Annotated in this window: 52 protein-coding genes and 1 pseudogene (1 of these 53 running past the window's edge); 22 read left to right on the top strand and 31 right to left on the bottom strand. The window is 69.4% G+C overall.

Annotated features, from left to right (window positions below; translation table 11 throughout):
• The 5 genes from BT364_RS28250 to BT364_RS28230 form a co-directional block, all read right to left on the bottom strand.
• A partial coding sequence (locus tag BT364_RS28250) for a hypothetical protein (protein ID WP_143166564.1) occupies positions 1-213 on the bottom strand: 213 nt, incomplete at its 3' end.
• The gene (locus BT364_RS28245; protein WP_072488051.1) at positions 210-635 is read right to left on the bottom strand and encodes a DUF6507 family protein; all 426 of its coding nucleotides are present in this window, start codon (positions 633-635) and stop codon (positions 210-212) included. The genes BT364_RS28250 and BT364_RS28245, both read right to left, overlap by 4 nt.
• Positions 636-966: 331 nt before the next feature.
• Entirely contained in the window at positions 967-1,200 is a 234-nt protein-coding gene (locus BT364_RS28240) for a DUF397 domain-containing protein (protein ID WP_072488050.1), read from the bottom strand.
• Entirely contained in the window at positions 1,193-1,384 is a 192-nt protein-coding gene (locus BT364_RS28235) for a DUF397 domain-containing protein (RefSeq protein ID WP_072488049.1), read from the bottom strand. Before BT364_RS28235 ends, BT364_RS28240 begins: the two co-directional genes overlap by 8 nt.
• A 12-nt stretch (positions 1,385-1,396) precedes the next feature.
• Entirely contained in the window at positions 1,397-2,248 is an 852-nt protein-coding gene (locus tag BT364_RS28230; protein ID WP_072488048.1) for a helix-turn-helix domain-containing protein, read from the bottom strand.
• Between the two features lie 209 nt (positions 2,249-2,457).
• Between BT364_RS28230 and BT364_RS28225 the strand changes: the two genes are divergently transcribed.
• Entirely contained in the window at positions 2,458-2,892 is a 435-nt protein-coding gene (locus BT364_RS28225) for an ATP-binding protein (RefSeq protein ID WP_072485798.1), read from the top strand.
• Positions 2,893-3,192: 300 nt separating this feature from the next.
• On the opposite strand, the gene BT364_RS42330 is transcribed toward BT364_RS28225, so the two are convergent.
• From BT364_RS42330 to BT364_RS28185, 8 genes are all read right to left on the bottom strand, one after another.
• Positions 3,193-3,522: a hypothetical protein gene (locus BT364_RS42330; RefSeq protein ID WP_143166563.1), complete on the bottom strand. Its 330-nt coding sequence runs from the start codon at positions 3,520-3,522 to the stop codon at positions 3,193-3,195.
• A gap of 125 nt (positions 3,523-3,647) precedes the next feature.
• Positions 3,648-4,880, bottom strand: coding sequence for a DUF4185 domain-containing protein (locus BT364_RS28215; protein ID WP_072488046.1), 1,233 nt, complete (start codon positions 4,878-4,880; stop codon positions 3,648-3,650).
• Between the two features lie 132 nt (positions 4,881-5,012).
• Positions 5,013-6,002 (bottom strand): alpha/beta hydrolase, encoded by a 990-nt coding sequence (locus tag BT364_RS28210; RefSeq protein WP_072488045.1) that lies wholly within the window; start codon positions 6,000-6,002, stop codon positions 5,013-5,015.
• Positions 6,003-6,062: 60 nt separating this feature from the next.
• The gene (locus tag BT364_RS28205) at positions 6,063-7,058 is read right to left on the bottom strand and encodes an LGFP repeat-containing protein (protein WP_072488044.1); all 996 of its coding nucleotides are present in this window, start codon (positions 7,056-7,058) and stop codon (positions 6,063-6,065) included.
• Between the two features lie 104 nt (positions 7,059-7,162).
• Positions 7,163-7,636 carry an RICIN domain-containing protein gene (locus BT364_RS28200; protein WP_072488043.1) on the bottom strand — a complete coding sequence of 158 codons (474 nt, stop codon included), beginning with the start codon at positions 7,634-7,636 and terminating at the stop codon, positions 7,163-7,165.
• Positions 7,637-7,749: 113 nt separating this feature from the next.
• Positions 7,750-9,135 (bottom strand): serine/threonine-protein kinase, encoded by a 1,386-nt coding sequence (locus BT364_RS28195; protein ID WP_072488042.1) that lies wholly within the window; start codon positions 9,133-9,135, stop codon positions 7,750-7,752.
• Positions 9,104-9,952: a serine/threonine protein kinase gene (locus BT364_RS28190; protein WP_177328256.1), complete on the bottom strand. Its 849-nt coding sequence runs from the start codon at positions 9,950-9,952 to the stop codon at positions 9,104-9,106. The genes BT364_RS28195 and BT364_RS28190 overlap by 32 nt, the downstream gene beginning before the upstream one ends.
• 431 nt (positions 9,953-10,383) lie before the next feature.
• A complete protein-coding gene (locus tag BT364_RS28185; protein ID WP_072488041.1) occupies positions 10,384-11,139 on the bottom strand; it encodes a DUF4232 domain-containing protein in 756 nt (251 codons plus the stop codon).
• Between the two features lie 716 nt (positions 11,140-11,855).
• On the opposite strand from BT364_RS28185, the gene BT364_RS28180 reads away from it, so the two are divergent.
• The 7 genes from BT364_RS28180 to BT364_RS28150 all read left to right on the top strand — a co-directional run bounded on the left by BT364_RS28180 (position 11,856) and on the right by BT364_RS28150 (position 19,959).
• Entirely contained in the window at positions 11,856-12,245 is a 390-nt protein-coding gene (locus BT364_RS28180; RefSeq protein WP_107408321.1) for a hypothetical protein, read from the top strand.
• Positions 12,242-14,038 (top strand): alpha/beta hydrolase, encoded by a 1,797-nt coding sequence (locus tag BT364_RS28175; protein ID WP_072488039.1) that lies wholly within the window; start codon positions 12,242-12,244, stop codon positions 14,036-14,038. Before BT364_RS28180 ends, BT364_RS28175 begins: the two co-directional genes overlap by 4 nt.
• Positions 14,035-14,577, top strand: a complete 543-nt coding sequence (locus BT364_RS28170) for a hypothetical protein (protein ID WP_177328255.1) — start codon at positions 14,035-14,037, stop codon at positions 14,575-14,577. Before BT364_RS28175 ends, BT364_RS28170 begins: the two co-directional genes overlap by 4 nt.
• 282 nt (positions 14,578-14,859) lie before the next feature.
• Entirely contained in the window at positions 14,860-17,133 is a 2,274-nt protein-coding gene (locus BT364_RS28165) for an alpha/beta hydrolase (RefSeq protein ID WP_256260249.1), read from the top strand.
• Entirely contained in the window at positions 17,130-17,735 is a 606-nt protein-coding gene (locus BT364_RS28160) for a hypothetical protein (protein WP_079179673.1), read from the top strand. The genes BT364_RS28165 and BT364_RS28160 overlap by 4 nt, the downstream gene beginning before the upstream one ends.
• Positions 17,736-17,935: 200 nt before the next feature.
• Positions 17,936-18,943 carry a C40 family peptidase gene (locus BT364_RS28155; protein ID WP_305729119.1) on the top strand — a complete coding sequence of 336 codons (1,008 nt, stop codon included), beginning with the start codon at positions 17,936-17,938 and terminating at the stop codon, positions 18,941-18,943.
• A 284-nt stretch (positions 18,944-19,227) separates the two neighbouring features.
• Positions 19,228-19,959: a phosphatase PAP2 family protein gene (locus BT364_RS28150; RefSeq protein ID WP_072488037.1), complete on the top strand. Its 732-nt coding sequence runs from the start codon at positions 19,228-19,230 to the stop codon at positions 19,957-19,959.
• Positions 19,960-20,018: 59 nt separating this feature from the next.
• Here the strand turns inward: BT364_RS28150 and BT364_RS28145 are convergent, their stop codons facing one another.
• Entirely contained in the window at positions 20,019-21,656 is a 1,638-nt protein-coding gene (locus tag BT364_RS28145) for an FAD-binding oxidoreductase (RefSeq protein ID WP_072488036.1), read from the bottom strand.
• A 96-nt stretch (positions 21,657-21,752) separates the two neighbouring features.
• Positions 21,753-21,938 (bottom strand): hypothetical protein, encoded by a 186-nt coding sequence (locus tag BT364_RS28140; RefSeq protein WP_072488035.1) that lies wholly within the window; start codon positions 21,936-21,938, stop codon positions 21,753-21,755.
• Positions 21,939-22,071: 133 nt separating this feature from the next.
• Between BT364_RS28140 and BT364_RS28135 the strand changes: the two genes are divergently transcribed.
• Together BT364_RS28135 and BT364_RS28130 are read left to right on the top strand one after the other, a co-directional pair.
• Positions 22,072-22,980 carry a hypothetical protein gene (locus BT364_RS28135; RefSeq protein ID WP_072488034.1) on the top strand — a complete coding sequence of 303 codons (909 nt, stop codon included), beginning with the start codon at positions 22,072-22,074 and terminating at the stop codon, positions 22,978-22,980.
• Positions 22,981-23,112: 132 nt separating this feature from the next.
• Positions 23,113-23,307, top strand: coding sequence for a hypothetical protein (locus BT364_RS28130; protein ID WP_072488033.1), 195 nt, complete (start codon positions 23,113-23,115; stop codon positions 23,305-23,307).
• Between the two features lie 30 nt (positions 23,308-23,337).
• Here BT364_RS28130 and BT364_RS28125 read toward each other — a convergent pair whose 3' ends face one another.
• On the bottom strand, positions 23,338-23,688 hold the full coding sequence (locus BT364_RS28125; RefSeq protein WP_072488032.1) for a metal-sensitive transcriptional regulator: 351 nt from the start codon (positions 23,686-23,688) through the stop codon (positions 23,338-23,340).
• 200 nt (positions 23,689-23,888) lie between these two features.
• On the opposite strand from BT364_RS28125, the gene BT364_RS28120 reads away from it, so the two are divergent.
• On the top strand, positions 23,889-24,509 hold the full coding sequence (locus BT364_RS28120; protein WP_072488031.1) for a DUF47 domain-containing protein: 621 nt from the start codon (positions 23,889-23,891) through the stop codon (positions 24,507-24,509).
• A 5-nt stretch (positions 24,510-24,514) separates the two neighbouring features.
• Positions 24,515-25,513: an inorganic phosphate transporter gene (locus tag BT364_RS28115; protein WP_072488030.1), complete on the top strand. Its 999-nt coding sequence runs from the start codon at positions 24,515-24,517 to the stop codon at positions 25,511-25,513.
• A 226-nt stretch (positions 25,514-25,739) separates the two neighbouring features.
• Here the strand turns inward: BT364_RS28115 and pstB are convergent, their stop codons facing one another.
• From pstB to BT364_RS28055, 12 genes are all read right to left on the bottom strand, one after another.
• Positions 25,740-26,516: a phosphate ABC transporter ATP-binding protein PstB gene (gene pstB / locus BT364_RS28110; RefSeq protein WP_072488029.1), complete on the bottom strand. Its 777-nt coding sequence runs from the start codon at positions 26,514-26,516 to the stop codon at positions 25,740-25,742.
• A 28-nt stretch (positions 26,517-26,544) separates the two neighbouring features.
• The gene (gene pstA / locus BT364_RS28105) at positions 26,545-27,630 is read right to left on the bottom strand and encodes a phosphate ABC transporter permease PstA (RefSeq protein WP_072488028.1); all 1,086 of its coding nucleotides are present in this window, start codon (positions 27,628-27,630) and stop codon (positions 26,545-26,547) included.
• Positions 27,627-28,622, bottom strand: coding sequence for a phosphate ABC transporter permease subunit PstC (pstC, locus tag BT364_RS28100; RefSeq protein WP_072488027.1), 996 nt, complete (start codon positions 28,620-28,622; stop codon positions 27,627-27,629). The genes pstA and pstC overlap by 4 nt, the downstream gene beginning before the upstream one ends.
• A 156-nt stretch (positions 28,623-28,778) precedes the next feature.
• Positions 28,779-29,915 (bottom strand): phosphate ABC transporter substrate-binding protein PstS, encoded by a 1,137-nt coding sequence (pstS, locus tag BT364_RS28095; protein ID WP_072488026.1) that lies wholly within the window; start codon positions 29,913-29,915, stop codon positions 28,779-28,781.
• A 210-nt stretch (positions 29,916-30,125) separates the two neighbouring features.
• Positions 30,126-30,575, bottom strand: coding sequence for an NUDIX hydrolase (locus BT364_RS28090; RefSeq protein WP_256260248.1), 450 nt, complete (start codon positions 30,573-30,575; stop codon positions 30,126-30,128).
• Positions 30,572-31,570: a CHAD domain-containing protein gene (locus BT364_RS28085; protein ID WP_072488063.1), complete on the bottom strand. Its 999-nt coding sequence runs from the start codon at positions 31,568-31,570 to the stop codon at positions 30,572-30,574. The genes BT364_RS28090 and BT364_RS28085 overlap by 4 nt, the downstream gene beginning before the upstream one ends.
• A complete protein-coding gene (locus BT364_RS28080) occupies positions 31,557-33,809 on the bottom strand; it encodes an RNA degradosome polyphosphate kinase (RefSeq protein WP_072488025.1) in 2,253 nt (750 codons plus the stop codon). The genes BT364_RS28085 and BT364_RS28080 overlap by 14 nt, the downstream gene beginning before the upstream one ends.
• Before the next feature lie 269 nt (positions 33,810-34,078).
• A complete protein-coding gene (locus BT364_RS28075; protein WP_072488024.1) occupies positions 34,079-35,086 on the bottom strand; it encodes an ABC transporter permease in 1,008 nt (335 codons plus the stop codon).
• A complete protein-coding gene (locus BT364_RS28070) occupies positions 35,083-35,988 on the bottom strand; it encodes an ABC transporter ATP-binding protein (protein WP_072488023.1) in 906 nt (301 codons plus the stop codon). The genes BT364_RS28075 and BT364_RS28070 overlap by 4 nt, the downstream gene beginning before the upstream one ends.
• Positions 35,985-36,395, bottom strand: coding sequence for a GntR family transcriptional regulator (locus tag BT364_RS28065; RefSeq protein ID WP_072488022.1), 411 nt, complete (start codon positions 36,393-36,395; stop codon positions 35,985-35,987). Before BT364_RS28065 ends, BT364_RS28070 begins: the two co-directional genes overlap by 4 nt.
• 102 nt (positions 36,396-36,497) lie before the next feature.
• On the bottom strand, positions 36,498-37,421 hold the full coding sequence (gene mshD / locus BT364_RS28060) for a mycothiol synthase (RefSeq protein WP_072488021.1): 924 nt from the start codon (positions 37,419-37,421) through the stop codon (positions 36,498-36,500).
• Between the two features lie 68 nt (positions 37,422-37,489).
• Positions 37,490-37,843 carry a PDDEXK nuclease domain-containing protein gene (locus BT364_RS28055; RefSeq protein WP_256260247.1) on the bottom strand — a complete coding sequence of 118 codons (354 nt, stop codon included), beginning with the start codon at positions 37,841-37,843 and terminating at the stop codon, positions 37,490-37,492.
• A 219-nt stretch (positions 37,844-38,062) separates the two neighbouring features.
• On the opposite strand from BT364_RS28055, the gene BT364_RS28050 reads away from it, so the two are divergent.
• On the top strand, positions 38,063-39,901 hold the full coding sequence (locus tag BT364_RS28050; protein ID WP_072488020.1) for a bifunctional metallophosphatase/5'-nucleotidase: 1,839 nt from the start codon (positions 38,063-38,065) through the stop codon (positions 39,899-39,901).
• A 67-nt stretch (positions 39,902-39,968) separates the two neighbouring features.
• Here the strand turns inward: BT364_RS28050 and BT364_RS28045 are convergent, their stop codons facing one another.
• Positions 39,969-40,439, bottom strand: a complete 471-nt coding sequence (locus BT364_RS28045) for an ATP-binding protein (protein ID WP_072488019.1) — start codon at positions 40,437-40,439, stop codon at positions 39,969-39,971.
• Positions 40,440-40,684: 245 nt separating this feature from the next.
• Between BT364_RS28045 and BT364_RS28040 the strand changes: the two genes are divergently transcribed.
• From BT364_RS28040 to BT364_RS28010, 7 genes are all read left to right on the top strand, one after another.
• The gene (locus BT364_RS28040) at positions 40,685-41,536 is read left to right on the top strand and encodes a Scr1 family TA system antitoxin-like transcriptional regulator (protein WP_072488018.1); all 852 of its coding nucleotides are present in this window, start codon (positions 40,685-40,687) and stop codon (positions 41,534-41,536) included.
• Between the two features lie 13 nt (positions 41,537-41,549).
• The gene (locus tag BT364_RS28035) at positions 41,550-41,744 is read left to right on the top strand and encodes a DUF397 domain-containing protein (RefSeq protein WP_072488017.1); all 195 of its coding nucleotides are present in this window, start codon (positions 41,550-41,552) and stop codon (positions 41,742-41,744) included.
• A 311-nt stretch (positions 41,745-42,055) separates the two neighbouring features.
• Positions 42,056-42,412, top strand: coding sequence for a hypothetical protein (locus tag BT364_RS28030; RefSeq protein ID WP_072488016.1), 357 nt, complete (start codon positions 42,056-42,058; stop codon positions 42,410-42,412).
• Positions 42,413-42,451: 39 nt separating this feature from the next.
• On the top strand, positions 42,452-43,345 hold the full coding sequence (locus tag BT364_RS28025) for a phosphatidylinositol-specific phospholipase C (RefSeq protein ID WP_072488015.1): 894 nt from the start codon (positions 42,452-42,454) through the stop codon (positions 43,343-43,345).
• Between the two features lie 195 nt (positions 43,346-43,540).
• Positions 43,541-43,882 carry a hypothetical protein gene (locus BT364_RS28020; protein WP_143166562.1) on the top strand — a complete coding sequence of 114 codons (342 nt, stop codon included), beginning with the start codon at positions 43,541-43,543 and terminating at the stop codon, positions 43,880-43,882.
• A complete protein-coding gene (locus BT364_RS28015; protein WP_072488013.1) occupies positions 43,882-44,628 on the top strand; it encodes a hypothetical protein in 747 nt (248 codons plus the stop codon). Before BT364_RS28020 ends, BT364_RS28015 begins: the two co-directional genes overlap by 1 nt.
• A gap of 14 nt (positions 44,629-44,642) precedes the next feature.
• Positions 44,643-45,488, top strand: coding sequence for a transporter substrate-binding domain-containing protein (locus BT364_RS28010; protein WP_072488012.1), 846 nt, complete (start codon positions 44,643-44,645; stop codon positions 45,486-45,488).
• A gap of 25 nt (positions 45,489-45,513) precedes the next feature.
• On the opposite strand, the pseudogene BT364_RS44360 reads toward BT364_RS28010, so the two are convergent.
• Positions 45,514-46,098 (bottom strand): annotated as a pseudogene (locus BT364_RS44360) (sensor histidine kinase); the annotation flags it as partial.
• A 147-nt stretch (positions 46,099-46,245) separates the two neighbouring features.
• On the opposite strand from BT364_RS44360, the gene BT364_RS28000 reads away from it, so the two are divergent.
• On the top strand, positions 46,246-46,692 hold the full coding sequence (locus BT364_RS28000; RefSeq protein ID WP_072488011.1) for a helix-turn-helix domain-containing protein: 447 nt from the start codon (positions 46,246-46,248) through the stop codon (positions 46,690-46,692).
• 33 nt (positions 46,693-46,725) lie between these two features.
• Entirely contained in the window at positions 46,726-47,268 is a 543-nt protein-coding gene (locus tag BT364_RS27995) for a PIN domain-containing protein (RefSeq protein ID WP_072488010.1), read from the top strand.
• A 24-nt stretch (positions 47,269-47,292) separates the two neighbouring features.
• On the opposite strand, the gene BT364_RS27990 is transcribed toward BT364_RS27995, so the two are convergent.
• Positions 47,293-47,866, bottom strand: the 3' end of a protein-coding gene (locus tag BT364_RS27990; protein ID WP_072488009.1) for a sensor histidine kinase. The gene runs 854 nt beyond the window's last position; only the last 574 of its 1,428 coding nucleotides appear in the window; its start codon lies off the right edge, out of view — the gene reads right to left on this strand; its stop codon occupies positions 47,293-47,295.

Here is a 47,866-nt window from a genome sequence, read left to right as displayed (position 1 = left end):
CGCCGCGACCGGGGCGGTCGTCGCGAACAACTGCTCCGCCTCGGGAGCCTTGTAGAAGGCGCTCAGCCCGCCGAAGCTGCTGTGCACATCACCGGCAGCCGTCGCGATCGCGGCCCCGTGGCCCGACAGAGCCGTCACCTTCGTGTCGAGCAGGGCCAGGTCACCGGTGAAGACCGGTATCCCCACCGGGTCGACCGGCTCGGTGTCACTCACCGGTGCCCCTGCATGCCTTTGAGGACGTCCAGACGCACGGCCTTCGCCGCGTCCTGCGCGTGCCTGGCCGTCTCCAGATCACCCTCGCAGTACGCGTTGGTCGCCTCGACCGCCCCCAGCACGGACGCCTCGATCCGCTCCGCCGCCGCCTTGAGGTCCTTCTTGCGCACGCCCAGATACTCACCCAGCGCCGCGGCCACCGGCCCCATCGCCTGACGGGACAACGGCGCCTGACCCGGAGCCACCGGCCCCTGCAGATGCGTGACCGCCTGCGCACCCGGCACCGCCGTACCCGCCGCCTGCGCCGCCTCCGACACCGTCGCCATCAACGCCGTCAGAGCCTTCTCCAGATCGCCGGCATGCCCACCGACAACCCTCAACTGACCCTGCACACCCTGCGGCCTGATGTCCCACCCCACCATGGGGAGGCCCCCTCTTTGTTGCGCCCTGCTGAAACCGGTTGATGACCCGCTCCAACGACACATGCAGCTGACCATGGACGGGGCGAACGGTTGTTCGCTTGATCATCCCTGTCAACCCGGGCGTCGCTGGCGCAATCAGCAAATCGGCAATTGGCCAACACTGGCTCACTCATGACTTGGTGATGCGTACTGATCGCAGCCTTGCCAGTGTCGGGAGAGGTGTTTGCAGCTATGGACGTATGCGGAGTCTTCCGCCGCCCGCCCGCGCGCGAACGGTTCGCCCGCGCCTGGGCGGACGCCGGTTCTTCTCCTCGGCCGAGAGGCCCCGGCGCTAGTCGGCGGGCTCGGCGAAGTGGTCGAACTCGCCTGCCATGACGCCCTTGGTGAAGGCCACCCATTTCGTCCGGGTGGTCGTGACGATGTTGGTGGGGTCGCCGGTCTCGCGGAGGTAGACGAGTTCGTCCGGACCGAAGGCGATCTCGATCCAGGGTCCGGGGCCCTCCGAGCCTTCGGGGGCGGCGCGGACCCAGGTCAGGTCGGCGGGGATGCCGGGGGCGTCAGTCACGGGTGCGGTCCTCCTTGATGGTGCGTACGAGGGCGGCCCAGGCGGTGGGGGTGGTGTGGAGTACGGCTCCGGCGCGGTCGCCGGATTCGGTGAGGCGAACGGTGCGCGCGGGCGAGGCGGATATGTGTATACACGCATCTCCTTCCCCGCAGTACGACGACTTCTGCCAGGGGGATGTGGGCACGGCGGCGTCCTTTCACAGTTCCTGTGCGATACGGCGGATGAAGTTCTGCGATTTCTTCGGGGTGAGCGCGACGGCTTCCATCCGGTCGAGGAGCGTGCGGTACTTCAGCAGCTGATGCTCGGCGTCCAGCAACACCGGCCCGTGGGACTGGTCGAGATGCACCGTGTCCAGCTGAGGAGCCGGGCCAAGCCCGTACGCGACCGATTGTCCGGATCCTGGGTAGGCGCCGGCGTCGAACGGGATCACGGAGACGGTGATGTGCGACTGGCTGCTCATCGACAGGATGTGCTCCAGCTGCTTGCGTGCTGCGTCGCGTCCGCCGAACTTCATTCGGAGAGCCGCCTCGTGTATGACGGCCGAGTATGTGACCGGAGATGCCCGGTAGATGACGTCCTGGCGCTTGATGCGGTGGGAGACGCGGTGCTCGATCTCTGGCGGCGTCAGTTGCGGTACGACCTGGCCGAACACGGCGCGTGCGTGATCCGGGGTCTGGAGCAGCCCTGGAATGTGGCAGGTGTAGGCGGTTCGCAGGGCGACCGCGTGGTGTTCGAACTCTGCCAGGTCCAGCAGCCCTGTCGGGAGGATGCCCCGGTACTGCTCCCACCAGCCGGATGACCGCTCGATCGCCATGGCGGCCAGCGCGTTGACGTACGCGTCGTCGGAACAGGCGTAGACGCGCGCCATGGCACGCACCCGTTCGGGGCTCACACCGAAACGGGCGGACTCCACGTTGCTCAACTGTCCTGAGCTGGTTCCCACCCGCTTCGCAGCCTCGGTCGCGGTCATCCCCGCCTGCTCCCTGAGCTTGCGGAGCTCAGCTCCAAGACGACTGCGACGGGCCGTGAGCGCTGGCCTCGCTGCCATCGAACTCCTCCTGATGTGGGGCTGGTCGGGCTGTCACTCACATGAGGGAATCGGCCTACATTTTCTCGCGATTAGGCAAAACCTCTTTGCCGTGAGTCTAGTCTCGGTCTCAGGCCACCCGCCCGGAAGTACCCCGCTCGACGGAGCGGCCTCGTCACTGGGCAACCGGAAATCCGCGTTCCAACTTCCTCCCGTGAACGGAGACTTCCATGGTCGGTTCCACGGTATCCCCGCCCTGGACATACACCCTCCAACTCCCGCAGGATCCCCGCGCCCCCGGCGTCGCCCGCGCCACCCTCCGCAACGTCCTGCGCGTGCACGGCATGCCCGAACTCACCGAAGTGGCCGAGCTGTTGGCCAGTGAGCTGGTCACCAACGCCTACCTGTACTCCTCGGGGCCGTACTCCCTGCGCCTGCGCGACGCCGGGCGCAGCCGCATCCGGCTGAGCGTCTGGGACACCGATCCGCACATCCCCGCCCCGTTCCGATGGGGCGCCCAGACACCGGAAGAACTGGCCGAACGCGGGCGCGGGCTGTACCTCGTCACGCTCTACGCGGAGTCCTGGGGCGCGTACCCGATGCGGGGAGGGCTGCCGGGGCAGGGCGGGAAGCTGCTCTGGGCCGAGTGCGCGGCGAAGGCGTAGGGGCGGGTGCCGCCTGCTGGGAGTGCTGCCGGGGCACCCGGCGCATCTCCGGGTTCGGCCGGAGCGGCAGTGAAAGTCGGGCCGCGCTCCGGGGCGAACAAGCCCGAAGGCAGTACGCGGCTCAGGGCGCCACCGTGGTGATCGGCGACGCCCCGCCCTGTCTGTCTGCTCCGGGGCACACGAGCCCGGTGGCAGTGCATGGCTCGGGGCGCCACCGTGGTGATCGGTGACGCCCCGGCCTGTCTGTCGACGGGTACGGCCGCTACGTGGACGGCACCCGCTTCGCTCCCTCGGTCCTGGTCAGCAGGGGCGCAGTGAATACACCGGAGCCCAGTCCGCCGTGCCGGAGCTGTATGCGGTCGAACGCCACAGCTCGTTGCCCGACTGCCTGTAGAACCGGGCGACCGTCCCCTTGGTCTGGTTGTTGATCCACGGGCCGGTGCCCCACCAGTTGGAAACGGTCCACAAGCCACAGGTGTAGTAGTTGAAGACCGTGCCCCGGACATCCATGCACAGGTACCCGTACCGGCAGCTCAGCTGGAGCCCGGGCGTGGCCTTGGTCGCGGTGAACCTCGGGTTGCGTCTGTGCCTTGGCCAGCTCTTCGCCCCTTGCTTGCCGCGCCGTGTCACGTCCGAGTGGAAGCAAGGGGTCGGTCCGGTGGCCGGAGCGGCACAAGGCGTACGGGGCCAGGGTCGGCGAACCCGTGACCCTTCCGAAATGGCCGATTCCGGGCGTATGGCGCGAGAAAGAGATGTCAGGGCTGGATGCCGTCGTACTGGAGGACGCGGTAGGGCGTCTTCCCCTGGTTGATCGACTGCCACTGCGAGGCGATCAGGGTCAGGGACGTGGCGCTCGCGCTGCCTGGGTGGATGTATCCGCCGTAGAGGAACGGCAGCTGGGGCTTGCCCCAGTGGTGCGGCGGCAGGCCGTCGCCGACGATCTGGGGCTTGGGGGCGGTCCAGACGGCGTCCGGGCGGGGCGCGGTGCGGGTACAGATCGCGTAGTCGTCCACGTCGAAGTAGCTCATGCAGTACGTGTTGCCGATCCGCTTGACGGAGAACTCCCCGATCCTGTTGCCGGACAGCATGATCGACGGCCCCGCCGCCCGCGTCCACTGCCAACGGCCGTCCAGGTAGGCCCAGTTCTCCTGAGCCCCGAAGTTGCCCGCACGGAACTCGTCCGGCCGGATGCGGAACAGCTGGATCGCGCCGCCGTCGGCGGTGTTGGAGTGTGTGCCGTTCCAGCGCTTGGAGAAGATGTACAGCCAGCCGTCGGGGTCGATGCCCGCGAACGACCACATCCCGTACATGGACTGGTTCGTCCCCTGGGTGTCGCCCGCCCAGTGGTACGGGTAGTCCTGCCAGGTCACGCCGTAGTCGTCCGAGTACGCGACGCCCGACATCAGCGAGCCGTCGTACCCGGCGGGGATGTTCTCCCACAGGGCCACCGAGGTGTACTGGATGTAGGTGCGTCCGCCGAACTCGATGCAGTCGTTGGGGATGCGGGAGATCTCGAAGCCGTGCCCGTTGTCCGCCCGGTGCGCGTAGTCGAAGCACTGGTCGGCGGCGCCGCCGGTGGGCATCGCCCAGGAGAACGAGATCGGGGTCGCGCCGGAGGCGTCGAAGTCCGCCTGGTTCAGGATCACCGGAGACCCCAGGTAGGGATCGGCCTGGGCGATTCCGCCGAACGCGTCGCCGAACACATAGCCCCAGGTGTTGTCGTGCTCCCGGTGGTACGGGATCGCCAGGTCACCGGAGCCGAGGCCCTGTGCGCTCGCCGAGTCGCCGGGCTGCTCGCACAGCGGGGTGCCGGTCTGGAGCAGTCGCGCGGTCGGGCGCCCGGCCGCCGCCCGGCCCGACCGGTCGTCGGCGGCAGCCACACCGGGGGCGGCGCCCAGCAGGCCGGCGCCCAGAGCGAAGCCCATGCCTGCCTTGAGCGCCGACCGGCGGGTGGCGTTCCGGCGGTCCGGCTGCGAGGGGGTGGGCATGTTCGGTCCTCCGTGTGTCTGGGAGTGGGGGAGGCGGGGTGGTCGGGGCCGGGGGTTTGGCCGGCCCCGACCACGCCCGTGCCGGGTCTTTCACAACGCCGTGCTGCCCGTGTTACGCCGTGTCGTGCCGCGTTATGCCTTGCGGAGGCGCCCGATGATGCCGTCGAGGTCGCGGAGGAACAGGGGGACGCGGAACTCATGGCTGCCGGGCTCCTCGTGCGCCTCGTACGGGATGCCTGCCCCGTCGAGGAGGCCGCGGAACTCCCGCTGGCCCTGGAGCACGTTGTCCTCGCTGACCTGGCTGAACCAGGGCACGGGTTGGCCACCGGTGCCGGCGACCAGGAAGACCCGCTTGTTGCGGTAGCTCTCGATGCGCTCGACCGGGTTGTCGGCGCTGACCCTGGCCTCGTCCCACAGCGGAGCGCCGTAGACGGTGCCGCCCGCCAGGTCCGCGGCGGCGGAGGACACATTGGCCCAGTGCACGATCGCGCCGAGGTTGCGGCGCAGGCTGGCCGGGCCGGAGTGGGCGCTGACCGAGGCGAAGTGGCCGTAGTACTTGGCCGCGTACTTCAGTGCGCCGAAGCCGCCCATGGAGAACCCGGCGACCGCGCGGCCGTCGTACTCGGCGAAGGTGCGGAAGTTCGCGTCGATCCAGGGGATGAGCTGGGCGACGTGGAAGGTCTCCCAGTTACGGGCGCCCGTGTTGGAGCTGACCGGGTTGGAGTACCAGCCGGCGTGGCCGCCGTCGGGCATCACGACGATGATCGGCTTGCCGGCGGTCCAGTCGCGGACACCCGCGCGGTCGAACTCGATGAAGTCCGAGGTGAGGCCGCCGCCGTGGAAGAGGTAGAGCACCGGGTAGGTGCGGCCGCTGGTGGCGTAGTCGTCGGGGAGCAGGACGTTGACGCCGGGGTTCCAGCCGATCGCGTCGGTCTGGAAGCGGTAGTACTTCATGCGGGGATCGTTCTCGTTGTGGTCCACGATGTGCAGCCCGAAGCCGTCACCGGCGGCGCTCGCCGCCGTGGCCGTCGCGAGGACGCCACCGGCGCCGAGCGCCAGCGCGGCGGAGAGGCCGCCCGCGGCCTTCAGGACGTTCCTGCGGGTGGGACGGTGCTCGCTCAACGTGACCTCCTGGTCGGAAGCGGAAATGGCGACGGAGAATCGCCAGTTGTCGGGGAATCGCTAGTTGTCGGTGATCCAGGTGCCGCGGTCGGCGTTCCAGTGGATGGTGGCCTTCTGGAATTTCTGGGCCTTGCCGCCGCCTGCTTCGTCGGTTTCGTCGGTGAGGGGGTAGCCGAGTGCGGTTTCGTGTCCGGCGGCGTGGAAGGCGTCGTAGATGGCGCCGTGGACGGTGTGTGCTCCGGTCCGGGGTGACCAGAGGAAGAGGCCGTGTTCGAAGAACTGGTAGCGGCCGCGGGTTCCGTCGGGTGCCTGTGCGGCGTCGGCCTCGTCGGTGGTGGGGAAGCCCCAGCGGCGTTCGGCGTCCGTGTCCCAGAACTTCGTGAGGATGTCCCCGTAGATCGCGTGGGCCTCGTCCGGGTGCCAGAGGATGATCCCGTTCCGGAAGAGCTGGAACCGCCCGCCGAGCGAGGAGTTCTCCTCGGCGCGGAGCGGCGGGCCGAGCGGGCCGCCGGGCCCGCCCAGGTCGGCGTACTTCGTCCCGATCGTGCCGTACGGCTGGAACGCCTCGGCCATCAATTCCCGGGCGTAGCCCTCCGCCTGGGGGTAGCGCTCCGGGTAGGCGGAGCGCTGGACGGCCTGGGCCAGTTCGCCCGCGGTGTCCCAGTCGGGCTCCATCTGCTGGGCCACCTCGAAGAACTTGTTCGCCGCGAAGTCGACGTCGAGGCACTGGGCGGGTTCGCACCAGCCCATCGAGGGCCGCTGCTGGAAGACCCCGAGCGAATCCCGGTCCCCGCACGCCAGGTTGTTCATGCGGGACTCGACCCAGCCCGTCTCGAAGCCGGCGAGCATCACCTTGTCGGACACGCCGCGACGCTGCCCGACCTCGTACACCTTGCGGGTCACGGCGATGTCCCGGTCCGGCGGGATGTCGCAGAACAGGGTGGCCGGGGCGGAGTTCCCGAGGGGGCCCGGCACGTCGCCCGCGCCCTTGGCGAAGGCCGGGTTGCCGAGGCCGGTCACGGCCACCACGACCAGCAGGACCGCTGATCTCCACATCGCACGTCGTCGTTCGGCCGAGCCACGCACCTGACTGCTCCTTCGCGTCGGAATAGCCTTGCGGGAAAGTGGGGTGGGGAGTCCGCGTCGCGGTGACGCGGGTATCAGAACCAGCTCTGGTACGGGGTTTCGTTGCAGGGCCAGGTGCGGAAGCCCAGGGAGCTGTCGTCGATGCACCGCAGGGTCGCCTGGTTCTGGAAGCGGACGGTGCCGTCGTCCCAGACCTTGATCCACCAGCTCTGCTCCGGGCTGGAGCTGCAGGTGCCGACGGTGCGGAACCCGTTGTCGCTGTCCTCGACGCAGCGGTTCGTGTTGACGTTGCGCAGCTGGCGCGTTCCGTCGTCCCAGACCTTCACGTCCCACAGCTGTGGATTGCTTCCGTTGCAGCTCCAGGTGCGGAAGCCGTTGTCGGTGTCGTCCATGCAACGGCCCGTGGCCTGATTGCGGAAGCTCTGGGTGGCGTCGGCGACCCGCGCGGGGGACGCGGAGCCGTTCTCGGCGGCCAGGGCGTCGGGCGGCGCGGCCAGGGAGGCGAGGACGAAGACCCCGCCGAGCAGGAGCGAGCGCGTGCCGCGCATGGGTTGTTCCCTCTTCCTTGCGGTGGCTGTGGGTCCGCAAGGTAGCCGTCGGGCCGCCGGGCAGGACATCCGGAACGATCCGGAGTGACAGCCCGCGACGCGAACACCGACACTCAACGAACGGGCTTGGGCCGCGGGCAGTCGGGAACCCGGGGATGGTCCGCCGTGCGCACGGCGGGCAGCCAGGCCGAGGAGGCGGCGGAGCCCGCCGGCAGCCGGACGCGGTACCACTCGGTGGAGCTGGCGTCCGACTCGTCGATGATGGGCACCCCCTGGGGGAGGCGGCAGTCGACGGCGAGGACGTCGCCGTGCCAGACCCGTGTCGGTACGACGTTGTCGACGGTGTACGGCTGAAGGGGGTCGATCGCCAGGCCGAGACTGCACTGCGGGTTGCGGTCCGTACGGTCCCGGCAGTCGTCGTCGGCGTTGAACACCTTGAGCCGGCCCGGCGGTTCGTCCCTGGCGGCGGACGCGGTGCCGCCGACGGCGTGCGACCAGACCGTCGCGGCCGCCGCGCACACCGCGACGGTCACCAGGGCGGCGCGCCTCCCCCACCGGCGGCGTGCCGGGCGGGGCGGCGACGACCGTGCGGTGATCCGTGCCAGGAGGCTCTCGGCGCTGTGCGCGGCGCGGTCGGCATGGGTCGGGGCCAGGCAGTCCATGGCCAGGGCACGCCAGAACGGTGGGACCGCGCCGTCGATCCGTAGCGGTGCGCGCCCGTCGGCGTACTCCTGCACCGCCGCGCCGCGCGCCACCGGAGTCGCACCGGGGAACGGCGAGGCGCCCGAGGCGAACACCTCGTGGACCATGATGCCCAGGGCCCAGATGTCGGCGCTGGGCCGGATCTCCACGCCGTGCTCGCCGAGCGGGGCCTGCCAGCGCTCGGGCGGGAGATAGTCCAGGGTGCCCATCGGCGGGGCGTACCCGTGGGTGCCGTCGGTGCCGGTCAGTTCGGTGGCGAGCCCGAAGTCCGAGAGCTTCAGCGCACCGTCGGCCATCAGCAGGATGTTCTCCGGCTTGAGGTCGCCGTGCACCCAGCCGCTGCCGTGCAGATGGGCCAGGCCCTCGCAGATCTCGGCGAACAGCCGGGCGACGTCCGCCTCCGCGACCCCGGCATCGAACAGGTCCCGCAGACTGCGCTCGGCCCGCTCCATCACCAGCACGATCGCACCGTCCAGGAACGCCCGGTCCGGATCGCTGATCACGGCGGAGTCCAGCAGGTGGATCAGCCTCGGATGGCCGGCCCGGCGGTCCAGTTCGACCTCCCGCCGGGCGGTCTCCGCGACCTTGCGGGCCTGGCGCGGCGCCAGCCCCGAGGTCGGCAGGATCTTCAGCGCGACCTCCGCCGGCCCCTTCGCCGGGTCTACCGGGCGGCCCGCGTACACCGTTGCCCAGCCGCCGGACGCGATCGGCTCGGTGACCTCCCAGCCGCCGATCCGGTAGCCGCGCGGGAGCGGCTCCGTACGGTCACTTCCCGATGTGTCGCCCCGGACGCGCACCGTCTCCCCCTCCGGTCCGGTCCGTCTCCCGGTCCCGGAGGCCCGTCGAGGCCCGGGGCGGCAGCAGTGCCAGATGCTCCTCCCGTACGAGTCCGAACCGCAGCGCGGTCCCGACCAGGGCCTCCCGCTTCCCGTTGCGGCGCGCTCCGCAGGATCCGTGCTCGGGCGGAGCGCTGATCCGCATCTTCTCCTCGGCGAGGTAGTCGATGTGCGAGCTGACCGCCCGGGCCTTCAACTCGCCGCACGCGGCGTGACCCCTGAGCCGTTCGACGATCTGCGGGGTGGTCGGCACCGCGACCGGCGACTCGTCGCGCAGCCGCGGCTCGCAGAGCGCGACCAGGACCAGGAAGTAGAGCGCGGTCTCGTCCAGTGAGTACGCCATGACGGTGCGGCTGCCCCACTGGCCCGCCATGCCGTCGGGGTCCAGATAGACGTGGTCGGGCGCGAACACCTGGAAGGCGACGGTGGTGCCGCGGCGGGTGGGCAGCACGACCCGGGAGAACTCGAAGGGGATGGGGGCCCCGGCCCGCCGGGGCGGGACCCGCAGATACTCTCCCGCTCCCTCCGGGTTCTCCACCAGATAGCTCTGGGTCGCGCTGTGGTTGCTGAGCTGCCAGTGGTCGTCGGTCACCCGGATCTCGCCGGCCAGCCGGGAGATGGCCTCGTCGTCGAGGAGCAGCTCCACCGGGATCGTCGCCGAGCCCCGTCCGAAACGCGCCACTTCCCCCGGGCCGAGCCGCAAGGTCACCGGGTCACCGCCCAGCGCCCCGGTGACGTCACCGCCCACCCGCGGCAGATGGACAACAATGCCGCTCACTGCCCTCACCTCGTCCCCCGTGGCAACGACTACCGCACCGGTCGAACGTTACCCATCCCGGGGGGCGGTCCCCGTCCGGATTCTGGTCGTTTTCGGACTGTCGTCAGGTCGTCCGCCGCGGTGCGGAGCTGTTTCCGGAACGGCCGTCAGGGGGCGCGCACGCCGGGCGCCCAGCTTCAGGTCCTTGCGCGGCGAGGAGAGCACGGGACGGGGTAGGTGGGCGCGGAACTCGGCGTTCGGCAGCGGGCATTCGGCCCGGAGCACGACGTCGCCCACTCTGACGAACTGGCTCGATTTAGCGCCTGCTGGCTCCCGTGTGTACGCGGCCGGTGTATTGCCGGCCGTGCGGCGGAGGAGGCCTCGCCCACGACCGACGCAAAGAGCCCGGATCACGTCGGATCCGGGCCCTCGGGTGTCAGGTGTCGGGTGGGTCAGGACTTGCCCGCCGACTGCATGGAGCTCACCGCGTCGGCGACCGTGCTCCGGTACAGGCCCAGCTTCGGGTCGCCCACCTTGACGTCGGGGCCGAGCGGGAAGTTCTGCGTCTCCGCGTTGGCCATGTGGTCGCCGTCGGGCAGCACGTTCATCTCGTCGACCCAGGTCACGCCGTTCTTGCCGCTCGGGTTGAGGTCGATCACCGCGATGGCGGCCGTCTTCGGCTTGACCGGGTACGCGGGCGCGCCGCCCAGGCCGCCGGGGACCGCCGGCGTGATGTCACCGCTGTGGTCCGAGGCCTTGGCGGCGCCCAGGCTGACCCGCGGGAAGTAGCTCAGGCCGCAGGAGTTCGCGCCGGTGTTGTTGATCTCGATCACGTGCTGGGTGGCCGAGCCCTCCCGGGGGTACACGCGCACCGACAGGTCCGAGCTCTTGCACGGGTGCTTGTAGGCGTAGCTGTCGCTGGTGTTGCCGCCCGCGTTCGCGGTGCCGCCGGACGTGCCCGTCTTCGAGGTGCCCGTCTTCGAGGTGCCCGTCTTCGTGGTTCCGGTGTTCTGCGCGGTGGCGCCGGACTTCGAGTCGTCCGTGGTCTTCGAGGCGTCGGTGGACTTGGAGTCCGTCGAGGCGGCGGCCGCCGGGCCGGCGGACTTCGTGCCGGTGTCGTCCCCGCCGCAGGCGGTGAGGGACAGAGCGAGCACCGCGGTGACGGCGCCGAGAGCAGCGGTGTGCTTGCGGGTGCGGATCTTACGCATGAAATTCTCCAGGACGAGGGTGAGGCAAGGCCCGGATCCTGCGGCGAGCCGCTCCCCCTGACCTCTTGACATCCAAAGCGTCCTGTGGATCGCTCACGTTCCGCTGATGCCTCACTGACGTCCTGCTGACGTCCTCGGAATACCCCTCCAACGGGTTCATGGGCGGGCCGCGTGCGGGTCTGTCGCCTGGTGGGCGGCAGGGCGGCGGGCGGGGCGTCGGCCGGGGGAAGGGCCCGCAGGAGCGCACGGATCGTCGCCGCGGGCCTGCGTGACCGGCCGGATCTGCTGACCCGCTGGGACGCGGAGCCGGGCTGGGTCGGCACCGATTTCCGCGACCGGGACCTCACCGCCGTCTTCCTCCTGTACCGCCCGGCGCCGACCGCCGGACGGAACGGGGACGACGCCCCGTGGCAGCACTGCATGACGCCCCCTGGCAGCACTACATGTGGCACATCCCGGAGGGCGGAACCCCTCCCGAGGACCGGGCCGCTGCCGTGCTGCACCGCCTCGCCACGGAGGACCCGAGGACGTACGGCGGGGGCACCGGACGCGGGCAGGGCCCGGCGCCCGTCCACCGTTCGGGTGATCCGCCCTCGGGGGGCCCTGCGTTGGGACGCCGGGGAACCGGGGCCCGCCCCGCCCGTCGGTGTCCGGACGCGTGGGCGTGTTGCGGGCCCCGGATTTGGCACAGTGCCGCTCCGCGATCAAGGAACGGGGTGGGCGCAGTGGCAGTGGTGGGACAACCCGGGGGCCGGCAGCGGCTGAGCGACCTGGCGGGCGGTGGGGACGTGCTGAAGCACAGCGACGGCGCGTGGCTGCGGGCCGCCGGCGGGGCGGAGGGCATGTGCACGCATCTCGGCCCGGTGAAGTCGGAACTGGAGTCCGCGCACGAGGGCCTCCTCGCCGGAACCGGCGGGCTGACCGCACTGGCGGAGCTGGGCGCCGTACGGGAGTCGTGGACGCGGAGGTTCGAGGCGGCGCGCGGGGAGTGCCGGGCACTGGCCGGGAAACTGCGCGACGTCGCGCGGGCCCAGGGCGAGACGAACGAGACCGTGAGGTCCGCCTTCGGGCCCGTGGCGTCGGCGGGACGGGACGGGGCGCGATGACCCTGACCTGGGCGCAGCTGCGGGCCCTGAAGTGCGGCGAACTGGAGGGCGCGGCCGACGGGTGGGGGAAGGCGAGCAACCGCGCCGACGCGGGCCGGGACCGGATCGAGACGCAACTGCTGAACGGCCTGCGGGACACGCAGCACGGCGAGGCGGCGAAGGCGGCGGTCGGACGGCTGCGGCAGATGAGCCGGAACCTGAGCTACGTCTACACGGAGTGCGGTCTGCTCCGTACGACGCTGAACAGCATGGCCCATGAACTGCGTGCCCAGCAGAGGGCGTTGCGGGAGGCGCTGGACGACGCGGAGGCCCTGAAGTTCACCGTGCACGGCGACGGTTCGGTGACGTACCCGGCGGCGGGCGAGGGCCTGATCGACGGCGGACCGCTGCCGGGCGGCACGGCGACGGTGGGCGCCACGGCACCCGGACTGCACGCGCCTTCGGGCCTGGTAGCCCCCAACCCGAACGTGGCGAAGGCGCAGGACATCGCGGACCGGGTGGCGAAGGCCGTGCGGACGGCGGCCGAGATCGACTGGCGGTACGCCCGCATCCTGCGGAAGCTGAAGGCCGAGGAGGGCCTGAAGGTCCCGAACTCGACCTGGCAGGACGCGGCGGGCGACGCGGCAGCGGTACGGGACGCGGCGCGCGGCTACCTGAAAGACGCAATCCCCCGCGACGCGACACCGGCCGAGCGGAAAGCCTGGTGGTCCGCCCTGACGGACGAACAGCGCGAGGAGTACCTCGCGGTGTACCCGGACCAGATCGGCAACTTGGACGGCATTCCGGCTTTGGTGCGGGATGCGGCGAACCGGGACAACATCCAGTTGTTGATGGGCAAGTTGGAGGGGCGGGACGACGCGAAGTCGGAGACGCAGTTGGCGGCGCTGCGGGAGATCGATCGCCAGCTGCGGGTTGGGAGCAAACCTGGGGAGCCTCCCATGTATTTGTTGGGGGTTAGCGACGAGGGAAATGGGCGCGCGATCGTTTCCTACGGGAATCCCGACACTTCGAAGAATGTTTCGGCCTACGTGCCGGGCCTGAACACGTCCCTTGACGAGGAATTTGCGAAGAATGACCTCAAGCGTGCCCATGACACCGCAATTGGAACTCGCATCCATGATTCATCGAGCGCGTCGATCGTGTGGCTTGGCTACGATGCGCCGCAGTTCCTGGACGGGGTAGACAGCTTGGCAGTCATGGGTGATGAAAGGGCCGAGAAGGGCGGGCGTGCCTTCAATGGGTTCATGGACGGCCTGTCAGCTACGAACGACAACGACGACCCCCACCTCACAGCCATTGGACACTCTTATGGATCGCGCACAGTGGGTGCGGCAACGCAGCAGGGTGGCGGGATTCCGGGAGTCGACGACATCGTTCTCGTGGGGAGCCCTGGAGTGGGGGTCGACCGTGCGGAAGACCTCGGAGTTGGAAGCGACCATATCTTTGTCGGCGCAGCAGAGCACGATGTGGTGACCAAGCTCCCGTCCGGGCGAGAGGGCACCGCGGGCATCGTGGGAACGATCGCGGCTGGTCCAGTGGTCGGATACGTGGCGGGAGACATTGCAGATCAAGGCGACGACGATCTGTGGTTCGGCAAGGACCCAGCGAGTGAGGGATTCGGCGCGAGGCGTTTCCCTGTCGATGAAGGGCCGCGTCTACTCAGCGGCGGGCGAATCACACTCGACGCACATAGCCAATACTTTGACCCGGAAAGAGACGCTTCGTCGGCTAACAGTATCGCCCTGATTGCTGCAGGCAAGCCCGAGAGGGTCAAGGTCGAGGAGTATCGGTGAAGGTCAAGCCCCGAACAATCATTGTGGCGCTCATCTTCTGTGTGCTGCTCGCTGGATGTGCGAATGACGGAAAGGCGGCCGACATGAATATGCAGGAGGCGGCGGACTACGCGGACGAAATCATGGACGCGACAGTGGGCGGCATCGACCCAGAGGTGCAATGGGTTCACGGCCCAACAACCACGGGAAGCTGTGCTGTGACGCGTAGACGAGCAGTGATGACCGTTGTGTCCGCGGCGCGCCGAGGGAACTTTTTGGGCTTGGTGGAACGGATGTGGCGGAGTCGCGATTACAGGATCAAGAGTGTCAATAGCGACACGGACTCCCCGGCTATCTATGCCCAGACGCGAGATGGTTTCGGTGTCACTCTGATCGTTGGGGGTGAAGGGCAAGTCTTCTTCGAGGTCGACAGCCCATGCGTGAAGGAATCAGAGGTCGCGGATCCCGTCGCTGAACCCAACGGGCCGACCGACACGCACGGTGAGATCATCCCCCGCCCCAACGTCCACTCCGACTTCTGGTCAGCCGGAGCATCCTGACGCTTCGTCACCGTCCCCAATGACCCGTAACAGGGCGATCGGTGGGGGTAAAGGGGCAGGTGGGGCAGGGCCCGGATATTGAGTCCGGCATTGGGCCCTGGGGCCCATGCCGGGCCCCGCGTTGTTGTGGTCGCATACGGAGTACCGGGGGAACTGTCGCTGCACCCACTCACAAAGCTGGGGAGACTTGCCGTGTCGGGCATACGAGAACTAGCGGTACCGGGCGGTGCTGATTTGAGCGCCGCCGAGGTCCCTCCGGGTAGACAACCACTGTCGCGCCCCTTGCAGGCGGTACTGATTCTCGTCCGACTGCTCTTCGTCCTCACGGTCGTCGGTGCGTTCGACGTGCTGGTCGTGGCCTCGTCCGTCGACGCGGTGGACGGCCGGCTGCTGGGCATGGTGCTGTACGCGTCGCTCCCCGGGATCGCCGGGTTCGTGTTGTCGCTGTACCTGCGGACCGGTGGCGTCTGGATCTGGCGCGGGCTCCTGGCCGTGCACGCCTGGCTCACGCTCGGGGCGCTGGCGACGCTGAACGACGCGGACAACGGCCGGGGCGTGACGCAGCTGGTGCTGCCCGTCGCCGTCATCGTCCTGCTGTCCCGGGCCAGTTCGCGCGGCTGGTTCCGGCTCGCCCCCGAACAGCGCGTCGAGCACCGGCCGTTCAGCGTCGTCAAGCGGATGATCAAGTGGCGCCGGGACAACGGTCAGACCGCGATGGAATACCTGGGCATGATCCTCGTGGTCGTGGCCCTCATCGGCGGGCTCGTGGCCACCGGGATCGGCGGGCAGGTGTCCGGCCAACTCCGTAACGCCATCTGCCAGCTGACCGGAAGTGCCTGCCCGCCGCCCGGCGCCATCGCCGACGGCAGCAACGGCAACGGGAGCGGGAGCGGCGGCGCCGACTCCGGTGGCGCCGGGACCGAAGGTGCCACCGTGACCGGTGGTACGGGCTCCGGCGGGGCGGACGCGACCGGTGGCAGCGGCTCCGGCGGTAGTGGCTCCGGTGGCAGCGGGTCCGGCGGCAGCGGGTCCGGGGGATCCGGGGCCTCGGGCGGTGCCGGTGGTGCCGGCGGTGCTGGTGGTTCGGGTGGAACCGGCGGTTCTTCTACAGGAGTCAACGCGGGTAGACAAACCCCGGTCCCCGGCTCCACCGGCGGCTCGAAGGGCGGCTTCCTCACCGGCGTCGTGGGCGACGACGGTCTGCTGGGCGACGTCACCGGGGCCATCGACACGATCGCGCACCCCGTCGACACCGCGAAGAACGTCGTCGACCAGTACGCGCAGGCCGCGAACAAGGCCGGCGACAAGTGGGGCAAGGGCAAGTACGTGGCCGCCGCCTGGGACGTGACCAAGGGTTCCGGCGGAGGCGGCAACGCGCTCACCGGGCTGCCCGGCTCCGGTACCCGCGTCGAGTCGGCGGTACGGGACAAGGAGCGGCAGTACCTCAACGACCGCATCCCGCGCGGCTCCAGCGCGGCCGGCCGCAAGGCCTGGTGGAACGGCCTGACGCAGGAGCAGCGTGACCGGTACCTGGAGCTCTCCCCGGACCAGATCGGCAGCCTGGACGGGATTCCGGTCGCGGACCGGGACAAGGCCAACCGCCGCAACCTGCCGGATCTGATCTCGAAGCTGGAGGGCAAGACCGACAAGGCGTCGCAGGAGAAGCTGGCCGGGCTGCGGGAGATCGACCGGCAGTTGAAGGAGGGCAGCCAGCCCCCGATGTACCTCATCGGCATCAGCGACGAGGGCAACGGCCGGGCGATCGTCTCCTACGGGAACCCCGACACCTCGAAGAACGTGTCGGCCTACGTACCGGGGCTGAACACCTCCCTCGACGAGGAGTTCGCGAAGAACGACCTCAAGCGCGCCCGTGACACCGCGATCGGCGCCCAGGGCTACGACCCGTCCAGCGCGGCGATCGTCTGGCTCGGCTACGACGCGCCGCAGACGCCGGACGGGCTGTCCAGCCTCGCGGTCGCGGGCACCGGCCGGGCGAAGAAGGGCGGCGCGGCCTATTACGACTTCATGGGCGGCATCGCGGCCACCAACCAGAACAGGGACCCGCACATCACGGCCATCGGGCACTCCTACGGTTCCCGCACCGTCGGTGCCGCGACCCAGAAGCTCGGCGGGATTCCGGGGGTGGACGACATCATCCTGGTCGGCAGCCCCGGGGTGGGCGTGGACCGTGCCGTGGACCTCGGAGTCGGCGCCGGGCATGTCTTCGTCGGTGCCGCGGCCAACGACCCGGTGACCAAGCTCCCGTCCAAGACGCAGGTCGTCGTGGGTGGGATCGGGATGATCCTGGGTGGTCCGGCCGGTGCGTACGCCGCAGGGGACCTCGCGGACCCGGGCGACGACGACCTCTGGTTCGGCAAGGACCCGGCGAGCAAGGCCTTCGGGGCCACGCGGTTCCCGGTGGACCCGGGCAAGCCCATGAGCTTCGACTCGCACTCCAACTACTTCAACCCGGTACGGGACGCCGTGTCCGCCGACAGCATCGCCCTTATCGTGTCGGGACACTCCGACCGGCTCAAGATGGAGGAACAGCGATGAGGCGCAGGTTTCAGATCGTTGCGGTGACTCTGGCTGTCGGCTTCGCGCTGTCCGCCTGCGGCAGCGAGAATGCGCAGTCGGGTGCTAACACGAGCACCACGGCCACGAAGAGCGCCAAGGGCACCGAGGGCACCAAGGGGAACGGTATGGACATGCAGGAGGCTGCCGACCGGGCCGACAGCATGCTCGACGCCGTGCTGAAGAAGATCGACCCCGAGGTGCAGTGGGCCCACGGTCCGACGTCCAAGGGCAGTTGCGATGTGACGCGCAGGCGCACCGTCATGACCATCGTGTCCGCGGACCGCAGGCAGGGCTTCCTCGACCAGGTCGAGCAGTTCTGGCGCGCGAGCGACTACCGCATCAAGGCGAAGAACAACGACACGGAGTTCCCGGCGGTCTACGCGGTGACGAAGGACGGCTTCGGCATCAGCGTGAGCATTCGCGCCAAGGGGCAGGCCTTCTTCGAGGCGGACACCCCCTGCGCGAAGGAGTCGAAGGTCGCCGACTCCGCGTCCAAGCCGAACGGGCCGGCCTACAAGGGCGTCTACCCGCTCCCCAGCCCCAATGTCCGCTCCGACTACTGGTCCGCCGGAGCGTCCTGACGGCCGCTCGGCCACTCCGCCACCCGGTGCGCCGGTCGATCCGGCCGGTGCACCCGGTGCGCCGGGCAGGCGGCTCCGTGCGCCGGGCAGGCGGCTCCGTGCGCCGGATTGGCCGGCCGATGCACCCCGATGACCCGGAAGACTCGTACACACCGTCGAAAACGCCCATGAACACGTCCCCGATGGGGGATGGTTGAGGGGTGCGGAAATTCTGGGTGGTCGGTGGCATCGGTGTCGGCATGGCCATGTGCTTCGTGGCGTTGCTCGTCGTCGGTACGTATTCCGCCGCCGCCGGACTCGCGAGTTCCGGCGGCGGTGCCGTAGCGCTGGCCAAGGGGGCCGTGCCCGCGAAGTACCAGTCGCTGGTGCAGAAGTGGGGCAACCTCTGCCCCGCCATCAACCCGGCCCTGCTCGCCGCCCAGCTGTACCAGGAGAGCGGCTGGAACCCCCGGGCCGAGAGTCCCGCCGCCGCGCAGGGCATCGCCCAGTTCATCCCGGGCACCTGGGCCGGACACGGGATCGACGGGGACAAGGACGGCGACCGGGACGTATGGGATCCGGCCGACGCGATCCCGTCCGCCGCCTCGTACGACTGCGAACTGGCCGGGTACGTGAAGAAGGTGCCGGGGGATCGGACCGACAACATGCTGGCCGCGTACAACGCCGGCGCGTACCGGGTGATCCGGGCCGGTGGGGTTCCGGACATCTCGGAGACGCAGAACTACGTCACCATCATCCGCTCCCTGGAGAAGAGCTTCGCCAGGCCCGTCGGCCGCGTACAGCCCTCGGAGCAGGCGGCCGGGGCGATCTACTTCGCGCAGAAGAAGCTCGGTACGCCGTACCTCTGGGGCGGCAACGGCACGCCCGAGCAGAACGGGCGCTTCGACTGCTCGGGGCTGACCCAGGCCGCGTACCGGACCGTGGACATCGAGCTGCCCCGGGTGGCGAACGATCAGTACAACGCCGGGCCGCACCCCTCCCGGGACGAGCTGCTCCCGGGCGATCTGGTGTTCTTCTCGAACGACCTGGGCAACTCGCGGGCCATCCATCACGTGGGGATCTACGTCGGCGGCGGGTACATGATCAACGCTCCGTACACCGGGGCCGTGATCCGGTTCGACAAGATCGACGCGCCCGACTACTTCGGTGCGACGCGTGTGACCAAGGACGGCGCCGCGGCCCTTCCGACGGACCGGCCGGCGGCATGACGCGGTGACGGCGGTGGCCGGAACTCTCCGTGAAGCCTGGGCCCTGAGCTGCGACGATGAGTCACTCTTCGATAACGTCATGGTGATCATTCGGTGGAGAGCGGAACGCCCGTGCAGGAGACGTCGTTCCCTGGGTGGACCGGGACGACGGCGCAGCGACCATGCGGCGCAGCAACGACTTACGCAGCAGTGATCCACGCAGTGATCGAACCGACACGGGGGTTCGTCAAAGCGGTGCACACCGGTGTGCCCGCGGCAGCAGACAAGGCAAGGGGCCGCAGCAGATGGCTGGACTCGTACTGGATGGGTCGAACCCCGACGTCAGCCTGCTCTACGACATCAACGGACTCGCGAAGTCCGCTCCCACCTGGTTCGACCGGGTCATGGAGTTCGTCGGTGAGTACGGAATCATGCTCGGCATGGTCCTGGTGGTCCTGTGGTGCTGGTGGAGCGTGCGCCGGCGCGGCACGGCCGACGACTCGGTGACGGCGGTCTCCGGGATCGTCTGGGCACCGCTCGCCGCCGGGATCGCGCTCCTGATCAACATCCCGATCCGTGGATTCGTGCACCGGCCCCGCCCGTTCAAGGACCACCAGGGTCTGGACGTCCTGGTGTCCGGGAAGAACGACTTCTCCTTCGTGAGCGACCACGCCACGATGGCGATGGCGCTGGCCGTCGGGATCTTCGTGGCCAACCGGAAGTTCGGCATCGCCGCGATCGCGCTCGCCCTCGTGGAGGGCTTCTGCCGGATCTACATGGGTGTCCACTACCCGACCGACGTCATCGGCGGATTCGCGCTCGGCACGGCCGTCGCCCTGCTGCTCGCCCCGCTGGCGATGATGCTGCTGACCCCGCTGACGGCGGCCGTCTCACGGTCGGACCGGTTCGGCCGGCTCGTACGGTCGCGCCGGCCGGTGCCGCCGGTGGCGGCCGGGCACCCGGCCGGGACGTTCGGGATCCCCGAGCCGCGGCCGGGCACAGGCGGCGGGGACGGCGAGAAGGACCTGGCCGCATAGGGCCGGGTTGCCGACCCGGCCGCGCAGGGCCGGGTTGCCGCGGGGGACGCGACCGTACGTCAGAGCGCCTGCGGGAAGGCGAAGAGGCGCTCCGGGTCGTACTGCTTCTTCAGATCGGTGAGCCGGTCGGCCGCCGAGCCGTAGTAGGCCCGGCGCCAGTCGGTCAGTGCCGAGTCCGTGTAGTTCTGGTACGCCGCTCCGGACGCGTGCCGTCGCATCGCCGCATGAGTGTTTTTCAGCCAGTCCTGCTGGGCGCTGCCCGTCGTACCGGGGTTCCAGGAACCGATGTACTGGGCGAGCACGCGCGAGCCCCGGTGGACGAAGGCGGTCGACTGCGGGGAGACCCGGTTGATCGCCCCGCCGAGCGCGGTGAGCGCGATGGAGCCGCCACCGCCGCTCCGCGTCACCGGAATCCGGGTGAACGCCTCGGTCCGGTCGAGCAGGGCCTGCACACCCGCCGGGGACAGGGAACGGTCGTAGAAGTCGGAGGCGGCGGCGTACGTCTCACGCTGGAGCGTGCCCTGGGCGGTGCGGCCGGGCGTCGTCCCCGGCAGATGGCACTGCGCGTCGGTGATGCCCGAGCAGCCCGCGTACACGAGCATCGACTCCTGGTAGCTGCGGCGGCGCAGCGAGACGGAGGAGGCGGGGGCGCCGATCCGGTCGGCGAGGCGGTCGACGGCGTTCTGCAGGTCCCCGTACGTGCCGAGGCTGAACGCGGCGACCGAGACGGTCGGGTTGCCGCCTCCGGGGCCGGCCGCGAGGTGCGCGGAGGACCAGATCTCGTCGGGCAGGGACGGGCCCCACTTCTGCCAGGCCGTGACGACGGACCGGGCGCGGGACCACGGCCACGACATGTACGCGGTGACGGTCTGCGGGGCCGGGCGGGTGCGGAAGGTCAGCTCGGTGACCACGCCGAAGTTGCCGTTGCCCGCGCCGCGCAGCGCCCAGAAGAGGTCCGGGTGGTGCTTGGCGTCCACGGTGAGGGTCTTGCCGTCGGCCGTGACGAGGGTCGCCGCGGTCAGGCTGTCGCAGGTCAGGCCGTACGCGCGGGAGGCGACGCCGTGGCCGCCGCCGAGGGTGAGGCCGGAGATGCCGACGGTGGGGCAGGAGCCGCCGGGGATCGTCAGGCCGCCGCGGGCGAGGCCCTGGTAGACGTCGATGAGCTTGGCGCCCGCGCCGATCGTGCCGTTCTGCTCGACGCGGGACAGTGACGAGACGTCGAGGACGAGGCGCCCGTTCCCGCTCGACCAGCCCGCGTACGAGTGACCGCCGCTGCGGATGGAGACGGGGGTGCCCGTGCGGCGGGCGAAGGACAGACACTCGCGGATGTCCGCCTCGTGCCGTACGTAGGCGACGGCTGCGGGTTTCAGGCCGTCGAAGCGGGTGTTGTAGAGCTGACGGGCGGTCGGATAGGAGGAGTCCTGAGGCCGTATGACGCTGCCGTCGAGGCTCCTGGCCAGGGCGGACCAGTCGGCCGGCCCGGCGGGGGAGGGCTTCGGCGGGGCCGATGAGGCCGGTGGGGCCGACGAGTCGGGAGAGCTTCCGGTGTTCCCCGTGCTTCCCGTGCTGCCGGTGTTCCCGGCGCCGCCCGAAGCGCTGGATGTGCCGCTGCACGCGGTGGTGGTGACGCCGGTGAGTACAGCCACGGCGCCCGCGGTGAGCAGGGTGCGCCGGGCGGGCAGGGTCGGCAGGTTCATCGGATCTCCGAGTCTTGGCGCTGACGTGCCGGACGGTGGGGGGTGGCGGAGGGCCGGGTGCGGAGGAGGCCGGGGGTGGGGGATCGGCCGGAGAGGTCAGGGGGCCGCGAGGTGCTCCGCGGCGTCCGTACGGGCCCGTTCCCTGGAGCGGCGGGCCGGGCCGGACCAGCCGCAGGCACAGCGTGCGGTGCAGAAGGAGCCGCGCTCCATGGTCGTGGGTTCGTGCCCGGTGGGCGCGGCGGGGGCGGTCGGCGGGACCTCGTCGGTGTGTCGCTCATACACCCGTCCACGGTACTGGGCAGGGCCACTCGGCGGTGTGGCCGATGGGGGCGGCGTGACGGGGGACACGGGGCGTCGTTATGCGGAACGGATGGGCCTCTCGGGCAGGCGTTACGGCGTTGGGGGTTGGCAGGCGATGGTGGTGCGGCAGCACAGGTCCGGAGGCGGGGCGCGCGCTGTCTGCGCCCTCGCCGTGGTGGGCGTGATCGCGGCGACCGCCGGATGTTCGGGCGGCGGTGGCGGCGGTGACCGTGCCGTGGCCGACGACCGGGGCGGGGCCGACGCCCTCGACGCGGTCCACCGCGCGGCCGCGGTGCTCGCGGGGACGGTGAGCGGGACCGGAACGGCGGTGGCCGGGGTCGCCCCCGCCTCCCGGGCCGTCGTCGGAACCGCCCAGGTGCGTACGGCGATGGAGACCGCGGCGGGCGGGACGCGGGTGACCGTCAGGGGCCGGGGCTCGTACGACTTCCGCAGCGGCAGGGGCCGGCTCACGGTCGTGCTGCCCAAGGACGCCGCCGGTGAGGACGAGCACCGCCCCATCACCGAACTGCTGGCCCCGGGCGCGCTCTACATGATGAACCGCGGCGCCGGAGTGCCCGCGGACAAATGGGTCAGGGTCGACACGACGGTCCTGGAGGACGGCAATCTCGTCACCGGCGGGGTGACCGATCCGATGGCCGCCGCCGAACTGCTGTGCGGGGCGCGGCAGGTGACGTACGTGGAGAAGACGGTGCTCGCCGGGGTCCCCGTGCGGCACTACCGGGGGGCGGCGGACATCGGGCTGGCCGCGCGCGAGGCCACGCCCGGATCGCGCGGGGCGCTGGCCGCGGCAGCGAAAGGGTTCCGCACGGACACGGTGCCGTTCGACGCGTACCTCGACGAGCAGGGGCGGCTGCGCAAGGTGCGCCACCGGTTCAGCTTCACCAACGAGGGGCCGGAGGTGGAAGTGGTGTCGACCACACTGCTGTACGGGTTCGGGGTGCCGGTCTCCGTGCGCCTGCCGGACGACCGCGACATCTATACGGGGCAGATCCGACAGCGATAGCCGAGGGGCGGACGGGTGAGGGCTCAGGCATAGGCATGCCGGCGGCGGCGAAATGGTCCGTCCGTGCCATGCGCGGCGTGTGCTCCGCTCCCTACGCTAGGAAGCCGGTGACGGCAGTGAGAGGTGAGTGACGTGGTGACGCTCGGCGCGCGGACCGTATCCGACCATGTGGCCCTCGCCGAGATCGAGCTCTGCGGTGAGCTGATGATCGCCGCGTCGGCCGCGATCGGGGAACGGCTCAGCGCGGACCGTATCGACGAGGTGCTCAACGTCCGGGTGATCACCGAGCGCACCACCGTCCCCCGGCAGGGAGAGCACCGGGGGTGAGCGTGGCCCCGCGGCCCGGGTCCCCCGCCATCAGGTGCGGAGCAGCCGGGCGATCGCCTTCGTGGCTTCCTCGACCTTGGCGTCGATCTCCTCGCCGCCCTTGACCGCCGCGTCCGCGACGCAGTGCCGCAGGTGCTCCTCCAGCAGCTGGAGGGCGAACGACTGGAGCGCCTTCGTGGACGCCGAGACCTGGGTCAGTATGTCGATGCAGTAGACGTCCTCGTCGACCATGCGCTGGAGGCCGCGGATCTGGCCCTCGATCCGGCGCAGCCGCTTGAGGTGTTCGGCCTTCTGATGGTGATAACCGTGTATGCCCCGGTCGTGATCGGTGACGGCGGATTCCGTCTCCGCGGGGGTCCCGGCGGTCTCGGTGGTGGTCATTACTGCCTCCCGTTTTCCCTTTACCCTGGCGTTTATATACCCCTGGTGGGTATATCCTAACGAATTCAGCTGAAACGTGACCGGGGGTCCGTGCTGATCACTGTGCCCGATGCGCGACACTGAAGAACGCCGGTTAGCCGTGGCCGGATGATGCGCCTAGCATCAGCCTGACCGAATCCAAAGCACCCCGAGGACCCCACGTGCGCTTTCGTCTGACCCCCAGGGAGACGAGCTTCTACGACATGTTCTCCGCGTCCGCGGACAACATCGTCACGGGCTCGAAACTCCTGATGGAACTGCTCGGGGCGGACTCTGCCTCCCGAGTCGAGATCGCGGAGCGCATGCGGGCAGCGGAGCACGCGGGGGACGATGCCACCCACGCGATCTTCCACCAGCTGAACTCCTCTTTCATTACGCCGTTCGACCGCGAGGACATTTACAACCTCGCGTCGTCGCTCGACGACATCATGGACTTCATGGAGGAGGCCGTCGACCTGGTCGTGCTGTATCAGGTCGAGGAGCTTCCCAACGGCATTGCCCAGCAGATCGAGGTGCTGGCCCGTGCGGCCGAGCTGACCGCCGAGGCGATGCCGGGTCTGCGGACGATGGACAACCTCACCGAGTACTGGATCGAGGTCAACCGCCTGGAGAACCAGGCCGACCAGATCCACCGCAAACTGCTCGCTCATCTTTTCAACGGCAAGTACGACGCCATCGAGGTGCTGAAGCTCAAGCAGATCGTGGACGTGCTGGAAGAGGCGGCCGACGCGTTCGAGCACGTCGCCAACACGGTGGAGACCATCGCGGTCAAGGAGTCCTGAACCACGTGGACACCTTTGCGCTGATCGTGACCATCGGTGTCGCGCTCGGCTTCACGTATACGAACGGCTTCCACGACTCGGCGAACGCCATCGCCACCTCCGTCTCCACCCGGGCACTCACCCCCCGCGCGGCGCTGGCGATGGCCGCGGTGATGAACCTCGCCGGTGCGTTCCTGGGCAGCGGGGTCGCCAAGACCGTCAGCGAGGGCCTGATCGCGACGCCCGAGGGCAACAAGGGGATGGGAATCCTCTTCGCCGCGCTCGTCGGCGCGATCATCTGGAACCTCGTCACCTGGTACTTCGGGCTGCCGTCCTCCTCCTCTCACGCCCTGTTCGGCGGCATGGTCGGCGCGGCGCTGGCCGGCGGGACGCTGGTGCACTGGGACGGGGTGCTCGACAAGGTCGTCATCCCGATGTTCGTCTCGCCGGTCATCGGCCTGGTCGTCGGCTATCTGGTGATGGTCGCGATCATGTGGATGTTCCGGAAGGCCAACCCGCACAAGGCCAAGCGCGGCTTCCGGATCGCACAGACGGTCTCGGCCGCGGGCATGGCGCTCGGCCACGGTCTGCAGGACGCGCAGAAGACCATGGGCATCGTGGTGATGGCGCTGGTCATCGCCGACGTCGAGAGCCCGAGCGACCCGATCCCGGTCTGGGTGAAGCTGGTCTGCGCGCTGATGCTCTCGCTCGGTACGTACGCGGGTGGCTGGCGCATCATGCGGACGCTCGGCCGGAAGATCATCGAGCTGGACCCGCCGCAGGGGTTCGCGGCGGAGACGACCGGTGCGTCGATCATGTTCGGCTCGGCGTTCCTGTTCCACGCGCCGATCTCCACGACGCACGTCATCACCTCGGCGATCATGGGTGTGGGCGCCACGAAGCGGGTGAACGCCGTGCGCTGGGGCGTCGCCAAGAACATCATCCTGGGCTGGTTCATCACGATGCCGGCCGCGGCGCTGGTCGCCGCCGCGAGCTACGGGGTCGTGGTCCTGCTCTTCGGCTGACGGCCCGGCGCGGTCACGGCGGTACGGAAACGGGGCCGCCCCCACTCCCTTCGCGGGGAGCGGGGGCGGCCCCTTCGCCTTGCGGTGGCACCGCCATGCAGCACCTCAAGGCCGTCTGGGGACGAGGCCGGTTCACCGGAGGGGTGAGGCGGTTCCCCGGTGGAAACCCCACCACCGGGCGCAACCACCCACGCCCCCGGCCCACGTCGGCCCCGTTGCCGGGTGACTATCCGAAGCGTCCCGAGATGTAGTCCTCGGTGGCCTGGACGGACGGGTTGGAGAAGATGCGTTCCGTCTCGTCGATCTCGATGAGCTTGCCGGGCTTGCCGACCGCCGCGAGGTTGAAGAACGCCGTGCGGTCCGAGACCCGGGCCGCCTGCTGCATGTTGTGCGTCACGATGACGATCGTGAAGCGCTCCTTCAGCTCGCCGATCAGGTCCTCGATGGCGAGGGTGGAGATCGGGTCCAGGGCGGAGCAGGGCTCGTCCATCAGCAGCACCTCCGGCTCGACCGCGATCGCACGGGCGATGCACAGACGCTGCTGCTGACCGCCGGAGAGACCGGAGCCGGGCTTGTTCAGCCGGTCCTTGACCTCGTTCCAGAGGTTGGCGCCGCGCAGCGACTTCTCGACGATGTCGGAAAGCTCGCTCTTCTTGTACGAGCCGTTCAGCCTCAGGCCCGCGGCGACGTTGTCGAAGATCGACATGGTCGGGAACGGGTTCGGGCGCTGGAAGACCATGCCGACCGTGCGGCGCACGGTGACCGGGTCGACGTTCGCCCCGTACAGGTTCTCGTCGTCCAGCAGCACCTTGCCCTCGACGCGGCCGCCGGGGGTGACCTCGTGCATGCGGTTCAGGGTGCGCAGGAAGGTGGACTTGCCGCAGCCGGACGGGCCGATGAAGGCGGTCACGGAGCGGGGCTCCACGGTCATCGAGATGTCCTCGATGGCGAGGTGGGAGCCGTAGTAGGCGGACAGGCCGCTGACGTCGATGCGCTTGGCCATCTGAATCACTGCTTCTTTCGTGCCGCGGTCAGCGGCCGGTCTTCGGGGCCTTCCAGCGGGCGATGCCGCGGGCCACCAGGTTGAGGATCATGACGAAGGCGATCAGGACCAGCGCGGCGGCCCAGGCACGGTCGTACGACTGGTCGGTACCGACCTTGTACTGCTCCCAGATGTAGAAGGGGAGCGAGGACTGTGCGCCCTGGAACGGGTTGGTGTTGATCAGCTGGCTGCCGAAGACCAGCAGCATGATCGGCGCGGTCTCACCGGCGATGCGGGCGATCGCGAGCATCACACCGGTGGTGATGCCGCCGATCGCGGTCGGGAGGACCACCTTCAGGATGGTGCGCCACTTCGGGACGCCGAGGGCGAGCGATGCCTCGCGGAGCTCGTTCGGGACGAGCTTGAGCATTTCCTCGGTGGAGCGGACCACGACCGGCATCATCAGGATCGTGAGCGCCAGCGCGCCCATCAGACCGGACGGCTGGGTCTTCGTCATCAGCATGATCGACAGGATGAAGAGACCCGCGACGATGGACGGGATGCCCGTCATGACGTCGACGAAGAAGGTCACGGCCTTGGCCAGGGCGCCCTTGCCGTACTCCACCAGGTAGACGGCGGTCAGCATGCCGATCGGGGCGGCGATCAGGGTGGCGATGCCGACCTGCTCCAGCGTTCCGATCAGTGCGTGGTAGACACCGCCGGTCGGCTCGGAGCCGAGCACGCCGGCCATCGAGTGGGTCAGGAAGTAGCCGTCCAGGCGCTCCGCGCCGCGGCTGATCGTCGTCCACAGCAGCGAGGCGAGCGGCACGACGGCCAGCAGGAAGCAGACCCAGACGATGCTGGTGGCGAGCCGGTCCTTGGCCTGGCGCCGGTTCTCGACGACCGAGGTCGTGATGTACGAGATGACGACGAAGAGGAGGGCGGAGACCAGTCCCCACTGGGTGCGGCTCTGCCAGCCCGCCGCCATGCCGGTGCCCACGCCCAGCGCGATCGCGACGGCCGCGAAGGCGAAGGGGGCCCAGCGGGGCAGTGCCCGGGTGCTCAGGCTCGTCGAGCGCTTGGGCGCCGTCGGGACGGGGCGTTCCTGTATGCCGGTGTTGGCTGCCTGGCTCATGCGTTGGCCCCCGAGTATTCCTTGCGGCGGGCGATGATCAGCCGGGCCGCGCCGTTGACCAGCAGGGTGAGGACGAAGAGCACGAGGCCCGAGGCGATCAGGGCGTCCCGCCCGAACTCGTTGGCCTCGTCGAACTTCGCGGCGATGTTCTGGGCGAAGGTGCCGCCGCCCGGGTTGAGCAGATGCCCGGAGATGATGAAGCTCGGCGACAGGACCGTGGCGACGGCCATCGTCTCGCCGAGCGCGCGGCCCAGGCCCAGCATCGAGGCGGAGATCACGCCGGAGCGGCCGAAGGGGAGCACCGAGAGGCGGATGACCTCCCAGCGGGTGGCGCCCAGCGCGAGGGCGGCTTCCTCGTTCATCCTCGGGACCTGGAGGAAGACCTCGCGGCTGACGCTGGTCACGATCGGCAGGATCATGATCGCGAGCAGGATGCCGACGGTGAAGAGCGAGCGGGCGACGCCGACCTCGGTCTTCTCGAAGAGGTACGTCCAGCCGAAGAACTGGTCGAGCCAGAGGTTCGGGCCCTCCAGGTACGGGACGAGTACGAGGGCGCCCCAGATGCCGTACACGATGCTCGGCACTGCGGCGAGCAGATCGACGACGTACGCGAGGGGTGCGGCCAGCTTGCGCGGCGCGTAGTGCGAGATGAACAGGGCGATGCCGACGGCGACCGGGACGGCGATGGCCATCGCGATGACCGAGCTGACGATCGTGCCGAAGAGGAGGACCGCGATGCCGAAGACCGGCGGGTCGCCGGCCGGGTTCCAGTCGAAGGTGGTGAAGAAGTTGCCTTCGTTCCTGGAGACGGCGAGCGAGGCGCGGTAGGTCAGGAACACGGCGATCGAGGCCATGAGCACGAGCAGCAGAATGCCCGAGCCCTTGGAGAGGCCCAGGAAGACCTTGTCGCCCGCGCGGCCGGATTTGGTCCCGGCGCGCTTGAGCGCCACCGGCGGGGCCGGCGGCTTGTCTATCGGTGTGGTGGAAGCCATGGTCTTTCCGGTCTGTGTGGGGGAGCGGTCTGGCTCCCCTGGCGGCGGTGCACCGGATGGGTGGTGGCGGACCGGTCCGGAGGGGTGCACCGGACCGGTCCGCCGGATGTTGCTGGTGTTGCTGAAGGTGTTACTGGTGGGGCTTGCCCGTCCCGGTTACGAGAGGGAGGCGATGGCCTCGCGGACCTTGGCGTTGATCTCGGTCGGGATCGGCGCGTAGCCGGCCTCGGTGAGGAGCTTCTGGCCCTCGTCACTGGCGGTGTAGTTCAGGAAGGACTTGACCGTGGGAAGGGTCTCGGCCTTGTTGCCCTTGTCGCAGACGATCTCGTACGTCACCAGGACGATCGGGTAGGCACCCTCGGCCTTGGTCGTGTAGTCGAGGTCCAGCGCCAGGTCCTTGCCGGTGCCCTTGATCTTGGCGGCGGCGATGGCCTTGGAGGCGTTCTCCGGGGTGGCCTTGACCGGGGCGGCACCGCCGGTGTTGATGTCGACGGTGGAGATCGACTGCGAGGTGGCGTAGCTCAGCTCGAAGTAGCCGATCGAGCCGTCGACCTGCTTCACCTGGGCGGCGACGCCGGAGGAGCCGGACGCGGCCTGGCCACCGGGGGCCGGCCACTTCTTCTCGGCCTCGTACTTCCAGTCGCTCGGGGCGGCCGCGCCGAGGTACTTGCCGAGGTTCTGCGTGGTGCCGGAGTCCTCGGAGCGGTGGAAGGCCTGGATGGCCTTGTCCGGGAGCTTCGCGCCGCTGTTGAGCTTGGCGATCGCCGGGTCGTTCCACTTCTTGATCTTGCCGTCGAAGATCTTGGCGAGCGTGGGGGCGTCCAGCGTGAGGCTGTCGACACCCTCCAGGTGGAAGCCGATGGCGATCGGGCCGCCGACCATCGGGAGGTTGATGCCCTGGCCGCCCTTGCAGATCTTCTTCGAGTCGGCGACCTCTTCGGGCTTCAGCGCCGAGTCGGAACCGGCGAAGCCGACCGTGCCCTGGTTGAAGGCGACGATGCCCTCGCCGGAGGAGGACGACTTGTAGTTGATCTCGACGCCGGAGCAGCCGGCCATGTAGTTCTTGGCCCAGAGGTCCATGGCGTTCTTCTGCGCGCTGGAGCCGGAGGCGGGCAGCTGGCCCTTGGCGTCGTCACACTTGATGTTCGACGCGGCGCTCGTCTTGCCGCCGTTGCCGCCGGTCGTGCCGCCGCTGTTGTCGTCCGAACCGCACGCCGTGAGGACCAGGGCGCCGGAAACGGCGAGGGCACCGAGCGCGGTGGCACGAAGCAGGTTCTTGCGCTGAAGCTTCACTTTCGGGTGTTCCTTCCAGGAGCCGCCGAGGTCTTTTCGTTCTACGACGGCGTGCGATGTGGTGGGTGCTCCGGCGTGGCGCCGTGCCCCGTGCACTGCCGAAGTTAGGCAGAACAGGTGAAGCGGCCTACGGGGGAGAGTGAACGGAAGGTGAACCGTGTCGGACGGTGCGGTTCTGGCCCTCGATCAGGCGCTGGGCCGGGCGCCGGGTCAGGCGCCCGGCAGTGTCGCGAGCAGGGCGTCCAGCAGGTCCCGGTCGCGGGGCTGGGTGAGGCGGGTCCGGGCCGCCGCCGGGGAGAGCCAGCTCACCCGGTCGACCTCGGTGCCGGGCACGAAGGAGCCGTCGGTCGCCTCGGCCGCCCAGTAGGCGACCTCCTTGGGCCGGCCGTTCGCGAGATAACGGACCGTGGGGAGCCGGACGCCGGGGGCGCAAAGGTGGCCGGTCTCCTCCAGGACCTCGCGCCGGGCGGCGTCCAGCGCCGGCTCGCCGCGCTTCAGCTTGCCCTTGGGGTGCGACCAGTCGTCGTAGCGGGGCCGGTGGACCAGGCAGATCTCCAGCTCGCCGGAGCGCTCCGAGCGGCGCCACAGCACGCATCCCGCGGCGAGCACCGGCCCGTTCACGGCACGCTTTCCGCCGCGGGCGCCCACCGCCCCGCTCATGGCGCGGTCACGGCCGCGGCGGTGTACGGCCAGCTCGCCCGGAACACGCCGCGGGCCGCCTCCACCTCATGGCGCTGGTCGGCGTGGAGCACCCCCAGGGCGTACGCGGTCGCGGGTGCGATGCGGGGGGTGCGGGCCGCCGATGCCGCCGCCGCGGCCGCCTCCGAGGCGTCCCGATGCAGATCGAGCGCGTGGCCCGGCTCGGCCAGGACCGGATCGGGGGCGCCCCGCACGACCTCGTGGGCGTACCGGTGCAGTCGCAGCAGCAGCCGGGTCCGGTGCCAGGGCGCGTCCTGCGCCTCGTTGTACGGCTCGACCGCCCGGTCGGAGGGGAGCGCCGCCACAGCGGTGAGCAGTTGCTGTTCGGCCCGGTCGGCGGGCCCGTGCAGCATCTCCTCGGCCGGGGCCGCGGCCGCCGGGGCGAGCGGGACCTCCGAGGCGAGCAGCGCCACGGCGTCGGCCACCGCGTGGAAGCGGGAGGAGCCGAGCGCCTGGAGCGCGGCGGAGTGGGCGCGCGTCCGGGCGAGGGTCAGCTGTCGTTCGAGGAGTGCTCCGGCGCGGGCCGCGCCGACGCCGAGGGCGGCGCGCTCCTTGTCGGCGGCGCTGTCGGCGCCGGCCCCGTTGCGGGCGGTGGGCAGCGAGGTGCCGGGCAGGGCGTGCAGCGCTTCGAGAAGCCGGCCCAGCCGGGTCGCGTAGGCGTGTTCCCTGGCCAGGGTGCCCGAGAGCCAGGCAAGTTCGGTACGGAGCTGCTCGGCCCAGGTGGCGTCCAGGGCCGCCCGGAAGGTGTGCAGCGTGCCGCCGATCCGGCGCGAGGAGCGGCGCAGCGCGCCGGCGGCCTCCTCGGCTCCGTGGGTCCCGGCGTCCGTGGGGGCGCTGTTCTCGCGGTGCAGGCGCAGGCTGCGGAGGAATTCGGCGGCCTGTTCCTGAAGGTAGGGCGCGAGCACCGCGCCTGCCGTAAGGTCCGCCTGCGTCGTCTGGTGGTCATGGCGTCGCACGCCGGCGCCTCCGGGCGTCAATGAGCATTTCCTGTACGTGCCGCAGCGGCTGGCCGTCCGCGTCCGTGGCGTGCCGGGTCCAGTTCCCGTCGGGACCCAGGTGCCAGGAGGAGGTGGTGTCGGCCATGCCGGTCTCCAGGAGACGGCTGAGCGCGGCGCGGTGGGCGGGATCGGTGACCCGGACCAGTGCTTCGATCCGGCGGTCGAGGTTGCGGTGCATCATGTCGGCGCTGCCGAACCACACCTCGGGTTCGCCGCCGTTGCCGAAGGCGAAGACCCGGGAGTGTTCGAGGAAGCGGCCCAGTATCGAGCGGACCCGGACGTTCTCGGAGAGGCCGGCGACACCGGGACGGATCGCGCAGATGCCGCGTACCCAGATGTCCACCGGCACGCCGGACATCGCGGCCCGGTAGCAGGCGTCGATGACCGCCTCGTCGACCATCGAGTTGACCTTGATGCGGACGTAGGAGGTCCGCCCGGCCCGCTGGTGCGTGATCTCCTTGTTGATCCGGGCGATCAGCCCGTCCCGCAGGGATCTCGGGGCCACCAGGAGACGGCGGTAGGTCTCGCGGCGGGAGTAGCCGGAGAGCCGGTTGAAGAGGTCGGAGAGGTCCGCGCCGACCTGCGGGTCCGCGGTCAGCAGGCCGAGGTCCTCGTAGAGCCTGGCGGTCTTGGGGTGGTAGTTGCCGGTGCCCACGTGGGCGTACCGGCGCAGGGTGTCGCCCTCCTGGCGGACGACGAGCGAGAGCTTGCAGTGGGTCTTGAGGCCGACGAGCCCGTAGACGACATGGCAGCCCGACTCCTCCAGCTTGCGCGCCCACTTGATGTTGGCCTGCTCGTCGAAGCGGGCCTTGATCTCGACGAGTACGAGGACCTGCTTGCCGGATTCGGCAGCGTCGATGAGGGCTTCCACGATCGGGGATTCGCCCGAAGTCCGGTACAGGGTCTGCTTGATGGCCAGGACGTCGGGGTCGGCGGCGGCCTGCTCCAGGAAGGCCTGTACGGAGGTGGAGAACGAGTCGTACGGGTGGTGCAGGAGCACGTCGCGTTCGCGCAGCGCGGCGAAGATGTCGGGCGCGGAGGCGGATTCGACCTCGGCGAGATCGCGGTGGGTGCCGGCGATGAACTTGGGGAACTTCAGCTCGGGCCGGTCCAGCGAGGCTATGCCGAAGAGCCCGGTCAGATCGAGCGGTCCGGGCAGTGGGTAGACCTCGGCGTCGGACACCTTCAGCTCGCGCACCAGCAGGTCCAGCACGTACGGGTCGATGGACTCCTCGACCTCCAGGCGGACCGGCGGGCCGAAGCGGCGCCGCATGAGCTCCTTCTCCAGGGCCTTGAGGAGGTTCTCGGCGTCGTCCTCCTCGACCTCCAGGTCCTCGTTCCTGGTGACCCGGAACATGTGGTGGGCGAGGACCTCCATGCCCGGGAAGAGCTCTTCGAGATGGGCGGCGATGACGTCCTCTATGGGCACGTACCGCTGCGGCGACGCCTCCAGGAAGCGGGTCAGCAGCGGCGGCACCTTGACCCGGGCGAAGTGGCGGTGGCCGCTGACCGGGTTGCGTACGACGACGGCGAGGTTGAGCGAGAGCCCCGAGATGTACGGGAAGGGGTGCGCCGGGTCGACGGCGAGGGGGGTCAGCACGGGGAAGACCCGCTGCCGGAAGAAGGTGAACAGCCGGGCCTGTTCCTTCTCGGTCAGCTCGGGCCAGCGGATCAGCTGGATGCCCTCGTCCGAGAGCGCGGGGGCCACGTCCTGCTGGTAGCAGGCGGCGTGCCGGGCCATGAGTTCGCGCGAGCGGGTCCAGATCAGGTCCAGGACCTCGCGGGGCTGGAGTCCGGAGGCGGAACGGGTGGCGACGCCGGTGGCGATACGGCGCTTCAGACCGGCCACCCGGACCATGAAGAACTCGTCCAGGTTCGAGGCGAAGATGGCGAGGAAATTAGCCCGTTCGAGTAGGGGGGTCGCGGGGTCCTCGGCCAGTTCGAGCACCCGTTCGTTGAACGCGAGCCAACTGCGCTCGCGGTCCAGGAAGCGGCCCTGGGGCAGTTCGTCGCCGTCGACATCGGGCTCGTACGCGTCGACGTCGGCGTCGATATCGGGGTCCAGGTCGGCTGCGGTCGACAGCGCGCCGTTGGACGCGGCGGTGGCGACGGCGTGCGGCCGGTGCGCGGCGAGTGAGCCGACCGACGGCTGCACGGTGGACTGGACCGGTACCTCGGAGCTGGGCTGCTGGCTCATGGCCCTATTGTTCCGCGCGGACGGCTCCGGGGGCACGCCGGAGGGCACGGAGATCACGGGGAACGCACGGTTGACGTCGTTCGTGCGGTCTCCGCCGGGATTTCTCCCGTTGCGGGGGGTCGGCACAGCTGGCTGCATTTTGAGAGCGTCGCAAGCGCTTCTGAATGGCTGGTAACGGCGACATGACGTGCAGGAAGCGGTGTGCCGTGCGCGGATTGGTCATATGAACCGATTCCGGGCCCCGGGGAGGGGCCCGGAACGTACGGACGTCAGCCGTGGCGGCGGCGCAGCACCCGGAAGGCGAGGGCGACGGCGAGGGCGGCCAGGACGAGCAGGATGCCGGTCTCGACGAGCTGGAGGGGCCAGAAGTGCGAGGCGGGGTGGTAGTCGGCGAAGTCGGTGATGCCGCCCAGCTTGCGCATGCAGGCGGCGGGATCCTCCGGGACTGTGCCGGCCCCGACACAGTCCGTCCAGTAGCTGATCTCCTTGCCCGAGGCGGTGAGCATGCCCGACTCGATGTGCCAGGCGTCACCGCTCGGACGGTTGCCGTCGAGGAAACGGACGGTCGGCCAGAGTTCATATCGGCGTTTGCCGATGCCCAGCGTGACCACGGCCAGGACGAGGGCGGTGGCGCCCATGGCCGGGACGGTACGGCGTACGACCACGGCGGACAGGGCGCCGACAGCCACGGCCAGCAGGGCATAGCCGATGGCGACTGGGCCGAGCGCCGGGTTGACACCGCTCTGGTACCAGCCCAATTCGTACACGGCGGAGGTGCTTCGCATGCCCGACCAGCCCCACCGGTAGACAAGGACCAGAACGGTCACCCCGGCGGTCACCAGAGCCGCGGGAAGGGCGAGCCGGGCCGCCAGCCACTGGGCGGGGGTGACCGACTGGGTCCAGGCGAGCCGGAACGTGCCGCTCTCCAGCTCACGGGCGATCAGTGGTCCCGCGACGAAGACTCCGATGAGCCCGGCGAGCAGCAGGACGACGGTCCCACCGCCGGACAGGTAGGCCTCGGTGGCGCTGCGGGCCTGGGTGGGCAGGTAGCTGCCGTCACCGCAGGCGGTGGTGTCGCCGTCGGGGCACAGTTCGGCCGAGGCCGCGGCCGAGACCCAGATCCGGAGCCCGACCACGATTCCGATGCCCAGCACCAGGAGCGCGCCCGCCGTCCACAGGGAACGGCGGTGCTGACGGAGGAGTACGCGGACGGGGCCACGCAGACCGGTGCCGGGACCGGTGGGCACGGCGGGCGCGCGCAGATCGAGGGCGCTCATACCGCCACCACCTCCCGGCCGGCCTCGACGGCCGCCGCGCTCGGCGTCAGCAGCGCCGGGGCCTCCGGCGACCGCAGATGGGCCAGCAGCAGTTCTTCCAGCGAAGGCTCGGCGGCCTCCCAGACGGTGGTGTCCACGGGGCCCTGCCTCCGTACGAGTGCGGTCTGCAGACGTCCCGCGGTGCGGGACTCGACGACGGTGTGCGGCGCGGTGTCCCGTACCGGACCGGTGAGCAGGGTGTGCGCGGCGACGATGTCCTCCGTCTCGCCGCCGAGGCGGACCCGGCCGCCGTCGACGAGCAGGAGGTAGTCGCAGGCGCCCTCCAGCTCGGTGAGGATGTGCGAGGACATCACGATGGTGGTGGAGTGCTCGGCGGCCTCCGCCATCAGGGCGCCCATCAGCTGGTGGCGGGCCAGCGGGTCGAGGTCGGCCATCGGCTCGTCCAGCAGAAGCAGTTCGGGCCGCTTGCCCAGTGCCAGGGCCAGGGCGAGCCGGGTCCGCTGGCCGCCGGAGAGGTCACGGACCGCGGCGTCGCGCGGGAGCTCCCCGGCGATGCGTTCGGCGGTGTCCTGGTCCCAGGTCTCCGGGTTCAGCTCGGCTCCCGCCCAGAGCGTCGCGGCAACCGTCAACTGCGGGTACAGCGGCTTGTCCTGGGCCACGAAGGCCACCCGGGCTCGTGCCTCCCCGGGAGCCTCGCCCAGCACCCGTACCGCCCCCTCCGAGGGCCTCAGGAAGCCGGCCGCGAGGGCGAGCAGGGTGGACTTGCCCGCGCCGTTGGGCCCGACGAGGGCGCACACCCGCCCGGCGGGCAGCCGGAAGGAGCAGTCGCGCAGCGCCCAGCCCCTGCCTCTGCTCCGGTACTTCATGCCGAGGCCGGTGGCCTCGATCGCAGCGCCTGTCATCCGGCCTGATCCCCCTCGAAAGTCCTGTCCAGTACGGCGGTGAAGAGCGCGCTCACGTCGTCCTTCTCCAGCCCGGCCGCGCGTGCCCGGCGGGTCCAGTCGGCGAGTTCGGCGCGCAGCGGTGCGTCGTCGGCGGCCGCCGCGCCGCCGAGGGTCCGGGTGACGAAGGTGCCGAGCCCGCGCCGGGCCTCGACGAGGCCCTCGCGCTCCAGCTCCCGGTAGGCCTTGAGCACGGTGTTCGGGTTGATGGCGGTGGCTTCGACGACCTCGCGCGCGGTCGGCAGCCGGTCGCCGGGTCCCAGCAGGCCGAGGCGGAGAGCCTGCTTGGTCTGCTGGACGATCTGGAGGTACGTGGCGACGCCGCTGCGCCGGTCGATGCGGTACTCGACCGCTGCGGACTCTGCCATGTTCACCCCTTTCACTAATTGAGTAGTGAAAGAGTGGCGTAAGGAAGGGGCGACGTCAAGCGACGCCGCCCCCGGGGGGTTGACCCTCCGCCGGCCCCTGGCTCAGGACTCCGTGCGGTACATCAGGTCCACCTCGTGCGTCGCGAAGCCCATCCGCTCGTAGACGGCCAGCGCCGCCTTGTTGTCCGCGTCCACGTAGAGCATCGCGGTCGGCAGCCCCTCGGCGGCCAGATGGCGCAGCCCGATCGCGGTGAGCGCCTTGCCGAGCCCGCCGCCCTGCGCGTCGGGCAGGATGCCGACGACGTACACCTCGCCGAGCTGCTCCTCCGCATGCACCTTCGTCCAGTGGAAGCCGATCAGCTCGCCGTCGCGCTCGGCCAGGAAGAACCCCTTCGGGTCGAACCACGGCTCCGCCTTGCGGTCGTCCAGGTCGCGCTGGGTCAGCGAACCCTGCTCCGGGTGGTGCGCGAAGGCGGCGCTGTTCACCGCGAGCCAGGCGGCGTCGTCCTCACCGGGCACGAAGGTGCGGACGGTGACGCCCGGCGGCAGCACCGTCTCGCCGATGTCCAGCGGGGTCAACGGGCGGCGCAGCTGGCGCAGTTCACGGAAGAGCGAGAGGCCGAGGACCTGGGCGAGATGCCGTGCCGCGGACTTCCCGCCGTGCGCCCACACCCGCAGCCGCTTCCCGGTCACGGCGAGCAGCGCCGCGCCCAGCGCCCGTCCGTGGCCCTGCCCGCGGTACGCCGGATGCACGACCAGCTCGGCGGCCGGGGCCTCGACGGGGTCGGTGTCCTCCAGCTGCGCGTACCCGACCAGGGCCGGCCCGCTGGTCAGCAGCAGATGCCGCACCCCCTCGCGCCGCCCGCCCCGCAGCTGCAGCCGCCCCTGCTCGGACACGGCCTGCCGGCCGTCGGACCGGGCCGCCTCGGCGAGCAGCCCGGATACGGCTTCCGCCTGCTCGGGGGAGAGCACGTCGAGCGTCCGGATCTCACGTCCGGGTGCGGGGAGAGGTACGTCAGTCGTCATGTCTACGAGCCTACGGGGGCGGGGTGGGTGCCGGGGTGGTGCGCGGGTGCTTCGGGGTGCTTCGGGACTCAGGCCGTGGTCTGCGGCGTGTTCAGTACTCCGTCGGCGATGCGGGAGAGATCTTCGGCGCTGGGCAGCAGCTCGCGGACGCGGTCGGGCAGACCGGCGTAGGTGCTGACGGCCAGCGGCCGGCTGTAGCCGCGCAACGCGTACTCGACCGTCGACCGGTCGCGGCTCTCGGCGATGAGAATGCCGATGGGGGGCCCGTCGAACTCCTTGTCCCGCACCAGATCGTCGACCACCGACACATGTGCGCCCCGCACGATCGACTTCAGGTCGTCGATCATCTCGCGGAAGCCCGGCGGCAGTTCGGACGCCCGCTGGGCAGGTACGACGGCCTTGGATTCCGCTTCGTTGTCCATGGCGTACAGGCTTGCGCCGTACATGCGTGCCGGGACGTTTCTGCCCGTATATGTGAGCCATACGAGTGATGTGCGGCCATTTGTGGCCATACCGACCGCATGGCAACCGGTTCGTAACTCCCGACACCTGTCGCGCTACGCGCGTTGACCCTAGGCTGCGCACGAAGTCTCCAGACTCGTCATCACTTTCGAACTCCCGCTGAACTCACAAGGGGACCGATGTCAGCGACACCGCAGAAGAACCGCGCGCCCCGGCGGGTGCTCGCCGCCGCGGCCGGGCTCGCCACCGTCGGCGCGCTCGTCGCCGCGATGCCGGCCGGCGCCCAGGACCGCCACGGCCACGGGCACGGCCACCACAAGCCGGGCCGTACCGTCGACGTACAGCTGCTGTCCTTCAACGACCTGCACGGGAACCTGGAGCCGCCGGCCGGCTCGGCGGGCAAGGTCATCGAGACGCAGCCCGACGGCTCGGCCAAGGAGATTCCGGCCGGTGGCGTCGAGTACCTCGCGACCTCGCTGCGTACCGCGCGCAAGGGCCACCCGTACTCGATCACCGCGGCCGGCGGTGACATGGTGGGCGCGAGCCCGCTGCTGTCCGGCCTCTTCCACGACGAGCCGACCATCGAGGCGCTCAACAAGCTCGACCTCGACGTGACCAGCGTCGGCAACCACGAGTTCGACGAGGGTGCCACCGAGCTGGCCCGCCTCCAGAACGGCGGCTGCCACCCGGTCGAGGGGTGCTACGAGAAGGACAAGAAGTTCGAGGGCGCCGACTTCCCCTACCTCGCCGCCAACGTGACGAACGAGAAGTCCGGCAAGCCGATCCTCAAGCCGTACACGGTCTGGAAGAAGAACGGCGTCAAGATCGGCTTCATCGGGGTGACCCTGGAGGGCACGCCGAACATCGTCACGGCCAACGGCGTCAAGGGCCTCAAGTTCCACGACGAGATCGAGACGATCAACAAGTACGCCAAGAAGCTGAACCGCCAGGGCGTCAAGTCCATCGTCGCGCTGATCCACGAGGGCGGGGCCCCGGCCTCCACCTCGTACAACTACGACTGCGACTCCTCCGGCGCCGGTGACGGCATCTCCGGGCCGATCACCGACATCGCCAAGGGCATCACGCCCAAGGTCGACGCGCTGGTCACGGGCCACACCCACCAGGCGTACGTGTGCACGATCCCGGACCCGGCGGGCAACCCGCGCATGGTCACCTCGGCGTCCTCCTTCGGCAAGCTCTACACCGACACGACGCTCACCTACGACCGCCGCACCAAGGACATCGTCCGTACGTCGGTGAAGTCGGCCGGTGCCAAGAACCCGAAGTCGGCGAACCACATCGTCAGCCGGGACCAGCCCAAGGCCGATGACATGACGGCCCTGATCGCCCGCTGGAACACCCTCGCGGCGCCCATCGCGAACAAGCCGCAGGGCTACATCAGCGCCGACATCAACGGCCGCGGCTCCACGGCCATCGAGAAGCCGCTCGGTGACCTGATCGCCGACGCCCAGCTGGAGGGTCTGGCCCCGGCGGACAAGGGTGGGGCGGTCGTTGCCTTCATGAACCCGGGCGGGATCCGCTCGGACCTGGTGCACAAGGCGAGCGGAGCCGAGGGCGACGGGGTGGTGACGTACGGGGAGGCGTTCACCGTGCAGCCCTTCACCAACATGATGAACGTCGTCGACCTGACCGGCGCCCAGCTGGTGGAGGCGCTCCAGCAGCAGGTCAGCGGCTCCAACGAGGCCAGCCCGAAGATCCTCCAGGTGTCCAAGGGCCTCACCTACACCCTGGACATGACGAAGACGGGCGCGGCCCGCGTGGTCACCGACACGATCAAGCTGAACGGCGAGGCGATCGACCCGGCCAAGAGCTACCGCGTCGCGATGAACGAGTTCCTGGCAGGCGGCGGCGACGGCTTCGCGGCGCTCGGCCAGGGCACGAACAAGCTGGTCGGCCCGTCCGACCTGGACGTTTTCAACGCCTACCTGGCGGCCCACTCCACGGCCGAGGCACCGCTGGCCCCGCCGGCGGCGGACCGGATCACGGTCGTTCAGTAACTCCCGTACGCGGGTGAGCGGGGCGGTGGGCCGGCGGGCCCACCGCCCTTCTGCGTGCCCGGGCGGTTCAGGGCGCCGACCCGGCTCGGGCGAGCGTGAACCAGACCGCCTTCCGGTACGGGAAGCAGCCGCCCAGCACGGTCATCCCCCAGGCGAGCGCCAGCTGCTCCACGATCAACAGCCCCCGCCCGCCCTCCCGTTCGCGCGCCTCTTCGCGTACTTCGCGGAAGGCCGGTGGTTCGGGAAGGGCCCAGTGGTCGTCGTCCGCGACGGAGATCGTGACCTGTTTGCGCTGCACGGTCACGCCGACCCGGATCAGGGACGTGCGCGTGTGCCGGTGGGCGTTGGTGACCAACTCCGTGACACACAGGCGCGCGTCGTCGACAAGACCGCGGTGTCTGCTGACGGTGAGCAGCGATGCGATGAAGTCGCGCGAGAGTTTCGCGGCGCTGGACGTGTTCGGCAGGGCGAGCCGGTAGTTCTCGCCGCCCTGCGGGTCTGGTGGCGAGGAGTATGCGGTGGCGTGGACGTGGGTCATGTCGTTCTCCCAACGCGGTGTGGTGCGAACGGGCGCGTCGCTCGCCGTCCGTGGCGATGGCCGTACGCGGACGTGGGTCAACACGCGGGCGTACGGCTGCACTTCGGGTTTACCGGCGTGCGGCGCGGTGTGTGAGAACGGTAGCGTGGGCGTATCAAGTGTTGTGGGCAAACCCATAATTTTTGCTAGAAGTGGACCCCTTCGAGGGATGCGGCCAGACTGGGTTTCGACAAGAGGAGAGGTTGATGCCACCGAGGAAGCCCCCTACCGCGCGGCAGTGCCGACTGGGTGCGGAGCTGCGCAAGATGCGTGAGCACGCCGGTCTGACGCCAACCGAGGCCGCAGCCCTGCTGGGCACGGACCGGACCACGATCAGCAACACCGAATCGGGGCGGTTCGGAGTGAGCGGTGCGCGGGTGCGCACGTGGGCCGGGCACTACGCGTGCTCCGACGAGGCCTATGTCGACGCACTCGCGGACATGGCCGAGGAGCGGATAAAGGGGTGGTGGGAGGACTACCGCGGCGAGCTTTCCGGGAGCGCGCTCGACCTGGCGGAGCTGGAGCATCACGCGGCGGGTTTCCGGTCGGTTCAGATCATGCATATGCCCGGCTTGCTTCAGACCGAGGACTACGTGCGTGCCGTCTACTCGGAATCTCTGCCGGCGCCGAGCCCGGCGAGTCTCCGGCGCAGGATCTCGCACCGATTGAGGCGGAGGGATGTTCTCGACCGGTCGGACCCGCCCGCCTGCACGTTCCTGGTCCACGAAGCGGCCCTGCGAATGCAGTTCGGCGGGCGCAGGGTGGCGCGTGGGCAGCTTGAGCACCTTCTGAAGGAGTCGGAACGCGACAATGTCACCGTGCGGGTGATCCCGTTCGCGGTGGGTGGCTTCCCGAACGCCGGTAGTTCGACCCACTATGTCTACGGTCCGGTTCCGCAGCTCGACACCGTGCAGACGGATGCCCTACTGGGTTCTGGGTTCGTCGACGCCGAGGCGCGGCTCCAGGTCTTTCGGGCGGTGCTCGACCGGACGGAAGGGCGATCGCTCGATCCGCAGAGTTCGAGAGACTTCATCAAGGAAGTCGCAGAGCAAGTGTGAAGGCGTGAGAATCATGGAAATTCAGTGGCGAAAGTCGTCCAAGTCGGCCGACGCCGACGGTGACAACTGCCTGGAACTCGCCGAATGCGGTGGCGAGATCCTCATGCGCGAGAGTGACAATCCGGACGTGATCATCCGTACGAGCCGTGCAAAGCTTCGCGCCTTCCTCGCTGGCGCGAAGGAAGGCGAGTTCGACGATCTGGCCTGAGCTGTCACGCTCTCGCTTCGGGCGGCTCCCACCGGCGCAGGTGGGAGTCGCCCGCTGCCGTCACATCTCATCTGTGGCGGATATTCATCTCACTCGTTAGATATCAAACACTTGATACGGGCTCACGCAAAGCGCTAGCTTCGGGGTGCGTCCCGGTTGGACCGGTCTTCGGTGGCCGGTGTCCGGGGTGCCCAACTCCGTTCAGCGCTGCGCCAGTTGAGCGGGGTCTCGAAGGGTCGCCCCGCGCCTGCCGCTCGTCACGCCGGCCGCAGGCGCGGGACGGTCCCGATGCAGCGTCAGGAGGCATCCCCGTGCGCGAGCAACAACCCGCACCGACCGCAACGCGCGTGTTCTGGTGCGAGCGGGTCACCTACCGCATGATGGAGGCGGACGAGATCGCCGAGGTGTCCCGGCACATGGCTCTCGACCCCGCCGAGGCCATCCGCTTCATCCGGCTGAACGTGCGGGCGCTGGCCGCCGCTCTGCCGCCCATGGAGCGCCATCGGGCGCTGAGTTGGGTCGACGGCGGCGGATGCGTCGGCGCTGTCGGCGCGCTCCATCGCGGCGAACCCTGCGGCTTCTCGCTGAGTCACCGGGGCGCCTGGATCGAGTGGACCGTTCGCCCGGGTTCCTGTAGTGACGTGCACCCGTCATACTCTGACGGCTGACTTCCCGGACCCCCCACGGCAGACGGAGGCACTTCCCGCATGAGCCCGTACACCGCCACCCGCCGGAACTTCCTGGCCGGCGCCCTCGCCGCCACCGCCACCGTGCTCATCGGTACGGGCCCCGCAGGCGCCGCCGACCGCCAGGCCCTCACCACCCAGGACTGGATGGGAGCCGTCCCCGGCGCCACCGCGCTGCAACGCCTCACGATCCCCGGCTCGCACGACTCCGGCGCCCGCTACGGCGGACCCTGGACCGAGTGCCAGAACACCACCATCGGCGAGCAGTTGAACAGCGGCATCCGCTTCCTCGACGTACGGTGCCGGATCACCGGTGACTCGTTCGCCATCCACCACGGCGCCTCGTACCAGAACCTGATGTTCGGCGACGTGCTCGGCGCCTGCTGGGACTTCCTGGCGGCCCACCCCACCGAGACCGTGCTGATGCGGGTCAAGCAGGAGTACTCGGAGGAGAGCGACGCGGCGTTCCGGGCGGTCTTCGACGACTACCTCGACAACAGGGGCTGGCGCCCTCTGTTCCGCATCGACCCGGTGCTGCCCTCGCTGGGTGAGGCGCGCGGCAAGGTCGTGCTGCTGGCCGACAACGGCGGGCTGCCCGGGGTCCGCTACGCCGACCCGGAACTCTTCGACATCCAGGACGACTACATGGCGGAGCCGTTCGCCAAGTACCCCAAGATCGAGGCCCAGTTCCGCAAGGCCGCCCAGCAGCCCGGGAAGCTGTACATGAACTACGTCAGCACGGCCGCCCTGATGCCACCGCGCTGGAACGCGGACCGGCTCAACCCGCAGGTGCAGTCGTTTCTGGACGGCTCGGAGGCATCCGGCTGGACGGGCCTCGGCATCGTCCCGCTGGACTTCCCCGCCACCCGCTCGGGACTGGTGGAGTCGCTGATCAGGCGCAACCTCGGGGTCTGACAAGGCCCGACGGGGCTGTATGCCGCCGAGAGCCCATGTGTAGTGCGCCGACGGCCGGCAGAGCCGCGTATGGGCCCTGCAGCGCGATGCGATTTCGGCTGAAAACTGCTCGCGGTTCGGACTGCTTTCCCGTACCAGCCCCGGACAATGGGCCTAGCGTGGGATGCAACAAATCTATACATCACGGGAGTTGAAGTGAGTGAGGACCTCGGAGCGATTGCAGTTACGACGGGCGTAAATGCTCTTGTCGGTCTCATCGGCAGCGTGCCCTGGCCGGAGATGGTCAGCCGTGTCAGGGGAGTGCTGAGCCGTCGTGGAGGTGAGGTCGAACCCGGACTGGCGCAGGCTCTGGAGGATCAGGGCGACGACGAGCGTGAGCAACGGCTGGCGACCGCCCTGACGAGACTTTCATCGGAAGAGCTGGATGCCGTCCTGGGTGAGTTGAAATCCCTGAGCCATCAGACGACGGTCACGGTCAGCGGCGGAAAGAGTGCAGTCAACAGTGGCTCCGGAGACCAGAACGTCACGTTCAACTGATGAATGGTGAAAGAGGGGCCGACCTGCCCCCGCATCGGACGCAGGTTGAGGCGAAGGGTGGCAGCAACGCCTTCAACACCGGTTCGGGCAGCCAGTATGTGAAGTTCGGTGGTGTCTGGGCTCAGGCTGTGGTGCTGATCGCCGGCGTCGCTGGAGCCTCGGTCGGAATTGTTATGGCTCCCGAGGCGTCCAAAGCCCAGTACGTCTTCTACTGCGTATTGCTGATCCTTTGCGCGATCACATCTGTGGTCTGCCTCTGGTTCGCCTGCGACGGAGCGAGGAAACGGCTCGTCGCATTCGTCGGACTGGTCGCCGCTGCTGTGGGGAGCGCGGCACTCGCGGCCGGTTCATACAAATTGCTGGCCGACCACGGTGACCTGGACGCGCACATCGTCGTCCAGAGTGACGGGCCAATGGGGAGCCTGGATGAGGCCGAGATGACCGTGGACGCGGCCTCTTCTCGTTCGCATCTCCGGATAAAGGTTTTTATCGAGGACCAGCTTTTCGGCGATATGTGTGACGTTGAGTCGACTGTCTCGGTGATGCCTGTTGTGGACGGCAAGCCCCTGAAGGATGAGGCGGTCAAACTGGAAAATGAAAACGTGGGCGACATCAACCTGCATGGTGCTCGCGAACATGTCAAATTGCGGGCCGTGGTCGATACGTCGAAATCCGGTGAGAACTGCCGGTTGAACCTCCGATTCGACTCTGCCGTCCTACACGACCATGAATGGTGGCTTCTGTGAGGAGAAGGAGAAGGATGGGATTGTCCCGGATTGCCCTGGCAGGTTGCGGTCTGTTTTTTCTCGCAGCGACCTCCGGGTGCGGGTCGGACGAGTGGCCCGCAACCGAGGAGGTTCATATCGGAGTAAAGGTCGACCAGCCCGGGACTGGTTACAGGAACGGTACGTATGGTGCGTACACCGGATTCGACATCAGGATCGCCTACATGGCCGCTGGTGCGCTGGGCAAAGAACCCAAGTTCTTTGCCGTGCCATCCGACGAACGGCAGACGGCTGTCGGCAGGGATAATCTCGTCGTGGCGACTTTCTCGATCATCGACGACCGCTTGATCGGTAAGTCGGCCGTCGACTTCGTGGGACCGTATGCCATGACCCATTCGGGCATCCTGGTGCGCAAGGCAGACCGTCCAGGCATCCGTGATGTGTCCGACCTGAAGGACAAAAGAGTGTGCACCTGGCCCGGAACGACTTCCGGTGTCACGGCATCCCGTGCAATTCCAAAATATCTGACGGCCGAAGGGAGTGATGCCGGGGACTGTGTGCGGAAGCTGACCAAGAAACAAGGCGTGGACGCCGTTTTCACAGACACGTTGTTGCTTCAGGGATTCGCGCAGGAGGACAAGAGTCTGGAAGTCGTGAAGCCGAAATCCGGAACTTTCCAGTACTACGGCATCGCGCTGCCCAAGGGGCATCGTGACGGGTGCGAGAAGATCAAAGAGGAACTCAAGCGGTACATGAATTCGGGCAAATGGGATATCGATTTCGCCTCGATTTTCCACTCGATCAATAAAAAGGGCGATTACAAACCCACAACCGAGCAGGTCGATAAGTATTCTTGCCAGGACAAAGTGGGCCGTGGGTGAGGGGCGCACTCTTCCCTTCGCACCGCAGCCCCGGCGGCGGCTGCGGCGCCCCCGGCAGCCGGATCGAGGCGACCGTGCCCGGGCCGTCCGCCGCCGGGCGCAGGGTGATCTCGCCGCCCGACTGCTGGACCGTGCGGGCGACGATGGACAGGCCCAGGCCCGAGCCGGGGAGCTGGCGGGCGGACGGGGAGCGCCAGAAGCGTTCGAAGACGTGGGGGAGTTCGTCGGCGGGGATGCCGGGGCCCTGGTCCCGTACGGTCAGCTCGCCGCCGCGCAGGGCGACCTCGATCGTGCCGCGGGACGGGCTGAACTTGACCGCGTTGTCCAGGACGTTGACCACCGCCCGTTCCAGCGCGGCGGCATCGGCGGCCAGGTTCCACAATGTGTACCCCGGCGCCTCGGGGTCGACGGTCGTCGACGTGCCGGAGTCGCGCAGGTCGTAGCGCACGGCGTGACGTCCGCCGCGAGCGAGCGCCTCGCAAAGTGCGTCGGGCCAGGAAAGCATGGTCGTGCCGCCCGCGAGCAGCACGAGGGGCGCCACATCGACATGGACGAAGCCGCGCGGACGGTCCCGGGCCACATCTGGCGCTCCGTCGGCCGTTGAGCGGGCCCCGGGCCGCCGTCCGGCCGGTTCGAATCCCTGATTGGGCGCAGCCCGGGGGCATGGGCCCGGGGGGTCTGAGCCTCCGCCGATCACGTCGCTTGCGTTTCTTTCGAATTGTGCGATGCTGGGTCTACTCTCAAAGGAGACAGAGCCATGCACGGCACTACTGAAGACCGCACTCTGCTGCCCGAGCACCGCGCGGAGATCGCCGAGCTCTGCGCCTTCCTGGACCGGACCCCGCAAGCTGTGGAGCCGGCTCTGCTGCGCGGGCCCGACGGCGCCACGCGCACGCTGCCCCCCGAGGTCTACGAGGCGCTGATGGTGGTGGTGCGGGCCCTTTCGGAGGGCAAGGCCGTGACGGTCGCACCGGTGAACACCACACTGACCACGCAAGAGGCTGCCGACCTCCTGGGAGTCAGCCGGCCGACGTTCGTCAAGATCCTCGATGAGGGCGGGATCCCCTTCTCTCGGCCGGGAAGGCACCGCAGAGTGCTCTTGGCCGACGTTCTCGACTACAAGGAGAAGAGACGCTCGCAGCGTCGCCGAGGACTGGACGAACTGGTCGGACTGACCGAGGACGCCGGTCTCTACGACAACTGATCAGCTGAATCCGCCCGAGCCGACTGGAGCGATGTGCAGCGCGTCGTCCTGGACACCTGTGTCCTCTTCCCGAACTACCTCAGGGACACATTGCTGAGACTCGCCGAGGCCGAGCTCTACGAACCGCTCTGGTCCACCGACATCCTGGATGAGCTGACCAGGAACGTCGGCGAGCGTATCGGGGCCTTGAAGGCCAAGGGAATCGTCGAAGCGATGGCGGGCACGTTTCCCGACAGCCTTGTGTCGGGATACGAGGCGCTCATACCCGCCATGGCGAACGACCCCAAGGACCGGCATGTGCTGGCGGCGGCGGTCCGGGGCCAGGCGCATGCCGTCGTCACGCTGAACGTGAAGGACTTCCCGGCCGAGGCTTCGGATCCGTACGAGATCGAGGTGATGCGCCCCGACGACTTCCTGCTGGACATGCTCGATCTCGCCCCGGTGGAGATGAACTCCGTTCTGCGCACGCAGGCGGGTTCCTACCGGCGGGAGCCCCGCGACCTGCACGGGCTGCTGGACCGGCTGGACGCGGGAGGCGCCCCGCAGTTCGCTGCCGAGTTCCGGCGCCGTCTCTGACTCCGCCCCGCACCGCCCCCGCGATCACAGCCCCGGCGGCGGTGTCGGCGCCCCCGGCAGCCGGATCGAGGCGACCGTGCCCGGGCCGTCCGCCGCCGGGCGCAGGGTGATCTCGCCGCCCGACTGCTGGACCGTGCGGGCGACGATGGACAGGCCCAGGCCCGAGCCGGGGAGCTGGCGGGCGGACGGGGAGCGCCAGAAGCGTTCGAAGACGTGGGGGAGTTCGTCGGCGGGGATGCCGGGGCCCTGGTCCCGTACGGTCAGCTCGCCGCCGCGCAGGGCGACCTCGATCGTGCCGCGGGACGGGCTGAACTTGACCGCGTTGTCCAGGACGTTGACCACCGCCCGTTCCAGCGCGGCGGGCTCGGCCCGTACGTACCAGGGGGTCAGGTCCGCCCTGATGGTCAGCTCGGGGCCGCGCAGCCGGGCGCGCTCCAGGGCCGTGTCCGCGATGTCGTGCAACGCGACGACCTGGAGCGGGACGGGGCCGGGGGCGTCGGGGCGGGCCAGTTCCTGGAGGTCGCCGATGAGCGAGGCCAGCTCGGTCATCTGCGCCTTGACCGATTTCATCAGGGCCCTGCGGTCGTCGGGCGGGATG

Origin of the sequence: Streptomyces atratus (assembly GCF_900119365.1) — a bacterium.
Taxonomy (GTDB): domain Bacteria; phylum Actinomycetota; class Actinomycetes; order Streptomycetales; family Streptomycetaceae; genus Streptomyces; species Streptomyces atratus_B.
The sequence above is the reverse complement of the archived record's forward strand: the minus strand, read 5'-3'. Positions and strand labels throughout refer to the sequence as shown.

Coding starts and splice junctions, on each gene's coding strand:
- BT364_RS28015 (WP_072488013.1), top strand. CDS start 43,882: ATGAATGGTGAAAGAGGGGCCGACCTGCCCCCGCATCGGACGCAGGTT.
- BT364_RS28185 (WP_072488041.1), bottom strand. CDS start 11,139: ATGCGTAAGATCCGCACCCGCAAGCACACCGCTGCTCTCGGCGCCGTC.
- BT364_RS28080 (WP_072488025.1), bottom strand. CDS start 33,809: ATGAGCCAGCAGCCCAGCTCCGAGGTACCGGTCCAGTCCACCGTGCAG.
- BT364_RS28025 (WP_072488015.1), top strand. CDS start 42,452: ATGAGCCCGTACACCGCCACCCGCCGGAACTTCCTGGCCGGCGCCCTC.
- BT364_RS28145 (WP_072488036.1), bottom strand. CDS start 21,656: ATGAACCTGCCGACCCTGCCCGCCCGGCGCACCCTGCTCACCGCGGGC.
- BT364_RS28000 (WP_072488011.1), top strand. CDS start 46,246: ATGCACGGCACTACTGAAGACCGCACTCTGCTGCCCGAGCACCGCGCG.
- BT364_RS28055 (WP_256260247.1), bottom strand. CDS start 37,843: ATGGACAACGAAGCGGAATCCAAGGCCGTCGTACCTGCCCAGCGGGCG.
- BT364_RS28160 (WP_079179673.1), top strand. CDS start 17,130: ATGAGGCGCAGGTTTCAGATCGTTGCGGTGACTCTGGCTGTCGGCTTC.
- BT364_RS28135 (WP_072488034.1), top strand. CDS start 22,072: ATGGTGGTGCGGCAGCACAGGTCCGGAGGCGGGGCGCGCGCTGTCTGC.
- BT364_RS28010 (WP_072488012.1), top strand. CDS start 44,643: ATGGGATTGTCCCGGATTGCCCTGGCAGGTTGCGGTCTGTTTTTTCTC.
- mshD (WP_072488021.1), bottom strand. CDS start 37,421: ATGACGACTGACGTACCTCTCCCCGCACCCGGACGTGAGATCCGGACG.
- BT364_RS28065 (WP_072488022.1), bottom strand. CDS start 36,395: ATGGCAGAGTCCGCAGCGGTCGAGTACCGCATCGACCGGCGCAGCGGC.
- pstA (WP_072488028.1), bottom strand. CDS start 27,630: ATGAGCCAGGCAGCCAACACCGGCATACAGGAACGCCCCGTCCCGACG.
- BT364_RS28205 (WP_072488044.1), bottom strand. CDS start 7,058: ATGTGGAGATCAGCGGTCCTGCTGGTCGTGGTGGCCGTGACCGGCCTC.
- BT364_RS28090 (WP_256260248.1), bottom strand. CDS start 30,575: ATGAGCGGGGCGGTGGGCGCCCGCGGCGGAAAGCGTGCCGTGAACGGG.
- BT364_RS28050 (WP_072488020.1), top strand. CDS start 38,063: ATGTCAGCGACACCGCAGAAGAACCGCGCGCCCCGGCGGGTGCTCGCC.
- BT364_RS28075 (WP_072488024.1), bottom strand. CDS start 35,086: ATGAGCGCCCTCGATCTGCGCGCGCCCGCCGTGCCCACCGGTCCCGGC.
- BT364_RS28215 (WP_072488046.1), bottom strand. CDS start 4,880: ATGCCCACCCCCTCGCAGCCGGACCGCCGGAACGCCACCCGCCGGTCG.
- BT364_RS28125 (WP_072488032.1), bottom strand. CDS start 23,688: ATGACCACCACCGAGACCGCCGGGACCCCCGCGGAGACGGAATCCGCC.
- pstC (WP_072488027.1), bottom strand. CDS start 28,622: ATGGCTTCCACCACACCGATAGACAAGCCGCCGGCCCCGCCGGTGGCG.
- BT364_RS28150 (WP_072488037.1), top strand. CDS start 19,228: ATGGCTGGACTCGTACTGGATGGGTCGAACCCCGACGTCAGCCTGCTC.
- BT364_RS28035 (WP_072488017.1), top strand. CDS start 41,550: ATGGAAATTCAGTGGCGAAAGTCGTCCAAGTCGGCCGACGCCGACGGT.
- BT364_RS28070 (WP_072488023.1), bottom strand. CDS start 35,988: ATGACAGGCGCTGCGATCGAGGCCACCGGCCTCGGCATGAAGTACCGG.
- BT364_RS28200 (WP_072488043.1), bottom strand. CDS start 7,636: ATGCGCGGCACGCGCTCGCTCCTGCTCGGCGGGGTCTTCGTCCTCGCC.
- BT364_RS28245 (WP_072488051.1), bottom strand. CDS start 635: ATGGTGGGGTGGGACATCAGGCCGCAGGGTGTGCAGGGTCAGTTGAGG.
- BT364_RS28040 (WP_072488018.1), top strand. CDS start 40,685: ATGCCACCGAGGAAGCCCCCTACCGCGCGGCAGTGCCGACTGGGTGCG.
- BT364_RS28175 (WP_072488039.1), top strand. CDS start 12,242: ATGACCCTGACCTGGGCGCAGCTGCGGGCCCTGAAGTGCGGCGAACTG.
- BT364_RS28230 (WP_072488048.1), bottom strand. CDS start 2,248: ATGGCAGCGAGGCCAGCGCTCACGGCCCGTCGCAGTCGTCTTGGAGCT.
- BT364_RS28045 (WP_072488019.1), bottom strand. CDS start 40,439: ATGACCCACGTCCACGCCACCGCATACTCCTCGCCACCAGACCCGCAG.
- BT364_RS28225 (WP_072485798.1), top strand. CDS start 2,458: ATGGTCGGTTCCACGGTATCCCCGCCCTGGACATACACCCTCCAACTC.
- pstB (WP_072488029.1), bottom strand. CDS start 26,516: ATGGCCAAGCGCATCGACGTCAGCGGCCTGTCCGCCTACTACGGCTCC.